Annotated in this window: 34 protein-coding genes; 16 read left to right on the top strand and 18 right to left on the bottom strand. The window is 63.1% G+C overall.

The window, feature by feature from the left end:
• Positions 1-130 precede the first annotated feature (130 nt).
• The 3 genes from HU720_RS12975 to HU720_RS12965 form a co-directional block, all read right to left on the bottom strand.
• Positions 131-2,716: a hypothetical protein gene (locus tag HU720_RS12975; protein ID WP_186520328.1), complete on the bottom strand. Its 2,586-nt coding sequence runs from the start codon at positions 2,714-2,716 to the stop codon at positions 131-133.
• 69 nt (positions 2,717-2,785) lie between these two features.
• A complete protein-coding gene (locus tag HU720_RS12970) occupies positions 2,786-3,730 on the bottom strand; it encodes a hypothetical protein (RefSeq protein ID WP_186520327.1) in 945 nt (314 codons plus the stop codon).
• A gap of 138 nt (positions 3,731-3,868) precedes the next feature.
• Positions 3,869-5,392, bottom strand: coding sequence for a fumarate hydratase (locus HU720_RS12965; RefSeq protein ID WP_186520326.1), 1,524 nt, complete (start codon positions 5,390-5,392; stop codon positions 3,869-3,871).
• A gap of 375 nt (positions 5,393-5,767) precedes the next feature.
• Between HU720_RS12965 and HU720_RS12960 the strand changes: the two genes are divergently transcribed.
• On the top strand, positions 5,768-6,688 hold the full coding sequence (locus HU720_RS12960; RefSeq protein ID WP_186520325.1) for an iron-sulfur-binding ferredoxin reductase: 921 nt from the start codon (positions 5,768-5,770) through the stop codon (positions 6,686-6,688).
• A gap of 94 nt (positions 6,689-6,782) precedes the next feature.
• On the opposite strand, the gene pyk is transcribed toward HU720_RS12960, so the two are convergent.
• Positions 6,783-8,237: a pyruvate kinase gene (gene pyk / locus HU720_RS12955; RefSeq protein ID WP_186520324.1), complete on the bottom strand. Its 1,455-nt coding sequence runs from the start codon at positions 8,235-8,237 to the stop codon at positions 6,783-6,785.
• Between the two features lie 255 nt (positions 8,238-8,492).
• Here pyk and HU720_RS12950 point away from each other — a divergent pair, with 255 nt between their 5' ends.
• The 3 genes from HU720_RS12950 (at position 8,493) to sbcB (ending at position 10,856) form a co-directional block, all read left to right on the top strand.
• Positions 8,493-8,879, top strand: a complete 387-nt coding sequence (locus tag HU720_RS12950; protein WP_186520323.1) for a tetratricopeptide repeat protein — start codon at positions 8,493-8,495, stop codon at positions 8,877-8,879.
• A 124-nt stretch (positions 8,880-9,003) separates the two neighbouring features.
• Positions 9,004-9,363 (top strand): PilZ domain-containing protein, encoded by a 360-nt coding sequence (locus tag HU720_RS12945; RefSeq protein ID WP_186520322.1) that lies wholly within the window; start codon positions 9,004-9,006, stop codon positions 9,361-9,363.
• A gap of 62 nt (positions 9,364-9,425) precedes the next feature.
• Positions 9,426-10,856 (top strand): exodeoxyribonuclease I, encoded by a 1,431-nt coding sequence (sbcB, locus tag HU720_RS12940; RefSeq protein ID WP_186520321.1) that lies wholly within the window; start codon positions 9,426-9,428, stop codon positions 10,854-10,856.
• A gap of 74 nt (positions 10,857-10,930) precedes the next feature.
• On the opposite strand, the gene mvaT is transcribed toward sbcB, so the two are convergent.
• Positions 10,931-11,308, bottom strand: coding sequence for a histone-like nucleoid-structuring protein MvaT (gene mvaT / locus HU720_RS12935; RefSeq protein WP_186520320.1), 378 nt, complete (start codon positions 11,306-11,308; stop codon positions 10,931-10,933).
• Between the two features lie 297 nt (positions 11,309-11,605).
• On the opposite strand from mvaT, the gene purU reads away from it, so the two are divergent.
• Together purU and HU720_RS24325 are read left to right on the top strand one after the other, a co-directional pair.
• Positions 11,606-12,457: a formyltetrahydrofolate deformylase gene (gene purU / locus HU720_RS12930; protein WP_186520319.1), complete on the top strand. Its 852-nt coding sequence runs from the start codon at positions 11,606-11,608 to the stop codon at positions 12,455-12,457.
• A gap of 2 nt (positions 12,458-12,459) precedes the next feature.
• Positions 12,460-12,693, top strand: coding sequence for a hypothetical protein (locus HU720_RS24325; RefSeq protein ID WP_238337690.1), 234 nt, complete (start codon positions 12,460-12,462; stop codon positions 12,691-12,693).
• Here HU720_RS24325 and HU720_RS12925 read toward each other — a convergent pair.
• The 4 genes from HU720_RS12925 to HU720_RS12910 all read right to left on the bottom strand — a co-directional run bounded on the left by HU720_RS12925 (position 12,599) and on the right by HU720_RS12910 (position 17,473).
• A complete protein-coding gene (locus HU720_RS12925; RefSeq protein WP_186520318.1) occupies positions 12,599-13,591 on the bottom strand; it encodes a flippase-like domain-containing protein in 993 nt (330 codons plus the stop codon). The two genes, HU720_RS24325 and HU720_RS12925, sit on opposite strands and share 95 nt — an antisense overlap.
• Positions 13,588-14,358: a polysaccharide deacetylase family protein gene (locus HU720_RS12920; protein WP_186520317.1), complete on the bottom strand. Its 771-nt coding sequence runs from the start codon at positions 14,356-14,358 to the stop codon at positions 13,588-13,590. The genes HU720_RS12925 and HU720_RS12920 overlap by 4 nt, the downstream gene beginning before the upstream one ends.
• Complete coding sequence (locus HU720_RS12915; protein WP_186520330.1) at positions 14,345-15,439, bottom strand: glycosyltransferase family 1 protein; 1,095 nt, start codon at positions 15,437-15,439, stop codon at positions 14,345-14,347. Before HU720_RS12915 ends, HU720_RS12920 begins: the two co-directional genes overlap by 14 nt.
• Positions 15,440-15,598: 159 nt before the next feature.
• On the bottom strand, positions 15,599-17,473 hold the full coding sequence (locus tag HU720_RS12910; RefSeq protein WP_186520316.1) for a methyl-accepting chemotaxis protein: 1,875 nt from the start codon (positions 17,471-17,473) through the stop codon (positions 15,599-15,601).
• 169 nt (positions 17,474-17,642) lie between these two features.
• Between HU720_RS12910 and HU720_RS12905 the strand changes: the two genes are divergently transcribed.
• Positions 17,643-19,118 carry a helicase HerA-like domain-containing protein gene (locus tag HU720_RS12905; RefSeq protein ID WP_186520315.1) on the top strand — a complete coding sequence of 492 codons (1,476 nt, stop codon included), beginning with the start codon at positions 17,643-17,645 and terminating at the stop codon, positions 19,116-19,118.
• Positions 19,119-19,432: 314 nt separating this feature from the next.
• On the opposite strand, the gene HU720_RS12900 is transcribed toward HU720_RS12905, so the two are convergent.
• Together HU720_RS12900 and HU720_RS12895 are read right to left on the bottom strand one after the other, a co-directional pair.
• Positions 19,433-20,905: an inorganic phosphate transporter gene (locus HU720_RS12900; protein WP_186520314.1), complete on the bottom strand. Its 1,473-nt coding sequence runs from the start codon at positions 20,903-20,905 to the stop codon at positions 19,433-19,435.
• A gap of 314 nt (positions 20,906-21,219) precedes the next feature.
• Positions 21,220-21,420, bottom strand: coding sequence for a hypothetical protein (locus HU720_RS12895; RefSeq protein ID WP_186520313.1), 201 nt, complete (start codon positions 21,418-21,420; stop codon positions 21,220-21,222).
• Positions 21,421-21,935: 515 nt separating this feature from the next.
• Here HU720_RS12895 and pcaR point away from each other — a divergent pair.
• From pcaR to pcaC, 7 genes are all read left to right on the top strand, one after another.
• Complete coding sequence (pcaR, locus tag HU720_RS12890; RefSeq protein ID WP_186520312.1) at positions 21,936-22,805, top strand: pca regulon transcriptional regulator PcaR; 870 nt, start codon at positions 21,936-21,938, stop codon at positions 22,803-22,805.
• Positions 22,806-23,100: 295 nt separating this feature from the next.
• The gene (locus HU720_RS12885; RefSeq protein ID WP_186520311.1) at positions 23,101-24,447 is read left to right on the top strand and encodes an MFS transporter; all 1,347 of its coding nucleotides are present in this window, start codon (positions 23,101-23,103) and stop codon (positions 24,445-24,447) included.
• Between the two features lie 257 nt (positions 24,448-24,704).
• Positions 24,705-25,910 (top strand): 3-oxoadipyl-CoA thiolase, encoded by a 1,206-nt coding sequence (gene pcaF / locus HU720_RS12880; RefSeq protein ID WP_186520329.1) that lies wholly within the window; start codon positions 24,705-24,707, stop codon positions 25,908-25,910.
• Positions 25,911-26,019: 109 nt separating this feature from the next.
• The gene (locus HU720_RS12875; protein WP_186520310.1) at positions 26,020-27,309 is read left to right on the top strand and encodes an MFS family transporter; all 1,290 of its coding nucleotides are present in this window, start codon (positions 26,020-26,022) and stop codon (positions 27,307-27,309) included.
• A 9-nt stretch (positions 27,310-27,318) separates the two neighbouring features.
• Positions 27,319-28,671, top strand: coding sequence for a 3-carboxy-cis,cis-muconate cycloisomerase (locus tag HU720_RS12870; RefSeq protein ID WP_186520309.1), 1,353 nt, complete (start codon positions 27,319-27,321; stop codon positions 28,669-28,671).
• Positions 28,672-28,683: 12 nt separating this feature from the next.
• Positions 28,684-29,475, top strand: coding sequence for a 3-oxoadipate enol-lactonase (gene pcaD, locus HU720_RS12865; protein ID WP_186520308.1), 792 nt, complete (start codon positions 28,684-28,686; stop codon positions 29,473-29,475).
• 10 nt (positions 29,476-29,485) lie between these two features.
• Positions 29,486-29,878 (top strand): 4-carboxymuconolactone decarboxylase, encoded by a 393-nt coding sequence (pcaC, locus tag HU720_RS12860; protein WP_186520307.1) that lies wholly within the window; start codon positions 29,486-29,488, stop codon positions 29,876-29,878.
• A 235-nt stretch (positions 29,879-30,113) separates the two neighbouring features.
• Here pcaC and HU720_RS12855 read toward each other — a convergent pair whose 3' ends face one another.
• The 6 genes from HU720_RS12855 to ttgA form a co-directional block, all read right to left on the bottom strand.
• Positions 30,114-30,635 (bottom strand): Mpo1-like protein, encoded by a 522-nt coding sequence (locus HU720_RS12855; protein ID WP_186520306.1) that lies wholly within the window; start codon positions 30,633-30,635, stop codon positions 30,114-30,116.
• Positions 30,636-30,728: 93 nt separating this feature from the next.
• Positions 30,729-31,652, bottom strand: a complete 924-nt coding sequence (locus HU720_RS12850; RefSeq protein ID WP_186520305.1) for a LysR family transcriptional regulator — start codon at positions 31,650-31,652, stop codon at positions 30,729-30,731.
• 216 nt (positions 31,653-31,868) lie between these two features.
• Positions 31,869-33,122, bottom strand: coding sequence for an OprD family porin (locus tag HU720_RS12845; RefSeq protein ID WP_186520304.1), 1,254 nt, complete (start codon positions 33,120-33,122; stop codon positions 31,869-31,871).
• Between the two features lie 335 nt (positions 33,123-33,457).
• On the bottom strand, positions 33,458-34,900 hold the full coding sequence (adeC, locus tag HU720_RS12840) for an AdeC/AdeK/OprM family multidrug efflux complex outer membrane factor (protein WP_186520303.1): 1,443 nt from the start codon (positions 34,898-34,900) through the stop codon (positions 33,458-33,460).
• Positions 34,897-38,049, bottom strand: a complete 3,153-nt coding sequence (gene ttgB / locus HU720_RS12835) for a multidrug efflux RND transporter permease subunit TtgB (protein WP_186520302.1) — start codon at positions 38,047-38,049, stop codon at positions 34,897-34,899. Before ttgB ends, adeC begins: the two co-directional genes overlap by 4 nt.
• Before the next feature lie 3 nt (positions 38,050-38,052).
• The gene (ttgA, locus tag HU720_RS12830) at positions 38,053-39,207 is read right to left on the bottom strand and encodes a toluene efflux RND transporter periplasmic adaptor subunit TtgA (RefSeq protein ID WP_186520301.1); all 1,155 of its coding nucleotides are present in this window, start codon (positions 39,205-39,207) and stop codon (positions 38,053-38,055) included.
• Between the two features lie 250 nt (positions 39,208-39,457).
• On the opposite strand from ttgA, the gene HU720_RS12825 reads away from it, so the two are divergent.
• Positions 39,458-40,090, top strand: a complete 633-nt coding sequence (locus HU720_RS12825) for a TetR family transcriptional regulator (RefSeq protein ID WP_186520300.1) — start codon at positions 39,458-39,460, stop codon at positions 40,088-40,090.
• Positions 40,091-40,174: 84 nt separating this feature from the next.
• Here the strand turns inward: HU720_RS12825 and HU720_RS12820 are convergent, their stop codons facing one another.
• Positions 40,175-41,626: a DHA2 family efflux MFS transporter permease subunit gene (locus HU720_RS12820; RefSeq protein ID WP_186520299.1), complete on the bottom strand. Its 1,452-nt coding sequence runs from the start codon at positions 41,624-41,626 to the stop codon at positions 40,175-40,177.
• 379 nt (positions 41,627-42,005) lie between these two features.
• On the opposite strand from HU720_RS12820, the gene HU720_RS12815 reads away from it, so the two are divergent.
• Positions 42,006-42,875 carry an oxaloacetate decarboxylase gene (locus HU720_RS12815; RefSeq protein ID WP_186520298.1) on the top strand — a complete coding sequence of 290 codons (870 nt, stop codon included), beginning with the start codon at positions 42,006-42,008 and terminating at the stop codon, positions 42,873-42,875.
• Positions 42,876-43,029: the final 154 nt, after the last annotated feature.

Genomic DNA, 43,029 nt, shown 5'->3' with positions numbered 1-43,029 from the left:
GTGTTGGCCGTAGGTGGCAGTTGCCCTGCGCGGTAGTGATACCCGGTCGTGCGCCCGGCAACCTGCACCGAGCGTTGACGGCCAAGCCCATCGAACGTCTGCTGGCCGCAGGTGTATGTTCCGCTGCCCATTATTGATCCCCTCCCGTTACGGTCAGGGCTTCGGGATGGTGGTCGTCGCTGTGCGCTGCGAACGTCCAGTTGATCGTGGTGCCGTCCGGCAGGCGTTTCTCGATCACCCGGCCATAGTGGTCGTAGCGCATCTGCGTGACGATTTCATCCATGCCGTCGACCTTGACCCGGTTTTCGATCACCCGGTCCAGGCCGTCGCGTACCCGTTTCAGGGTGCGTACCAGGCGCCCGGCACTGTCGAAATCCTGTTGTTCGAGCGCGTTGCCGGCGGCATTGCTCAGCACCACTTGGCGCGGCCCAGTGAGTTCTCCTGCGCTCTGCCACTGCTCACTGCGCAGGGTAACCGGGTCCATGCGCGTGTGGCTGGTCACGCCGTCCGGGCTGACTGTGCGTTCGCTGTGGCCCCAGTCACTGTAGTGGGTGGTGCTGGTCTGCGTCAGCGAGGTGTCGGCGTCGAGCCAGTCAATCGCGGTTTGCCGCGTGACCCGACCCAGCGCATCGTATTCGCTAAGGGCCACCTCGCGGAACACGCCGGGGGCATTGTCCAGGTCTTCGACCTCGATGCGCACTACACGGCCGTCGCCATCCAGCCACTGGCGTTTGCGCTGCCCGGTCACCTCGACCTCCTCGATCATCACCGGATTGTCAGTGCGCCCTTCCAGCGCCTGGATCGCGACGTTGTCGGCCAGGTGATAGTGGGCGCGGCGTTCACTTTGGTAGGGGCTATCGGCACAGCTAATGGAGCACACTACTCGGCCCAGCAGGTCGTATTCGTAACGGCTGCATACGCCGCTGGCGCTGAGTTCCCACAGCGTCTGGCCGCTGGTCAGCGACTGCGCACGGCTGCTGCTGGAGCGGTTTTCATCGTCGTTTTCGAAGCCAGTGATGGTGGTCTGGGTGATCAGCGCGCCGTCCTTGACCTCGTAGTGGTAGTCGGTGGTCGTGGCCTTGTCGTTGAGCGTGGTGACCACCTTGTCTTCACGCGCGTAGGCGGGGCCGGGGGTGGTGATGTAGGTCTGTTCGGTGCGCTCGAAGACCTCGCCGCTGGCGTGGATCACGCCTTCCTCGCACGCAACCACGCTCAGGGCCGGCGCGCCTACGATCAGCGACGGCAGGGCGGTGTAGGTGTAGCGGGTCGCCAGCGCCTGGGCATCGCCGCTGGCCGGGGCGGGGATCACCACTTTGCTGCGCAGGTAGCGCACCATGCCCAGCGCATCGGCCGGGCAGCCCTCGGCCCCGGCGGCAGGGTAGTACTCGCAGGTTTCCCTGACCCCGCTTGGGTGGGTGACTTCGCTGACGTTGCCCCATTCGTCATAGGCGTAGCGGGTGGTTTCGCTGCGGCTGGCCTTGTCGTTGGCGTGATCGACGTAGGTGGTGATGGTCTCATGGGGCAATTGGCACCAGGCCGGTTGCTGTTCCCAGGTGAGCGCAGGGTCGACGCCGTAGTGGGTCTGCTTGATGGTTTCGCAGGCCTGGTTGCGGCTGGTTTCGCTGATCAGCAGGTGGAAGCGATTCCACACACGATGCACGCTGCCCAGCGCCTGGCCGGCCCCGTCGCTGAGCGTCTCGACGACCTCATACTGGTATTGGGCGTTGACCTGGTAAAGGTTGTCGCGTCCGCTCTTCCACTCGAACGCCTGGTCGCTGCCATAGCCGAGGAAGTTGTGCTCGCCGATCCACGCATAGCCGCGGTTGATCTCGTTGTGTTTGCCGGCGCTGACATGCGTCCACGAAAGCACCCGTGGTAGGCGCTTGAGCGGTGCATCATCTGGCAGTTTGTGGCCGTTGTCAGCGTCGGACCAGTGGACGGTGTCACGGCCTCCGAGCGGCCCGTTGATTACAGTCGGTAACAGCAGCTGTGCGTCACCAGCCACAGGGTGCGTGCCGTACTCGATGTCGAATGGCTGCGGTACGTTGGGCAACTGGATGCTGTTCAGGCGGTCATTGCTCAGCAGCAGCGTCAGCGAAGTGGCTTCGGCGTGGCCGGGACGCAGGTTGATTTTCACCGTGCTGGCGCCGACGTCGATTGCCAGCAAGGTATCCTGCTCGTCACGCACCTGCTCCAGTATGAAACCATCGTTGCCAAACGGCGCCCAGTCGAAGTACAGCGAGCGACCCTCAGCCGAGCGTAATTGCGCCAGCAGGTAGCGGGCGCTGTCCGGGCTCGCAGGGTGCAGGATCTCGCTCTCACCGGACTTGCGATCGACCCGGATGTCGCCATCGGCCTGATGGGTGACGATGAACGTCTTGAGCTTCTGGTCTGGCAGGGCCAGTTGGCCTTCGCCGGACAGCGTGGAGGCGTTGAGGTCGATGGCGAACTGCTCGCCCGAGCCCAGGCTGATGCGTGGATTGTCCTGGCTCAGATCGATTTCGCTGAGCGCCAGGTTCCAGCCGAAACCGTAGCCCCGGTTGCTCATCGAACTCAGCGTGCTGAAGGCCAGGCTCAGCGTCAGCGAAGGCCCGCACAGTTGGTTGGCCGGTGGCATGGGGAGCGCGATGGCCAAGGTGAATTGGCCGGTGCGGTGATCCACCCCGGTCTTCACGAAATCAAGAAAGTTGCTCGCTTGGGTATGTATCTCGGACATGCGGATGATCCTTGTGGACAATCGTCGGACAGCACCCCGGGCGGGGCGCTGCGTGCGTCACCGGCGGTTTCAGTTGGCCCTGAACTTGATGATTCGGCCGGAATCCTCGGTGAAGAACTCGATGTCCTGTTCGTTGCCATGCCGGTCGACCACCGTCCACAGGCTCTTGTCTTCATTGATGGAGTTGGACCATGCGTCGTAGAACCGCTGGTGGTACACGCACACCGCCATGTTGCCGGCCCGCGGAGTGAAGCGTCTGCCGTTGTAGTTGATATCCATCGGCGCGCCTTCGGCATAGGTGGTGACCTGGCAGATCTGGCTGTAATCGTTGATCAGCTCAAAGGAAAAGATCACGTGATCCCAGTTATTGCGCGTGTAGAAGGGTTCGCCAGATGGCACGGCGTGGGGGATGGATTCGACGATGCTATTGTTGGGGTCCCTGAAACCGAAGTAGCCGACATCGCAGTTCGTTTCCGCGTCGCGCATCTTGCCGGTGGCTGTCCTGAAACTGACCCGCTCTTGCATGTCCAGCTTGAACGCCGCTTCCGGGTGTCGCAGCGGGGTGATCGACTCGATCACCACCGATGACTGGAACGGCCCTGTATTCGTCATGAAGTGATTGTCCGTGTCCTTCCTGATCCCGGCATATATGGTGGTGAGTGAGCCTCCAGGTAGCGTCGAACTGAGATAGAAGCGGCGGCGCGCGGTCCTTTGCGAGGAGTTCATCAGCGGGCTGGGGGCGCCGCCACTGGCTGCGTAGTATTCGAAGCGCGGGTCGCGCTCGCTGTCCACGTGCAATTCCCCATCTGGCTGGAGTTCATTGGCGTTGTCATCGAAGATGAACAATTCGATCGACGCGATGGCGTTTTCGTCCACCTCTTCGCCGTCGCGCGGCTCGACAGTGACGGTAATCTCAACTTGCTGACGGCCGTTGGCGAAAACCCGGTTGGAGCTGGAGGTAATGTCCAGGCGCAGGCGGCTCAGCCACTGGTTGACTTTGATGGTATTGCTCATAGGTACTTCCTCTGTCGTGGAAGTGCCCGAGTTAATCGCCTGGGGGCCGGGTTCAGGGCATAGATAGTTATGCAGTGGCCAGCGGCAGGCGAAAAAAAACCGCTCACTGGGAGCGGTTTTCGGGGCTGGACGGCGGGCTTACTTGACTTCCACCGCCAGGCTTTGGGCAATCTTGCCCTGCCAAAGCGCCGGGCCGGTGATGTGCACCGACTCACCGTTGCTGTCGACCGCAACGGTCACCGGCATGTCCTTGACGTCGAACTCGTAGACCGCTTCCATGCCCAGCTCGGCAAAGGCCAGGACCTTCGACTTGCGGATGGCCTGGGCCACCAGGTAGGCAGCGCCGCCAACGGCCATCAGGTAAACAGCCTTGTTGTCCTTGATCGCCTCGATGGCGGTCGGGCCGCGCTCGGACTTGCCGATCATGCCCAGCAGGCCGGTTTGCTCGAGGATCTGGCGGGTGAACTTGTCCATGCGCGTGGCGGTGGTCGGGCCGGCTGGGCCTACCACTTCGTCACCCACCGGGTCGACTGGGCCGACGTAGTAGATGAAGCGGCCTTTGAGGTCTACCGGCAGCTCTTCGCCACGGTTGAGCATCTCGACCATGCGCTTGTGCGCCGCATCACGGCCGGTGAGCATCTTGCCGTTGAGCAGGATGGTCTCGCCTGGCTTCCAGCTGGCGACTTCTTCCGGGGTGATGTCGTCGAGGTTGACGCGACGTGCGCTCGGGCCTGCTTCCCAGACGATTTCCGGGTAGGCGTCCAGCGACGGCGCTTCAAGTTCGGCCGGGCCGTTGCCGTCGAGCACGAAGTGGGCGTGACGGGTGGCGGCGCAGTTGGGGATCATGCACACCGGCAGCGAAGCGGCGTGGGTCGGGTAGTCCATGATCTTGACGTCGAGCACGGTGGTCAGGCCGCCCAGACCCTGGGCGCCGATGCCCAGCTGGTTGACCTTCTCGAACAGCTCCAGGCGGATCTCTTCGAGGCGGTTTTGCGGGCCACGGGCTTTGAGTTCATGGATGTCGATGGACTCCATGAGCACTTCCTTGGCCATGACCGCCGCTTTTTCAGCGGTGCCGCCGATACCGATGCCCAGCATGCCAGGCGGGCACCAGCCAGCGCCCATGGTCGGCACGGTCTTCAATACCCAGTCGACGATCGAGTCGGACGGGTTGAGCATGGCCATCTTCGACTTGTTCTCCGAGCCGCCGCCTTTGGCTGCGACATCGACCTCGACCTTGTCGCCGGGCACGATGGAGTAGTGGATGACGGCCGGGGTGTTGTCCTTGGTGTTCTTGCGGGCACCGGCCGGGTCGGCCAGGATCGAGGCGCGCAGGACGTTCTCGGGCAGGTTGTAGGCGCGACGCACACCTTCGTTGATCATGTCGTCGACACTCATGGTGGCGCCGTCCCAACGCACGTCCATACCGACGCGGATGAACACGGTGACGATGCCGGTGTCCTGGCAGATCGGGCGGTGGCCGGTGGCGCACATGCGCGAGTTGATCAGGATCTGGGCGATCGAGTCACGCGCGGCAGGCGATTCTTCACGCAGGTAGGCTTCGTGCATCGCCTGGATGAAGTCGACGGGGTGGTAGTACGAAATGAATTGCAGGGCGTCGGCGACGCTCTGAATCAGGTCGTCTTGCTTGATCACGGTCATGCAGCGCGCTCCTCTTAAAGACGGGAACATTCGTAAAGGCATACCGACAACGCACACCGGTATGTCGGCAATGCCTGGCAAGGCGTCGGCTGGTCAGGCCGGCGCAAAAAGGCGCGGCAGTATACCGCAGGCCCGCAGCTGAAACACCTGCGGCGGCGCGGGACCAAGGTCGGCAGGTGGGTGGGCATCCTTTTTGCTGGTAGCGTTAGAATGCAAGGGCCCGCTACGCGCGCCATCGCAGGCTGGCGCCAGCTCCCACAGAGCCTGGGTCAACCCACAATATCGAGGCTGGGCAAATTCTCTGTGGGAGCTGGCGACAGCCTGCGATGGCCCGCGCGGCGGGCCCCAGGCACATCAGTCACTGGAGTCCCCTGAATGCCCGAACTACGCGTGGGCGAGCGCTGTTTTACCGTGCCGCCTGGCAGCAACCTGCTCGATGTGCTCAATGGCGCAGGTTGCGCCGTGCCCTACAGCTGCCGCGCCGGCAGTTGCCATGCGTGCCTGGTGCGCTGCCTTGACGGCCTGCCTGACGACGCCCGCCCCGAGGCCCTGAGCGCCGCGCAGCGCGAGCAGGGCTGGCGGCTGGCCTGCCAGTGCTCGGTGACGGGGGACCTGCAACTGGCGTTGTTCGACCCTCTGCAAGATGGCCTGCCGGCCACGGTCGCCGGGCTTGACTGGTTCGGCGATATCCTGCGCTTGCGCTTGCGCCCGGGGCGCGCACTGCGTTATCAGGCGGGCCAGCACCTGGTGCTATGGTGCGCCGACGTGGCCCGCCCGTATTCACTGGCCAGCATGCCCGGAGACGATGAACTGCTGGAGTTCCACCTGGACTGCGCCCGCCCCGGCGCCTTCAGCGACCGCGCCCGCCACCTGCACCTTGGCGCCGAACTGCGCCTTGGCGAGCTGCGCGGTGGCGCCTTGCACTACGACCCCGACTGGCAGGCGCGGCCACTGTGGCTGCTGGCAGCCGGCACGGGCCTGGCGCCATTGTGGGGCATTTTGCGCGAGGCCTTGCGTCAGGGCCATCAAGGGGAAATCAGGGTGATGCACGTGGCGCACACCCGTGCCGGGCATTACCTGGCTGAGGCTTTAGAGGCGATGGCGGGGGTCAAGGTTGAACTGGTGCTGGCTGAGCAGTTGGATGACGCGCTGGCCGGGCTGAAACTTGCGTCGCGCCAGACCATGGCTTTGCTGTGCGGTGCGCCGAGCACGGTCGAGCGCTTCGCCCGGCGCCTGTTCATTGCCGGGGTGCCGCGTAATCAGGTGCTGGCGGATGTGTTTGCCGAGCATGCTTGAGGCCCTGTAACGATCGCGGGGCAAGCCCGCCCCCACACGCTGTAGACAGTCGTTGTGGGAGCGGGCTTGCCCCGCGATTTGTGCTACCGACTAATCAACCGACCAGCGGATCACCGACGTGCAGGATCTTCATGCCGTTGGTGCCACCAATGGTGTGGTAGCTGTCGCCCTTGGTCAGGATGACCCAGTCGCCCTGTTGCACCAGGCCGCGCTTGAGCAGTTCGTCCACAGCCGCCTGGCTGACCTTGTCGGCCGGCAGCGAAGCCGGGTCGAAGGCGATTGGATAGACGCCACGGAACATCGATGCACGGGCTTGGGTAGCGCGGTGCGGCGACAGGGCGAAGATCGGCACGTGCGAACGCAGGCGCGACATGATCAGCGGGGTGTAGCCACTTTCGGTAAGGGCGATGATCGCCTTGACGCCGGGGAAGTGGTTGGCGGTGTACATCGCGGCCAGGGCGATGCTCTCGTCGCAACGCTCGAAGGTGGTGTGCAGGCGGTGGCTGGACTTCTGGTTGGTCGGGTGCTTTTCAGCGCCCTGGCAGATGCGCGCCATGGCCTGTACGGCTTCGATCGGGTAGAGGCCAGCAGCACTTTCCGCCGACAGCATCACCGCATCGGTGTTGTCGAGCACGGCGTTGGCAACGTCCGACACTTCAGCGCGGGTCGGCATCGGGTTCTGGATCATCGACTCCATCATCTGGGTCGCCACGATTACCGCTTTATTGTTGCGGCGAGCGTGCTGGATGATCTTTTTCTGGATACCGATCAGCTCGGCGTCACCGATTTCCACGCCGAGGTCGCCACGGGCAACCATGACTGCGTCGGAAGCGGCGATCAGCGCGTCGAGGGTTTCGTCGTCGGCAACCGCTTCGGCGCGTTCGATCTTGGCCACCAGCCAGGCGCTGCCGCCGGACTCGTCACGCAGCTTGCGGGCGTATTCCATGTCCTTGGCATCACGCGGGAAGGAAACGGCCAGGTAGTCCAGGTCCATTTCGGCTGCCAGCTTGATGTCGGCCTTGTCTTTCTCGGTCAGGGCCGGTGCGGTCAGGCCGCCACCTTTGCGGTTGATGCCTTTGTGGTCGGACAGCGGGCCGCCGACCAGCACGACGCAGTGCAGGGCATCGCTGGTGGCCGTTTCAACGCGCATGACCACGCGGCCGTCGTCGAGCAGCAGCTCGTCGCCAACACCGCAGTCCTTGACCAGGTCGGGATAATCGATACCGACGATATCCTGGTTGCCTTCGGTGAGCGGGTGGGCGGTGGAGAAGGTGAAGGTGTCACCGATTTTCAGTTCGATGCGCTTGTTGCTGAACTTGGCGATGCGGATCTTCGGACCCTGCAGGTCGCCCAGCAGCGCGACGTGGCGGCCATTCTTGGCGGCGATCTCGCGGATCAGGCGGGCACGGGCCTTGTGCTCGTCCGGCGTGCCGTGGGAGAAGTTCAGACGTGCCACGTCGAGACCCGCAAGGATCAGCTGTTCGATCACTTCCGGCGAATTGCTGGCGGGGCCAAGGGTGGCAACGATTTTGGTACGGCGGATGGTCATGCACAGACTCCTATAGTGAAGCGCAGCGAAAGGCTACTCCTGAATCTCGCTGTAGTCATTGTTCCGTTGCACTACGTGGGCGCAGAATCAGCAGTCGGATGCACGCTTTGAGCTGCAAGCTACGAGCTTCACGCTACAAGCAGATGGCAGCGGCTTGGAGTCTTGCAGCTTGCAGCTTGAAACTTGCAGCTTTCACCGCGCCGCTGGAGAATTCGCGAAAGGCGCCGATACACCTGGTATCCAAGGAGAATTCCCATGCGCACCCTGATCGTTTTGACCATGGCGGCCAGTGTCGTCGGCTGTACCCGCTGGTCCATGGACCACCATCTGAACAACGCCTACCGCGCCTACGACCGCGGTGACTGCTCGCGGGTCATGCTGGAGCTGTCGCAGGTCGACCGCACCAGCCGCTCGCGGCCGTTCATCCACCCTGAGGTCTCGCTGCTGCGTGGCCAATGCCTGGAACGCCAGAAGCTGTACGTCGACGCGGCGCAGACCTACCAGTTCATGCTCCAGCAGTACCCGCGCAACGAGTACAGCTACCGCGCCCAGGCACGCCTGCAGACCCTTGAAAAACTCGGCCATCTGCGCGGTAACGAAGCGGCGGTCGCCAACCCGGTCAACGCAACACCTTGGCGTTAATCCCAAGGTGTTGATGATTTCATGGAAATCACGCACCGGGCTGCGCTAGTCTTCATATCAAGTAGTCATCATTACTGCCAGTTCCGTGTATTCCTGGCTCCAGGTACAGGATCGCGCTTATCCCATGTTTGTAGAACGCCATATAGAACGTCATCAACTGCCTTGTGTGCTGAAGGTATTCAACCGGTTTACCGACCAGCAGATCGGCTTGCTGGGCAATGCCTCGGAAGACGGGCTGATGGTTATCAGCCACCTGCCCATGCTGGTTGGCCCCGACTTCGAGCTGCAACTGCGCGTGCCGCTGGCCGGCGGCGGGGTGCAGTTCATCAACCTGACTGCCAGTTGCCTGTGGTGCCGTGAAGACGAGACCCCCGGGCATTACGATGCAGGCTTCATGCTGTTGCAGGCACCGCCCGAATACGACGCGTTCGTGCGTTCGCTGCGGGACTTTTTCAGCTTCAACCCCGCCAACGCATCTGCGTGAATGCTGGCCGCGGCCCGCCGTGGGCCGCTAGACTCTGGTCGACCTAGTTACAGGACGACCCCGTGAGCTCCAGCATTTTCTGGCACGACTACGAAACCACCGGTATCAACCCGCGCAACGACCGCCCGTTGCAGATGGCCGGTGTGCGCACCGACTTCGACCTCAACGAGATCGAGGCACCGGTCAACCTGTATTGCCGCCCAAGCGACGATATTCTGCCGCACCCGGCTGCGTGCCTGGTGACCGGCATTACCCCGCAACAATTGGCCAGCCACGGGCTGTGCGAAGCCGAGTTCATGACCCGCGTGCATGCCGAACTGGCTCGCCCAGGTACGTGCGGCGCGGGCTACAACACGCTGCGCTTCGACGATGAAGTGACCCGTTACAGTTTGTATCGCAACTTTTTCGACCCCTACGGGCGTGAATGGCAGGGCGGCAACAGCCGCTGGGACCTGATCGACATCGTGCGCACCGCCTACGCCCTGCGCCCCGAAGGCATCGTCTGGCCGCAACAGGATGGCCGCACCAGCCTGCGCCTGGAACTGCTGAGCAAGGCCAACGGCCTGGAGCACGGGCATGCCCACGAGGCACTTTCCGACGTACGGGCCACTATCGCTTTGGCACGCCTGATCCGCGACCGGCAGCCTAATTTGTATGACTGGCTGTTCCAGTTGCGCAGCAAACACAAAGTAATGGACCAGATTCGTTTGTTACAGCCTCTGGTACATGTGTCCGGGCGTTTCTCTGCACAACGCAGTTACATCGGTGTTGTCTTGCCGCTGGCGTGGCACCCGCGTAACCGTAATGCCCTGATTGTTTGCGACTTGGGCCAGCAGAGCGCACCGCTGTTGCATGAAAGTGCCGAAACATTGCGTGAGCGTTTGTACCAACGGCGTGAGGAAATGCCTGATGGACAATTGCCGGTTCCGCTGAAGTTGCTGCACATCAATCGTTGCCCGGTAGTGGCGCCCTTGTCGGTGATTCGCCCGGCCGACCAACAACGGCTGGGGCTGGATATGTCGGCATTGCAGGCACATGCCGAACAGCTAGCCAGCCAGCAATCGGTCTGGCTCGACAAGCTTGAAGTGATTTACCAAGAAGAAGGTTTTGCCCAAAGCGAAGACCCTGAGCAGCAACTGTATGACGGGTTTATCGGTGATCGCGACCGCCGGTTGTGCGAACAGGTGCGCACTGCCGACCCTGAGCAATTGGCCAGCGGGCAGTGGATGTTCGACGATGCCCGTTTGCCAGAGCTGTTGTTCCGTTATCGCGCCCGCAACTTTGCAGGCACCTTGAACGCGCGGGAGTTGGCGCGTTGGCAGCACTTCTGTGGGCAGCGCCTGAGCGACCCGCAGTGGGGCGCACCGAATACTATCGAGGCGTTCGAAGTGGCGTGCCAGAGCCGCTGGCAGGAGGCGGATGACGCGGGACGGCAAGTATTGCAGGCGTGGCTTGCACACTGCGGGCAATTGAAAACCCGCTATGCCTTGTGAGTAAAACGGATAAATGAAAAACGCCGGCAAGTGCCGGCGTTTTCATGTTGATACCGAGGCGCTGAGGGCCTGGATCAGTCCAGCAGAGTCGCCCAGCCTTCAACGACGTCGCCGCCCCACTTGGCTTTCCACTCTTTCAGAGTTTTGTGGTTGCCACCCTTGGTTTCAATAACCTCGCCGTTGTGCGGGTTCTTGTACTGCTTGACCTTGCGCGCGCGCTTGGTGGTCACTGCCTTGGCTGCGCCACGTGGGCCTTTGCTCAGTTTGCTTTCTGGGTCGAGCAGGGCGATGACGTCGCGCAGCGACTTGGAGTATTCGCCCATCAGGGTGCGCAGTTTGCCTTCGAATTCCAGCTCTTTCTTCAGCTTGTCATCTTGCGACAGATTGGCCAGACGGGCCTGAAGTTCTTTGATGGCTTCTTCGGTGGCGCGGTATTCGTTGATCAGGGACATGGATGTTCCTATAAAGTCGTTAGAAGGAAGACAGTACCGGCAATAATAGACAGCCCCTACACCCAAGTAAACAATTAAACGTATTGATTCATTTAACAACCGCGTGGGCCAGACCTGTAATAGGTTAAGAAAAATTTACATACGGTTAAGGCCAATGGCCATATCCCTGTCAGCCATAGGGAAACGCCCGGGCCGACGGGGCCGAGGCAAATTAGCCGATGGCGCGGAGAACACTACTGCGTTTTTGCCGGCAGGCCGCTAGAATGTGCCCCTTTGCGAAGTTCTGGAGCTTTTCTCATGCGCACCTTTCGACTGGTGATTGCCTGCCCCGACCGCGTCGGCATCGTGGCAAAAGTCAGTAATTTCCTGGCCCTGTATAACGGCTGGATCAACGAAGCCAGCCATCATTCCGATGAGCAAAGCGGTTGGTTCTTCATGCGCCATGAAATCCGCGCTGAATCGCTGCCCTTCGGTCTTGAGGCATTGCGCGAAGCCTTTGCGCCAATCGCCGAAGAGTTCTCCATGACCTGGCGTATCACCGACTCTGCGCAGAAAAAGCGCGTGGTGCTGATGGCCAGCCGCGAGTCCCACTGCCTGGCCGACCTGCTGCACCGCTGGCATACCGACGAACTGGACTGCGAGATCCCTTGTGTGATCTCCAACCACAACGACCTGCGCAGCATGGTCGAGTGGCATGGCATTCCGTTCTTCCATGTGCCGGTTGACCCCAAGGACAAGGCCCCAGCCTTTGCCGAGGTGTCGCGCCTGGTCGAAGAGCACGGCGCCGATGTCGTGGTGCTGGCGCGCTACATGCAGATCCTGCCGCCACAGCTGTGCCGTGACTACGCCGAAAAAGTCATCAACATCCACCACAGCTTCCTGCCGTCGTTCGTTGGCGCCAAACCGTATCACCAGGCCTCCCTGCGCGGCGTCAAGCTGATCGGCGCGACTTGCCACTACGTGACTGAAGAACTCGACGCCGGCCCGATCATCGAGCAGGACGTGGTGCGCGTCAGCCACGCTGACAGCATTGAAGACATGGTGCGTTTCGGCCGTGACGTCGAGAAGATGGTGCTGGCCCGCGGCCTGCGCTACCACCTCGAAGACCGCGTGCTGGTGCACGGCAACAAGACTGTGGTGTTCGACTAAGCATGGCCGACCCTCGTGACAAGGCCGGCGCCTCGGTGCCGCCCACCTTGGGCGAGGGCTGCCTGGCGCGCTTTGACCCCGATGCCCTGGGCGAGGAAGACGGCACCGAGTTCCCCGGTGCCGCCGAACTGTGGCAAGCGCTCAACCCGCCTGGCCCCGCCAACGCGCCAGCAACGGGCGCGCCAGCAGGCAAACGAACACCGGCCCACCCGCCAGCAGATAAAAGTAGTATGTAACGGCCCGCCAGATGAGGATCGCCGCAGCGGCGGTCGAACTCCCCACCAGCGGCGCCAGCAAGGTCGCCGACGTCAGCTCCGCAGCCCCGGCACCGCCCGGTAGCAGGCTGAACTGGCCGGCACTGAGTGCCAGCATCTGCACCAGAAAGCTCGGGATCCACGCAAGGTCTACGCCCAACCCCTGCAACACCAGGTACAGCACGCTGTAGCGCAGGCTCCAGTGCGCGCACGTGAGCGTGAACACCAGGGCCAAGGTGCGTTTGGGCAGCCGCCAGGTGTCGGCCAGGGCGTGAATGAACCGCAACAGTTTGCGCGCCCAGCGCCGCCGCCTGTGCTCAGCTACGCTCAGGCGGCGCAGCAGGTTGCCGCTGGCGCGTATCAGTTGGCGGCGCCAGCGCAACAGGGCGAGCACGCATGCTAATGCCGCACACAGCAGCAGGGCACTGCCCAACAGCATGCTTTGCTGGCTGTGGCCCAGACGATGGAACAGCGCGTATCCGGCGATAGCCAGCATGGCGCAGAAGAAGAACACCAAGTCATTGAGTTGATCCATGGCGAATACCGCGCCACTGCGTGAAGCGGGGATGCGCTCGCGGTGCAGCAAGGCCATCAGCGTCAAGGGCCCGCCGCTGCCGCCAGGGGTGGTGCAGATGGCAAATTCGGTCGCCATCACCACCCCCAGGCTGCGCAACTGGCCAACCCGTTCGCCCTGTTGGCCCAGCAGCAGGCGCAGGCGCTGCGCGTTGATCACCCAACACAGCACGATCATCCCCAGCAACAGCAGCATCAGGCCGGGGGAGAAGGTGGCAAGGCGCGGCAGCAACTCGCTGCCGCCGAGCAGCGCCGGCACCAGTAGCGCCAGCAGCAGCGCAAGCCCCAGCCAGGCGAAGCGGTTCACGACGCGACCTGACGGTCCAGCCAGGCCGACTTGGTCAGCGGCTCGCGGCCTTCGGCCAGCAGTGACTGCAAAGTTTCGAGCCAATAGTTGCGCGCGCTCGGGTGGCGCATGTCGACCGGGTGCAGCCCAAGGCGCAGAGTGTCGGCCTGCTGCCAGCGCCGAATCTGCCAGTCGCTGAGCACCTTCGACAGGCCGCGGCGCCATGCACTGCGCGCGCTCCAGACCAGCCCAGGGGCGTCGATGGCGGTGAACTCAGGTAGGCGATACAGATGCTGCGGCGTGCTGGTGTAGCGCAGCGGCAGTTGGCGCAGGGCCTGGCGCGTGCCTTCGCTCATCAGCCAGGCCGGGGCTACGAAGCCTGCTACTGGCCAGCCGTGGCTGTGGAACACCTCCAGCCCCGCTTGCAGGCGCTGTAGGGCCTGGTCTTGGTCCAGGCCGTAGAACTCGCCTTCGTGGGTGTACACCCGGCGCATGAAGAAATCCCGCGGCCCGCGCGGTAGCGGGCCGTCGTCTGCGTGGTAGTAGCCATGCAGGGCCAGTTCGTCACCCTGCGCCAGCCGCCGCTCCAGCAGGCGGCAGAAGGCGGGCGAATGCTTGAGCGCGTTGCGGTGGTGAAAGTCCGGCACCACCAGCCAGGTCATGGGCACATCGCCCAGTTGGTCCACTGCCTCCACGAACGGCTGGTAGTCCGGCCAGGTTTCCGGCGCCACATCGTGCAGCACCAGCATGACGCTGCGTTTGCGATGGCTGGCTTCACGCATGGGCATGTACCAACGGCTGGTGGTGGCCGAGCACGGCCTGATAGTGCTGAAGCAGGCCGCTGACCACGGTGTCCCAGCTGTAGTGATGCTCAACGTGGCGCCTGGCCTGGTCGCCCAAGGTGCGCACGCCGGCTTCGAATACTTCGCGTACCGCCTGAGCCATGGCCTGCGCGTCGTTGGGCCGGCACAGGCGCCCGCATTGGTCGTTGACCAACTCGCCAAAAGCGCCGGCATTGACCGCAACCACCGGGGTGGCGCTGGCCATGGCTTCGAGAATCACCAGGCCGAAGGTTTCCTGGTCGCCGGCATGCACCAGCAGGTCGGCGCTGGCCAGCAGCCGGGCAACCTGGGCGGGCGGGCAGAAGTGGTCGATCACGCTGACGTTGGCCGGTACTGCAGCCGGCATGCTCGAGCCCACCAGCAGCAGATGGTAATCGGCGCCCAGGGTGCGCATGCAGTCGAGCAGCACGGGCAGGTTTTTCTCGCGCGAGCCGCGCCCTGCAAATACCAGCAGCCGGGTGCTGTCGGCAATGCCCAGCTCGGCCCGCAGGCCAGGGTCGCGCTGCTCGGGGTTGAACAGCGCAAGGTCCACGCCCAGGCGCTGCACATGCACCTCTTTGACCCCCAGCCGGCGCAGCTTGTCGGCCATGACCTGGCTTGGCGCCAGCACCCGGTCGAAGTTGCCGTAGAGCTTGCTGACGTACGCCTCGACATTGGGCGTGAACCAGTTGCCCATACGGTTGCTGACCAGCAGCGGCAGGTCGGAGTGGTAGAAGCCGATCACCGGCACGTCGAGCTGGCGCCGCGCTTCAAGGGCGGCCCAGGCCGTCAGGTAGGGGTCGCCGACCTCGATCAGGTCCGGTTGCAGGCGGCGCAGCTCTTTGCACCAGGGTGCCAGGCGCAGCGGAAAGCGGTAGCCGTTGCCGAAGGGCAGGGGAGGCGCGGGAACATGGTAGATGCCGTCGGCATGGCTGGCGCTACGGCCGGGTATCAGCAGGCTGTGGCGTACGCCGGGGATGGCATCGAGGCGGTGGTGTTTGGCATCAAGATAGGTACGTACGCCCCCACTGGCAGGGGCGTAGAACATGGTGATGTCGGCGATGTGCACGATCAGCGTCCCTCCGGGATCGTCTTCGGGTCTGTCATCCGGCTGCAACAAGCCGGAGTGACGCGCCTAAGGATTGACCTTTTGGAAGGATAGTTTGTTCGATCGGAAAGAAGACAGCAGCTGAAAGCTTGCCGCTTGTTAGATGCGGAAGCTGCCGACCAGATGCTTGAGGCGGCCGGCCTGTTGTTCGAGGTCCGAGCAGGCGCGCAAGGTGGCTTGCAGGTTCTCGACGCCTTCCTGGTTGAGCATGTTGATTTCGCTGATGTCCATGTTGATCGAGTCGACGACCGAGGTCTGCTCCTCGGTTGCCGTGGCCACCGACTGGTTCATGCCGTCGATTTCGCCGATACGCTGGGTCACGCTGCCCAGGCGCTCACCGGCCTGGTTGGCGATTTCCATGTTGTCCTGGCTGTGGCGCTGGCTCTGGCCCATGGTGTCCACCGATGCCCGGGCGCCGACCTGCAGCTCCTCGATCATGGTCTGCACTTGCTGCGCCGACTCCTGGGTGCGGTGCGCAAGGTTACGCACTTCATCGGCCACCACGGCAAACCCACGGCCCGCCTCACCGGCGCGCGCAGCCTCGATGGCCGCGTTGAGCGCCAGCAGGTTGGTCTGCTGGGAAATACTGGTTATCACCTCAAGAATCTGGCCGATGTTCACCGTCTTGCTGTTGAGCGTCTCGATATGGCTGCTGGAGCTGACGATCAGGTCCGACAGACGGCTCATTGCCTCGATGTTGCGCTGCACCACTTGCTGCCCTTCTTCAGCCAGCAGGCGCGCGGAGCTTGCGTGCTGCGAGGCTTGGGCAGCGTTGCCGGCGATTTCCTGGGCGGCAGCGCCGAGCTGGTTGATCGCGGCAGCAACACTGTTGGTGCGGTTGGCCTGCTCGTCGGAGTTGCTCATCGACGAGTTGGAGGCGCTGATCACCCGCAGCGCCACTTCGTTGACCTGCTCGGTGGCCGAGGACACCTCGCGGATCGAGCTGTGGATACGCTCGACGAAACGGTTGAAGGCGATACCCAATGTGCCGAACTCGTCATGGGTGTGGATATCCAGACGGCGGGTCAGGTCGCCTTCGCCTTCGGCGATGTTTTCCATGGCGCGGGTCATGGTGTGCAGCGGCTGCAGCAACACGCGGATCAGCAGGCCGAGCAGGCCGATGATGATCACCACCGCAACCAGCGTGGCGATCACCGCCGAGGTGCGGAACTGGCTGAGCATGCTGAAGGCTTTGTCTTTATCGACCGACAGGCCGATGTACCAGTTGGCCGACGGCAGGCCGGTTACCTTGGTGAAGGTCAGCAGGCGGGTCTGGCCATCGACCTGCACTTCGGTCAGCTCGCGGGACAGCGCCGGGGTGCGCTGCGGGAACAGGTCCGACAGCGATTTCATCACCAGATTCTGGTCGGGGTGCACCAGGATCTTGCCTTGGTCGTTGACCAGGAACGCATAGCCCATGCCGCCGAAGTTCAGCGAGTTGATGATTTGCACCAGGCCGTCCAGCGCCAGGTCGCCGCCCACTACGCCGACCGAGGGCGAAGCGGTGCTGATGATCGAAATGACCATCTTGCCGGTGGCCATGTCGATGTAGGGTTCGGTGAGGATCGTGCCGCTGGCATTCAGGGCATCCTTGTACCAGGCGCGCACGCGAGGGTCGTAGCCATCGGGCATCTTGGCGTCGGGGCGGACGGTGAAGGTGCCATCTGGCTGGCCGAGGTAGGTGGTCAGGAAGCTTGAAGTCAGCGCCTTCTGGCCCAGCTGGGTGCCGATGTTCTGGGGGTTCTGCGCCAGGTTCTGGGCGACGTTCTCGACCAGTTTGATACGCCCTTCGAACAGGCTGCGAATATTGGTGGCCGTCGAATCGCCCATTTCACCGAGGTAGTTCTCAAGGTCGGCGCGGATGGCATTGCGTTGCAGGTAATCGTTGTAGAGCGTGAACAAGCTGAAGGCCAGAATCACGATCAGTGATGCTGCCAGAAGAATCTTGTGGCTGAAACGAAGGCTTTTATTCATGACGTGATTGCGTCCGCTAAGGTTTTATCGGGTCGTTCGCACAAAGCACGGGTTGAAATCAGTGCAACAGGTCCCGCGGATCCTTACGGGTGCTTACCGAAATTCAGGAATTACTCAAACCTGAATATCGGCAATCACTGGATAGAACTTGAGCGGAGGATGAAAGCTCGTGTCAGAAATTTCTCAGTTGATTGTAGGAATGTGCTCAGATGGACAGCCCGCATGCCAGAGCATGCGCCTGGCCAATCGACATGGATTGGTTGCCGGTGCCACGGGCACGGGCAAAACCGTTACATTGCAACGTTTGGCCGAGGTGTTCAGTGATGCCGGTGTTGCGGTTTTCGCCGCCGACGTGAAGGGTGACCTCTGTGGTTTGGGTGCTGTCGGTGCGCCGCAAGGTAAGGTGGCCGAGCGTATTGCCAGCATGCCTTGGCTGGCGCATCAGCCTAAGGCCTACCCGGTCAGCCTGTGGGATATTGCCGGCCAGTCTGGCCACCCTTTGCGTACGACCTTGAGCGAAATGGGCCCGTTGCTGCTGGGCAACCTGCTCGAACTCACCGACAGCCAGCAGGCTGCCTTGTACGCTGCCTTCAAGGTGGCTGACCGTGAAGGGTTGCTGCTGCTCGACCTCAAGGACCTCAAGGCCCTGCTGGCCCACCTCAAGGACAACCCGCAACTTCTGGGCGAGGACAGCGCGCTGATGACCACTGCCTCGACCCAGGCGTTGCTGCGCCGCCTGGCCACCCTTGAGCAGCAAGGCGCCGAGGCGTTGTTCGGCGAGCCTGCGCTGCAACTTGAAGACCTGCTGCGCCCGGCCGAGGATGGCCGTGGGCGGATTCACCTGCTCGATGCCAGCCGGCTGGTGCACGAGGCGCCGAAGGTCTACGCGACCTTCCTGCTGTGGCTGCTGGCAGAGCTGTTCGAGCAGTTGCCCGAGCACGGCGATGCCGACAAGCCGGTGCTGGCGCTGTTTTTCGATGAAGCCCATTTGCTGTTCAATGGCACGCCCAAGGCGTTGCAGGACCGGCTGGAGCAGGTGGTGCGGCTGATCCGCTCCAAAGGCGTGGGTGTGTATTTTGTGACCCAGTCGCCGAGCGACCTGCCCGATGCGGTGCTGGCGCAGTTGGGGTTGCGTATTCAGCATGGGCTGCGGGCCTATACCGCCAAGGAGCAGAAGGCGTTGCGGGCGGTGGCTGATGGTTTTCGCCCCAACCCCGGGTTCGACAGCCTGGCGGTGCTGACCGAGCTGGGTATTGGCGAGGCTTTGGTTGGCACCCTGGAAGACAAAGGCACTCCGGCAGTGGTCCGGCGCGTGCTGGTGGCGCCACCGCAGTCGCGCATCGGGCCGTTGAGCCCGGCCGAGCGTAGTGCGCTGATTGGCGCATCGCCATTGGCAGGGCGCTACGACAAGCCGATTGACCGCGAATCGGCGTATGAACTGCTGACCCAGCGCAAGGGTGAGCCGGTGGAGCCGGCGCCGCAGCCCAAGGCCGCTGAAGACAGTTTTGCCGATAAAGCCGGGGATTTTTTGCAGAGTGCGGCGGGGCAGGCGATCAAGTCGGCCGTGCGCCAGGCGGCTAATCAGCTGGGGCGGCAGTTGATGCGTGGGCTGATGGGGTCATTGTTGGGGGGGAAGAAAAGGTAAGCGGTCGGGCCTCATCGCAGGCTGTCGCCAGCTCCCACTGAGACCATGCGCAACCGCAACATTGCTGGTTGGACCCAATCCTCTGGGAAATGATAGACAGTTGTGGCAAGCCCGCTCGCCACAAGGAGATATATCTGGCGGGAACAGGCTTGTACAAAACCATAGAATCTCCCACAGAGACCGCGGGCTGCCGCAACATTGATGCATGACTACATATTCCTGTGGGAGCTGGCGATAGCCTGCGATGAGGCCCGAACGGCAGGCACAAAAAAGGCGCCCTGAAACAGGCGCCTTTTTCAATCCGGCAACAGCCCTTAGCCGATAGCCTTGGACGCCAGCCAGAACAGACCAGCGGCCAGGCCCATCGAGGTCGGCAGGGTCAGCACCCAGGCCAGCAGGATGGTTTTCACCGTGCCGCCTTGCAGGCCGCTCTTGTTAGCGACCATGGTGCCGGCAACACCCGACGACAACACGTGGGTAGTCGATACCGGCAGGCTGAACACGTTGGCCATGCCGATGGCGCAAGCTGCAGTGATCTGCGCCGACATGCCCTGGGCATAGGTCATGCCTTGCTTGCCGATTTTCTCGCCAACGGTCAGCACCACACGCTTCCAGCCCACCATGGTGCCCAGGCCCAAGGCCAGGGCAACGGCCACGATGACCCAGAACGGGGCGTATTCGGTGGTGGCGGTGAGGTCTTTGCGCAGCTTGTCGAGGTCGGACTTCTCGCGGGCTTCAAGGCCTGGCAGCTTGCCGACCTTTTTCGCGGTGTCGTCCAGGCACAGCAGGTAGCGACGCACTTCGACGCGCTTGTCGGCGCTCAGGTCGCGGTAGTCGGTCACGCCATTGAGCGAGCTCTGCAGGGCAGCGATGGTCGGCTCGGTCTGCTGCGGGTTGCAGCTGAACTGCTCCGGCAGGTCGTTGGACTTGGCCTTGCCCAGTGCCAGGAACTCGCCAAGGGTGGCGGCGTTGCGCTGGTAGAACTGGCTCATGTGCAGGGTGGCGTCGCGGGTGCGCTCGATCTGGTACGTGGTGCTGTTCAGGTCCAGGACGAACTTGGCCGGGACGATACCGATCAGCACCAGCATGATCAGGCCAATGCCCTTCTGGCCGTCGTTGGAGCCGTGCACGAAGCTCACGCCCATGGCCGAAACCACCAGTACCAGGCGGTTCCAGAACGGTGGGTGCTTCTTGTCGTCGAGCTTGCGGCGCTGCTCGGGGGTTTTGTGCATCTTCGACAGCGGGCGCCACCATTTGAGGCCCAGCAGCACCAGGGCGGCGACGGCGAAGCCGGCCATTGGCGAGACCACCAGCGACATGGCGATGTCGATCGCCTTCTGCCAGTTGACGCCATCACCCAACGGGATGTCGTTGATCATGGCATTGGCCAGGCCAACGCCGAGGATCGAGCCGATCAGCGTGTGCGAACTGGACGCCGGGATGCCGAAGTACCAGGTACCCAGGTTCCAGGTGATGGCCGCGGCCAGCAGCGAGAAAACCATGGCCAGGCCGTGCCCGGTGTTCACGTTGATCAGCAGCTCCACCGGCAGCAGGTGGACGATGGCGTAGGCCACCCCGACGCCGCCGAGCAGAACCCCGAGGAAGTTGAACACACCGGAGAAGAACACGGCCAGGTGTGGCGGCATGGCTTTGGTATAGATGACAGTGGCTACCGCGTTGGCGGTGTCATGAAAGCCATTGATGAACTCGAATGCGAGCACGAAGGTCAGGGCGAGCATCAGGCTCACGACAACCCAGGCATCCAGTCCGCTGAATAAATCGATCATGAAGGGTTTTCTGGCGGTCTTAGGGGGGGCGGATTATGCCAGAAAACCACGGCAATCGATGCACCTGCCGCAGACTGATGGGCAGCAGGAAACGCTGAACAGGGTGGGGGAAGGCAGGCGGCGAAGTCCTGAAAAAGCGCTGAAAAGTCCTGAAAATCTAGAAATTTCAAGAAATTGCGCAGTAAATGCCGGGAATTGCTCTGTTCAAACGGCCGTATGAAATTTGTGTAATTCCATTTCATCCGCGAGCGTTGAGTAACGATCGCTGCGCGCCACGACCCCTTAAGGGGGATGGCGCGGTAGTGGCGAGGTGCTTAGTCGCCTTCGTGGCGCAGTTCCTTTTCCATCTTGTCCAGTTCCTGGGCGAACGCCTGGTCATGAACAGTGGCTCGCTTGCGCCAGGGTTTGCGCTCCGGCTCGGGTTGCGCGGCATAGGTGGTGACTTCGCCACCGTAAACATCCTTGTAACGTTCGGCCTGGCGCTCGAGTTCTGCGCGCAGTTCTTCTTTCGTCACAGTTGGTACCTGAACTGGTTGAAGTTAAGGGCTGGCATTAATGCACACCGTCATTGTGTGAATGCAACGCCAGGGCCTGTTTACCAGCCTCGACAAGTACGCACAGGCCCATGAGCGCTGCGGATTTGCAGAGGACGATAAACTAGATTGGATCCGATTGATTATCGAGGGCAGTACAACGGGGCCGATTATAGCAACGCACTCGTCGAAGGCCACGGGCGGCGTTATCAGACTACAACGTTGTAATTGGCCGATAGTGGATTGATCCTCGCGGCGGTGCACAAGTTCAAACCCGAGGCGTCAGAAGTTTCAATAGTGGGTTATACAAATGAAAACGGCCTCGCGGTTGGGCGAGGCCGTTGCCTAGGACTTCTACGGTGGGTACCTGACCAGTCTCTCCAAGAAGCCACATGTGGCAGGGCAAAAGGTATAAGCAAAAGTGTCGGCGGTCAATTGCGATTATCGCCCGTTCGTTCGATAATCGCACAAGCGACCGTTTTTTTTGAGGCATGCCCATGAACGAAGAAACCAGCAGCCCAGCCGAGCAGGAGCCGCCACGGGCCAGCAGCCCGGCGTTGGCGCCACCGATCGTGGCTTCACCCGCCAAGCGCATCCAGGCGTTGACCGGCGACCCGGATTTCATGACCTCGCTGGCCCGTGGCCTGGCGGTCATCCAGGCCTTCCAGGAACGCAAGCGCCACCTGACCATCGCCCAGGTCAGCCACCGCACCGAGATCCCTCGGGCAGCCGTGCGTCGTTGCCTGCATACGCTGATCAAGCTGGGCTACGCCACCACCGACGGGCGTACCTATTCATTGCTGCCCAAGGTGCTGACCCTGGGCCACGCCTATCTGTCGTCTACCCCGTTGGCGGTATCGGCGCAGCCTTACCTGGACCGCATCAGTGACCAGTTGCACGAAGCGGCGAACATGGCCACCCTCGAAGGCGACGACATTCTTTATATAGCGCGCTCGGCCACGGTGGAGCGGCTGATCTCGGTCGACCTCTCGGTAGGGGGCCGCTTGCCGGCCTACTGCACCTCCATGGGCCGCATCCTGTTGGCGGCCCTGGACGACGCCAGCCTGCACGAGTACCTGGACCGCGCCGACCTCAAGCCGCGTACCAGCCGCACCCTGCATGACCACGACTCGTTGTTTGCCTGCATTCAGCAGGTGCGCGAGCAAGGCTGGTGCGTGGTAGACCAGGAACTGGAGCAAGGCCTGCGCTCGATTGCCGTGCCTATCTATGACGCTTCAGGCCAGGTGCTGGCGGCGCTGAACGTCAGTACCCATGTGGGCCGGGTCAGCCGCGGCGAGCTTGAGCAGCGCTTTTTGCCCATTCTGCTGGCCTCGAGCCGAGACCTTTGCCACCAGTTGTTCGGCTGATCGGGTACGGGCCGCCAGGCGGCCCGGCACCCCACAAACGTTTAGCGACTGCTTTCTGTTCGATAAACGCACAGTGTCGTGCGCGGTGAATTGCGCCGCCAACGCCTGCTGATTAATGTCTGTCACACAAGTCGGCTGCGCCGACCGGACAATAAAAACACAGGGCACTTCCCATGACATCGCCTTCCTTGTTGCACCTTCCCGGCTGACGCCAGCCGCACCTTCCGATTTTTCCAGCTCCTGCACCTGAGCCGTACGCAGTAGCCTGTCTGCGCCTTGAATCCGGATAACAACAATGAACAAACTACAATCCACTGTCGGCAACTGCCTTGACGTCCAGTCGTTCATCAATGACCAGCCCCTGTCGCGGTTCCAGTGGCGGGTGGTGATCCTGTGCTTTCTGATTGTCTTCCTTGATGGCCTGGACACCGCCGCCATGGGCTTCATCGCCCCGGCGCTGTCGCAGGAATGGGGCATCGACCGTGCAAGCCTTGGCCCGGTGATGAGTGCAGCGTTGATCGGCATGGTATTCGGTGCCCTCGGTTCCGGGCCGCTGGCTGATCGCTTCGGGCGCCGCGGCGTGTTGATCGGGGCGGTGCTGGTGTTTGGCGGCTTCAGCCTGGCCTCGGCTTACGCCACCAACGTCGACCAACTGCTGGTGCTGCGCTTTCTGACCGGCCTGGGCCTTGGCGCCGGCATGCCCAACGCCACCACGCTGCTGTCCGAGTACACACCGGAGCGCCTCAAGTCGCTGCTGGTAACCAGCATGTTTTGCGGCTTCAACCTTGGCATGGCCGGTGGCGGCTTCATCTCTGCCAAGTTGATCCCGGCCTATGGCTGGCACAGCCTGCTGGTGATTGGTGGCGTGCTGCCGCTGCTGCTGGCGCTGGTGCTATTCGTATGGCTGCCGGAGTCGGCGCGTTTTCTGGTGGTGCGCAACCGCGGCACTGACAGGGTGCGTAAAACCCTGGCCCCGATTGCGCCGGACGTAGTAGCCCAGGCCGCCAGCTTCAGCGTGCCGGAACAAAAGGCCGTGGCCGCCCGCAACGTCTTCGCGGTGATTTTCTCGGGCACCTACGGCGTGGGTACCGTGTTGCTGTGGCTGACCTACTTCATGGGCTTGGTGATCGTTTATCTGCTGACCAGCTGGCTGCCGACGCTGATGCGCGACAGTGGCGCGAGCATGGAGCAGGCCGCGTTCATCGGCGCGTTGTTCCAGTTCGGCGGCGTGCTCAGCGCGGTGTTCGTCGGCTGGGCGATGGACCGCTTCAACCCACACAAAGTGATCGGCACGTTCTACCTGCTGGCGGGTATTTTTGCCTACGCAGTGGGCCAGAGCCTGGGCAACATCACCCTTCTGGCCACCTTGGTACTGGTGGCGGGCATGTGCGTCAACGGCGCGCAATCGGCGATGCCGTCGCTTGCAGCGCGCTTCTACCCAACCCAAGGCCGCGCCACCGGTGTGTCGTGGATGCTCGGCATCGGCCGCTTCGGCGCGATTCTCGGCGCCTGGAGCGGGGCGACACTGCTTGGCCTGGGCTGGAACTTCGAACAGGTACTGACGGCATTGCTGGTGCCCGCGGCGCTGGCGGCCGTTGCGGTGGTGATCAAAGGGCTGGTGAGCCACGCCGACGCGACCTGAGTTTGCCTGTTGGGGCCTCATCGCAGGCTGTCGCCAGCTCCCACAGAGTTCAAGTCAGACCTCTTATATCGCAGTACACACCGCCACTGTGGGAGCTGGCGACAGCCTGCGATTGGCCCTTTCAGGTGCAGAGGTTGGAGAAACAAGTTGTTCGGTAATCGAACGAGAGTTCGATTATCGGATTGCCAGTGACCTGTAAGCCTACCTATTCTGGGCGTTGAAACCCGTACCGCCCACGGGCAAGTGGCAGGAGAAGCCTGATGCGTGACGTATTTATCTGTGATGCCATCCGTACCCCCATCGGCCGTTTTGGCGGCGCATTGGCGAGTGTGCGTGCCGACGACCTGGCCGCAGTGCCGCTGAAGGCGCTGATCGAGCGCAACCCGGGCGTGCAGTGGCAGCACCTGGACGAAGTGTTCTTCGGCTGTGCCAACCAGGCCGGCGAAGACAACCGCAACGTGGCGCGCATGGCGCTGCTGCTGGCCGGGCTGCCTGAAAGCGTGCCGGGCGTTACCCTCAACCGCCTGTGCGCCTCGGGTATGGACGCCATCGGCACGGCCTTCCGCGCCATCGCCAGCGGTGAAATGGAGCTGGCCATCGCCGGCGGTGTCGAGTCGATGTCGCGCGCCCCGTTCGTGATGGGCAAGGCCGAGAGCGGCTATTCGCGCAACATGAAGCTTGAAGACACCACCATCGGCTGGCGTTTCATCAACCCGCTGATGAAGGCGCAGTACGGCGTCGATTCAATGCCGGAAACCGCCGACAACGTCGCCGACGATTACCAGGTCTCGCGCGCTGACCAGGACGCCTTCGCCCTGCGCAGCCAGCAAAAAGCGGCTGCCGCGCAGGCGGCGGGCTTCTTCGCCGAAGAGATCGTGCCGGTGCGCATTGCTCACAAAAAGGGCGAAACCGTGGTCGAGCAGGACGAGCACCTGCGCCCGGACACCACCCTTGAGGCGCTAACCCGGCTCAAGGCCGTCAACGGCCCGGACAAAACCGTCACCGCAGGCAATGCCTCCGGGGTCAACGATGGCGCTGCGGCGCTTATCCTGGCGTCGGCAGAGGCGGTTAAAAAGCACGGCCTGACCCCACGCGCCCGAGTGCTTGGCATGGCCAGCGGCGGTGTTGCGCCACGGGTCATGGGCATCGGCCCGGTGCCTGCGGTACGCAAGCTGACCGAGCGCCTGGGTGTGGCAGTGAGTGATTTTGATGTCATCGAGCTGAACGAAGCCTTTGCCAGCCAAGGCCTTGCGGTACTGCGCGAGTTGGGTGTGGCCGATGATGCGCCGCAGGTGAACCCCAACGGCGGGGCGATTGCGCTTGGCCACCCACTGGGCATGAGCGGTGCGCGCTTGGTACTCACTGCGCTGCATCAGCTTGAGAAAAGCGGCGGGCGCAAAGGCCTGGCGACCATGTGTGTCGGTGTCGGCCAAGGGCTGGCGTTGGCGATCGAGCGCGTCTGAGCAACACGGGCCCGCCCACGCCAGGTTGTGTGGGCGGGCTTGCAGTGGAACGAGTGTGTTACGGGGTATGTCTAGAATTACCTGTAACCCCTCCAGGAGCACACCCGCCATGACCTCCAACTATTACACCGGTGAAGAGCGCAGCAAGCGGATCTTCGCCATCGTCGGCGCCTCGTCGGGCAACTTGGTGGAATGGTTCGACTTCTACGTCTATGCCTTCTGCGCCATCTATTTTGCCCCGGCGTTCTTCCCCTCCGATGACCCCACGGTGCAGTTGCTCAACACCGCCGGTGTATTTGCCGCAGGCTTTCTGATGCGCCCCATCGGCGGCTGGATCTTCGGCCGCCTGGCGGATCGCCGCGGGCGCAAGAATTCGCTGATGATCTCGGTGCTGATGATGTGCGCAGGCTCGTTGATGATCGCCTGCCTGCCCACCTACGCCAGCATCGGCACCTGGGCGCCGGCGCTGCTGTTGCTGGCGCGGCTGATCCAGGGCCTGTCGGTGGGCGGTGAGTACGGCACCACGGCCACCTACATGAGTGAAGTGGCGTTGCGCAGCCAGCGCGGTTTCTATGCCTCGTTCCAGTACGTCACGCTGATTGGTGGCCAGTTGCTGGCGGTGTTGGTGGTGGTGATCCTGCAGCAGTTGCTCAGCGAAGAGGAACTGCGTGCCTGGGGCTGGCGCATCCCGTTCGTGGTCGGCGCCATCGCGGCGTTGATCTCGCTGATGCTGCGCCGCTCGCTGCACGAAACCAGCAGCGCCGAAACACGCCAGGACAAAGACGCCGGCAGCGTCAAAGGGCTGTTCCGCTACCACACCGGTGCGTTCATCACTGTGCTCGGTTACACCGCCGGTGGCTCGCTGATCTTCTACACCTTCACTACCTACATGCAGAAATACCTGGTGAACACCGCTGGCATGCACGCCAAGAGCGCCAGTTTCGTGATGACGGGTGCGCTGTTCCTGTTCATGATCCTGCAGCCGGTGTTCGGCATGCTGTCCGACCGTATTGGCCGGCGCAACTCGATGCTGCTGTTCGGTGGCCTGGGTACGCTGTTTACCGTACCGCTGCTGATGGCGCTGAAAACCGTCACCAGCCCGTTCCTGGCCTTCGTGCTGGTGACCCTGGCGCTGTGCATCGTCAGTTTCTACACCTCCATCAGCGGCCTGGTGAAGGCCGAGATGTTCCCGCCGCAGGTGCGCGCGTTGGGGGTAGGGCTGGCCTATGCGGTGGCCAACGCGCTGTTTGGCGGCTCGGCCGAGTATGTCGCCCTGGGCTTGAAGAGCCTGGGCATGGAAAACACGTTCTACTGGTATGTGACCGCCATGATGGCGATCGCTTTCCTGTTCAGCCTGCGCCTGCCCAAGCAAGCGAAGTATCTGCACGATGATCACTAAGGACGTTGCATGAGCAATCAACTGTTCGACGCCTACTTCACCGCGCCTGCCATGCGCGAGGTGTTCTGCGACCGTGGCCGGCTGCAGGGCATGCTCGACTTCGAGGCCGCCCTGGCCCGTGCCGAAGCGGCTGCGGGCCTTGTGCCGCACGCGGCGGTGGTGGCAATCGAGGCCGCCTGCAAGGCCGAGCGCTACGATGTGCGGGCCTTGGCCGAGGCCATCGCCACGGCTGGCAACTCGGCCATTCCGCTGGTCAAGGCGTTGGGCAAGGTGATTGCCAGCGGCGTGCCCGAAGCCGAACGCTACGTGCATCTTGGCGCCACCAGCCAGGATGCGATGGACACCGGGCTGGTGCTGCAACTGCGTGACGCCCTCGGGCTGATCGACGCGGCGCTGGCCAAGCTGGCCGACACCCTGGCCCGCCAGGCGCTGCAACACGCCGACACGCCACTAGTCGGGCGCACCTGGCTGCAGCACGCCACCCCCGTGACCCTGGGCATGAAGCTGGCTGGGGTACTGGGGGCGCTGACGCGTCATCGCGAACGGCTCAAGGCCTTGCGCCCGCGCCTGCTGGTGCTGCAGTTCGGCGGCGCATCCGGCAGCCTTGCGGCGCTGGGCAGCAAGGCGCTGCCGGTGGCCGAGGCGCTTGCCGGGCAGCTGCAACTGAACCTGCCGGAGCAGCCGTGGCATACCCAGCGCGACCGGCTGGTGGAGTTTGCCTCGGTGCTGGGCATGATCGCCGGCAGCCTGGGCAAGTTCGGCCGTGATATCAGCCTGCTGATGCAGACCGAGGCCGCCGAGCTGTTCGAGCCATCGGCGCCGGGCAAGGGCGGTTCGTCGACCATGCCGCACAAGCGCAACCCGGTCGGCGCTGCGGTGCTGATCGGCGCTGCGACCCGCGTGCCGGGGCTGGTGGCGACGCTGTTCGCCGCCATGCCCCAGGAGCACGAACGCAGCCTGGGCCTGTGGCACGCCGAGTGGGAAACCCTGCCAGAAATCTGCTGCCTGGTGTCCGGCGCCTTGCACCATGCGCAGCAGATTGCCGAGGGCATGGAAGTGGACGCCGCACGCATGCGCCGTAACCTCGACCTGACCCAGGGCCTGGTGCTGGCTGAGGCAGTCAGCATCGTGCTGGCCCAGCGCCTTGGCCGCGACCGTGCCCACCATCTGCTCGAACAGTGCTGCCAGCGCGCCGTCGCCGAGGGGCGCCACCTGCGTGCCGTGCTTGGCGACGAGCCGCAAGTCAGTGCCGAACTTGGCGACGAAGAACTCGACCGCCTGCTCGACCCTGCTCATTACCTCGGCCAGGCCCGCGTGTGGGTGGCGCGGGCGGTGGCCGAACATCAACGTTTCATTCCCTGAAAGGAGACCGCTGTGGCGCATGTGCAACTGGCCGATGGCGTACTGAACTACCAACTCGATGGCCCGGCCGATGCTCCGGTGCTGGTGTTGTCCAACTCATTGGGCACCGACCTTGCCATGTGGGACGCGCAGATCCCGGCGTGGAGCGAGCGCTTTCGTGTGCTGCGTTACGACACCCGTGGCCACGGCGGCTCGCAGGTCACGCAAGGACCGTACACCATCGAGCAACTGGGCGGTGATGTGCTGGCGCTGCTGGATGCGTTGGGCATCCAGCACGTGCATTTTGTCGGGTTGTCGATGGGCGGGCTGATTGGCCAGTGGTTGGGCATCAATGCCGGCCAGCGCCTGCACAGCCTGACGCTGTGCAACACGGCGGCGAAGATTGGCAGCGACGAGGTGTGGAACCCGCGCATCGAAACGGTGCTCAGCGGCGGCCAGCAGGCCATGCAAGGCCTGCGCGACGGCGCCATTGCCCGTTGGTTCACCCCGGCCTTCGTCGACCAGCAGCCGGCCGAAACCCAGCGCATTTGCCAGATGCTGGCGCAGACCAGCCCCGAGGGCTATGCCGCCAATTGCGCGGCGGTGCGTGATGCCGATTTCCGTGAGCAACTGGGGCGTATCCAGGTGCCGACGTTGATCGTTGCCGGTAGCGCAGACCTGGTGACCACCCCGGAACATGGCCGTTTCATGCAGGCGGGCATCGTCGGTGCCACCTATGCCGAGTTCCCGGCGGCGCATCTTTCCAATGTCGAGATGGGCAACGCCTTCACCGCGCGTGTTCTCGATTTTCTGCTGGCCCGCTAAGGAGTTCGCCATGGATGAGAAACAACGTTACGAAGCCGGCATGCAGGTACGCCGCGCGGTGCTGGGCGACGCCCACGTAGACCGCAGCCTGGAGAAGCTCAACGACTTCAATGGCGAGTTCCAGGAGATGATCACCCGCCACGCCTGGGGTGATATCTGGACGCGCCCGGGGTTGCCCCGGCATACCCGCAGCCTGATCACCATCGCCATGTTGATTGGCATGAACCGCACTGATGAGCTCAGGCTGCACCTGCGCGCGGCGGCCAGCAATGGCGTGACCCGTGAGGAGATCAAGGAAGTGCTGATGCAGAGCGCGATCTATTGCGGCATTCCGGCGGCCAATGCCACGTTCCACCTGGCGGAGTCGGTGTGGGATGAGCTTGGGGTTGAGTCGCGCCAGTAAGTGTGGCGAGTTTCCTTGTGGCGAGCGGGCTTGCCCCGCGTTGGGCTGCGCAGCAGCCCTGAGGATTACCCTTGGGTTTTCGGGGCTGCTGCGCAGCCCAACGCGGGGCAAGCCCGCTCGCCACAACTGTCAATCATTTCCCACAGGTTTGGGGCCGACCAGCAATGTTGTGGTTGAGCAGGACCTGCGTGGGAGCTGGCGATAGCCTGCGATGGGGCCAGGACAGGCCCACCCATCACACCACTGCTTTGTGCCGCAGCGCCACAGGCCCCGCTTTGGCCTCCACGGCCCGCTTCAACTCGCTACATAGCCCGGCCATGAAGGCCAGCTCTGCCACCACGAACAGCGGCCCGATGATCAGCCCGCTGACATCGTCGACGAATGCCGGCTTGCGCCCTTCATACCAGTGCCCCACGAACTGGATGATCCAGCCCACCACGAACGCCCCCAGCCCGGCGCTCAACCACAGGCCGGTGGCCTGCACCGCCAGCGCTTGCCCGGCCCACAGGCACAGCCCGAGCAGCAACGCCATCAGCAGCCCGAAGCGCAGGTCCAGGCGCAGGTAGAACCACACCGAGGCGCCGGCCAGCAACAGCGCCGGTGACAGCCAGACACCCGCCACCTCCCACCCCGGCCGTGACAGCAGGATGGCCACCGCCAGCACGATCAGCGGAATCCCGACAAAATGCGTGGCGATGTTGCGCGGGTCGCGGTGATAGCCCGCGTACTGGCTCAGGTGTTCGACGAGGGTTTTCATTGTTGTTCCTCCCTGCTGGCGTTGTGTGGCCTGCACCGCCACCCCATCACTCGATATAGCTGAGCATAGCCCGCCATCACCACCATCATCAGTTCAGCGAATGGCGGCAACTTTGGGCGAGGCATCCAGCGCCATCAGGGTTTCGATCATCGCCCGCGCTGCTGGCGATAGCCGGTAACCGCTGCGGCTGACCACGCCGCAGCGCACGCTCAGCACGTCCAGCGCCGGGGGCAGGTTGCGCCAGTGCAGCCGCACCAGGCGCCCGGTGGCAAGGTCAGCGGCCACCGCTTCTTCACTGGCCGTGCCAATCGCATCGCTGGCCAGCACCACACTGCGCAGCACCGCCAGGTGCTCGGTTTGCAGGTGCGGGGTGAAGTCGTTGCGCCCGCTGAGGTTGGCCAGGCGCTTGCGCACGCCGGGCGCAAGCTGCGCACAGGCCAGTGGGTAGCGGAACAGGTCATTGGTCGACAGGCTGTCCTTGGCCAGCAGTGGGTGCCCGCTACGGCAGAAGAACAGGCCAGGGCGCGGTTTCAACTGCGCGGTGTGGAAGTTGGGGTCGGCCTCGAATGGGCGTACATCGTCGACGAAAAACTCGATCTGCTCGCGGCGCAGCGCCTGGCCGAGGCGCTCGGCGTTGTCCACCAGCAATTCGCTGTGGATGCCGGGGTGGCTGGTCAGCAGGTGCTGTAGCGCGTCGGGCACCAGGTGTACGGCCAGCGCCGGGCCGCAGCCGAAACGCAGTTCGCCGGCATCTAGCTTGGTCATCTGCAGCACATCGTTGTTCAGTTGCGCTGCGCCTTGCACCAGCCGGCGGGCGTGCTGCAGCACCATGTGCCCTTCCGGGGTCGGCGGCAGGGCCTTGTTGCCGCGTTCGATCAAGGTGCAGCCGAGGGTGTTTTCCAGGTTCTGGATGGCGCGGCTGAAGGCGGGTTGGGTAATGCCCATGGCTTCGGCGCCTCGGACAAAACTGCGGTACTCGGTGAGGGCGATGAAATAGCGCAGTTGGCGGAGGTCCATGCTCGGGCTCTGGTGCGGGGATCAGGGCTCGGTTTTAGCTTTTGTTACTTATAGCGTCAAAGAATGTTATTTGATTTGTATAGGTCTTTTGGTTCTTTAGGAGGGCTGCTGACCCTATCGCGGGGCAAGCCCGCTCCCACGTTGTGGGCTGCCCCCAAGAAATTGGGTGGGTGTGCAACTTTTTGGGGGCAGTCCATTGCGTGGGAGCAGGGGGTATCACAACAGGCTTAGCGGGTAGCTCACAATGACCCGGTTTTCATCGAACGAATTGGTGCTGAAGTCCCGGCGCATGGTCGAGTTGCGCCACTTCAGCGACAGGTCCTTGAAGGTGCCGGACTGGATGACGTAGGCAAGTTCGCTTTCCCGGGCCCATTCCTTGCCATCGTCGACGGTGGCGGTGTGCACGTTGTCGCCCTTGATGTAGCGGTTCATCAGGGTCAGCCCCGGCACACCGACGCTTGCGAAGTTGAAGTCGTGACGAAGCTGCCAGGAGCGCTCCTTGGCACTTTCGAAACTGGCGTTGTAGCTGTCGTTGGCCAGGGTGCCGCCGCTGGTGCCGTTGACGCGCATCCAGCCGTCATCGCCACTGACCTTCTGCAACCCTGCATAGAACGTGTGGCCTTTGTAGCGCGCCGACAGCAATGCCGATGCGGTGCGGTTGTCCAGTTCGCCTGCGCGTTCGCTGCCGTCTTCCTTGCCGATGAAGTAACCCAGGTTGGCGCCCAAGGTCCAGTCACCCAGAGGCTGGCTGTGGACCACGTTTAGGTACTGCTGGCGGTAGATGTCCTTGAGCTGCGCATCCCACAGGCCGACCAGGGTACGCTTGTCGTTGAAGGTGTATTCGCCGCCTGCGAAGTTGAAACGGTCGGAAGTGGCAGCAGGGCGGCCCTGCATGAACATGTCTTCCATGCTGGCGTCGTTGCGCGGGCTGTTGCCGCGGAACTGGCCGGCGTAAACGGTCAGCCCGTCGATTTCCTTGGAGGTTACCTGGCCGCCGCGGAAGGTCTGCGGCAACGAGCGGCCATCATCCGAGCGCAGGATCGGCAGCACCGGCATCCACTCGCCGACTTTCAGTTCGCTCTGCGACAGGCGCGCCTTGAATGCCACGCCCAGGCGCCCGAAGTCATCGGCGGGGCGCCCGTCATCATGCACCGGGAGCAGGTTGGTATTTGCCGTGCCTTTGCCGCCATCGAGCTTGACCGAGTACAGCCCGAGCACATCCACGCCGAAGCCGACGGTGCCCTGGGTGAAGCCTGAACGGGCGTCGAGGATGAAGCTCTGGGTCCACTCTTCGGCTTTGCCCTGGGCGTTGGCTGGGTCGACGAAGTTGCGGTTGATGTAGAAATTGCGCAGGTTGAGGGTGGCCTTGGCGTCTTCGAAAAAACCGCTTTCTGCGGCGAAGGCGGGCAGGGCGCAGGACATGGCCAACAGGCCGGGCAGCAGCTGGCGTGCAGGGGGCAAAGTGCTCATCTGTCGTGGATCTCTTGTTTTTATTGGGTGAGCCTCGGCGCTGCGGGTGCGGGCCGCGGGCTGGGCATCTTGTTGAGAGCTTGTGCAACGTTGCGTGAGCGATGGTGCGTGGCGAGGGCAGGGCGAGGCAATTCGTCGCAAGCGGAACGGGGCGATTATCGAACGAAATGTTCGCGGTGGTTAGTTTGGGGGGGCCGTGTGCAGGCTATCGCGGGGCAAGTCCGCTCCCACGCGCTTATCTCGGCGTCCCCGGGGCGTGGGAGCGGGCTTGCCCCGCGATGCGGCTACCACAAAAAAGCCCACCGCAAGGGTGGGCTCGATGTTGCCGGCTACGGTCAGCCTCGTGGTGCTTGCACCGAAGCCTGCTGCTGGGTCTGCTCGTACCAGCCGCCGCCGAGGGCCTTGTACAGGTTGACCTCGCTGACCAGCTGCGACAGCCGGTCGCTGATCAGCGACTGCTGGGCGCTGAACAGGTTGCGCTGGGCGTCGAGGAAGGTCAGGTTGCTGTCGATACCGATGCGGTAGCGGCGCTCGGCCAGGCGGTAGTAGTCCTGGTTGGCGGCCACCAGGTCACGCTGGGCCTGCAACTGCTCTTCGAACGTCTTGCGCGCGGCCAGGCCATCGGCGACTTCCTGGAAGGCCGTCTGGATGGTTTTTTCGTACCGGGCAACGTTGATGTCTTTCTGGATTTTCGAGTAATCCAGGCTGGCCTTCAGGCTACCGGCGTTGAAAATCGGCAGGTTGATCTGCGGCTGGAACAGCCAGGTGCCGGAGCCGCCCTTGAACAGCCCACCCATGTCCGGGCTCAGGGTACCGGCATTGGCGGTCAGGCTGATGCTTGGGAAGAACGCCGCACGCGCCGCGCCGATGTTGGCATTGGCCGCCTTGAGCAGGTGCTCGGCTTCCTGGATGTCAGGGCGCCGCTGCAGCACGTCGGACGGCAAGCCAGCCGGCACTTCGGCCAGTTGGTCGGCATCAAGCTTAAGCGGGGCTGGCAGGTTGCCAACGCCGGTACCAACCAGCACGGTCAGGCTGTTCAGGTCCTGGGCGACCAGGCGCTGATACTGCGCATGCTTGACCCGCGCGCCTTCGACGGCGGTGCGCGCCTGGCTCAGGTCCAGCGCCGAGGCTACCCCCACCTCATTGCTGCGGCGGGTCAGGTTGTAGCTCTCTTCGTAGGTTTTCAGCGTGTCTTCGGTCAGCTTCAGCAGGGCCTGGTCGGCCTGCCAGGTGTAGTAGGCGTTGGCAACGCTGGCCACCAGGCTGATCTGCGTGGAGCGGCGCGCCTGCTCGCTGGACAGGTAGGTTTCCAGCGCCTGTTGCGACAGGCTGCGCACACGGCCAAACAGGTCCAGCTCGTAGGCGCTGACGCCGAGCGTGGCCGAGTACTGGCTGGTGATGTTGGCTTCACCGGTTTGCGAAAGGTCCGCCGGAACCCGCTGACGGCTGCCGCTGCCGGTGGCCGAAACTGCAGGGAACAGGTCGGCGCGCTGGATGCGGTACTGGGCGCGGTAGGCGTCGATGTTCAACGCGGCAACGCGCAGGTCGCGGTTGTTTTCCAGCGACGCCTGGATCAACTGCTGCAGCGCCGGGTCGTGGAAGAACTGGCGCCAGCCTTGCTCGGCGGCGGCCACGTTGGCGCTCTCGGTCGGCGAGTACGCAGGGCCTTGCGGCCACTGCGCAGCCACCGGCGCTTCCGGCGTCTGGTAGTCGGGGATCAGCGAGCAGCCGCCGAGAATGAAGGCGGTGACCGCCAGGGACAACAAAGACTTGGTCATTGCCCAGCCTCGATACGTGGGGTTTGAGGAGTGGCGTCCGGTTCTGGCTTTTTGCTGCCGAACAGCGACGACACGGCGACGAAGAACAGTGGTACCCAGAAGATGGCCAGCACGGTTGCACTGATCATGCCGCCGATCACACCGGTACCGATGGCATGCTGGCTACCGGCGCCGGCGCCGCTGGCGATGGTCAACGGTACCACGCCGAGGATGAACGCCAGCGAGGTCATGATGATCGGGCGCAGACGCATGCGGCAGGCCTCGATGGCGGCGTCATACAGGCTGCGGCCCTGCTCGTGCAATTCCTTGGCGAACTCGACGATCAGGATGGCGTTTTTCGCCGCAAGGCCGATGGTGGTCAACAGGCCGACCAGGAAGTACACGTCGTTGGACAGCCCGCGCATGCTGGCTGCAATCAGCGCACCGATGATACCCAGCGGTACTACCAGCACCACGGCGATCGGGATCGACCAGCTTTCGTACAGCGCCGCCAGGCACAGGAACACGAACAGGATCGAGAGGGCGAACAGCGCCGGCATTTGCGAGCCGGAGAGTTTTTCCTCGTAGGACATGCCGGTCCAGGAGAAGCCGATGCCGTCCGGTAGTTCGCCGGCGATGCGCTCGACTTCGGCCATGGCTTCACCGGTGCTGTAGCCAGGGGCCGGGGCACCGAGAATTTCCATCGCCTCAACGCCGTTGTAGCGCGAAAGCTTCGGCGAGCCGTAGCTCCATTCACCTTTGGCGAAGGAGGAGAACGGCACCATTTCGCCAGCGCTGTTGCGCACGTACCACTTCTGCAGGTCTTCCGGGCTCATCCGCGAATTGGCTTCACCCTGGATGTAGACCTTCTTGACCCGACCACGGTCGATGAAGTCGTTGACGTAGCTGGCACCCAGGGCAATCGACAGGGTGTTGTTGATGTCGGAAATGGTCACGCCCAGAGCGCTGGCACGTTCGTCATCAATGGTCAGCTGGTACTGCGGCTCATCGTTCAGGCCGTTCGGGCGCACACCGGCGAGGATCTTGCTCTGCGCTGCAAGGCCGAGGAACTGGTTGCGCGCTTCCATCAGTTTTTCGTGGCCGACACCGCCGCGGTCCTGCAGGAACACGTCGAAGCCACTGGCGTTACCCAGCTCCAGGACCGCAGGTGGCGCGAAGGCGAACACCATGGCGTCACGGAAGGTGAAGAAGTGCTGCTGGGCGCGTTGGGCCAGGCCGAACACGCTGTTTTCCTTGGAGCGCTCGCCCCACGGCTTGAGCATGATGAACGCCATGCCCGAGCTCTGCCCACGGCCTGCGAAGTTGAAGCCGTTGACGGTAAACACCGACGACACGGTGTCGGCTTCATCCTTGAGCAGGTATTCACGCATCTGGTCGACCACGACCTGGGTGCGTTCGGCACTGGAGCCTGCCGGGGTCTGCACCTGGGCGAACAGTACGCCTTGGTCTTCTTCGGGCAGGAACGCGGTCGGGATGCGCATGAACAGCCAGATCATGCCTACCACGATAAGCGCATAGGCCAGCAGGAACGGCGCCTTGTTGCGCAGGATAGTCCCGACGCTGCGCTCGTAGCCGACCACGGTCTTGTCGAAGCTGCGGTTGAACCAGCCGAAGAAACCACGCTTGGCGACATGGTGCTCGCCCTTCTTCACAGGCTTGAGCATGGTTGCGCACAGGGCCGGGGTGAACACCAGTGCCACCAGCACCGACAGGCCCATGGCCGAGACGATGGTGATCGAGAACTGGCGGTAGATCACGCCGGTGGAGCCGCCGAAGAACGCCATTGGCAGCAGTACCGCCGACAGCACCAGGGCAATACCCACCAGGGCGCCCTGGATCTGGGCCATGGAGCGCTTGGTGGCCTCCTTGGGTGGCAGCCCCTCCTCGGACATTACCCGCTCGACGTTCTCCACCACGACGATGGCATCGTCCACCAACAGACCGATGGCCAGCACCATGGCGAACATGGTCAGGGTGTTGATACTGAAGCCTGCGGCCGCCAGGATGCCGAAGGTACCCAGCAATACCACAGGTACGGTCATGGTGGTGATGACGGTGGCGCGGAAGTTCTGCAGGAACAGGTACATCACCAGGAACACCAGCACCACGGCCTCGATCAGGGTGTGGATGACCCCGCTGATCGATTCGGTGACAACCGGCGTGGTGTCATACGGGAATACCGCTTTCACCCCTGGCGGGAAGAACGGTTCGAGGTCGCTGATGGTGGTGCGCAGCGCCTTGGCGGTGTCCAGGGCGTTGGCGCCGGTGGCCAGTTTTACCGCCAGGCCCGAGGCGGGCTTGCCGTTGAACTGAGCGCTGACCGAGTAGTTTTCACCACCCAGGGCAACGTCGGCGACATCACGCAGGCGCACCTGCGAGCCATCCTTGTTGACCTTGAGCAGGATGTTCTGGAACTGCTCGGCAGTTTGCAGGCGGGTCTTGCCGATGATCGTGGCGTTGAGCTGGGTGCCAGGCATGGCCGGCAAACCGCCGAGCTGGCCGGACGACACCTGCACGTTCTGCGCGGCCACGGCGGTCTTGACGTCGACCGGGGTGAGCTGGAACTTGTTCAGCTTGGCCGGATCCAGCCAGATACGCATGGCGTACTGGGCACCGAACACCTGGAAGTCACCGACACCGGCCGTACGCGAGATCGAGTCCTGCATGTTGGAGACGATGTAGTTGGCCAGGTCGTCCTTGGTCATGCTGCCGTCTTCGGACACCAGGCCGATCACCATCAGGAAGTTTTTAACCGCCTTGGTGACCCGGATGCCTTGCTGCTGCACTTCTTGCGGCAGCAGCGGGGTGGCCAGGTTCAGCTTGTTCTGCACCTGCACCTGCGCGGTATCAGGGTTGGTGCCCTGCTCGAAGGTGGCGGTGATGGTCATGCTGCCGTCGGAGTTGCTCTCGGACGATACATAACGCAGGTTGTCGATACCGTTGAGCTGCTGCTCGATGACCTGCACCACGGTGTCCTGCACGGTCTGCGCCGAGGCGCCCGGGTAGGATACGGCGATGGCGATGGCCGGCGGCGCAATGCTGGGGTACTGGTTGATCGGCAACTTCAGGATCGACAGCGCCCCGACCAGCATGATCACCAAGGCGATCACCCAGGCGAAGATCGGGCGATCAATAAAGAACTTCGACATGGTTTACTCCGCTTTGGCGTCGGCTTTCGCGGCGCCCGCCTGATCAGGGCTGCCCGGCTTCTTGACGTTGGTGGCTTCGCTGACCTTGACCTCGACACCTGGGCGCACGTATTGCAGGCCTTCGGTGATAAGGCGGTCGCCGGCCTTGAGGCCGTCTTCGATCAGCCAATCTGTGCCCAGGGTACGGCTGGCCTTGAGCTGACGCAGTTCGACCTTGTTGTCCGGGCCGACCACCAGGGCGGTAGGCGCGCCTTTGAGGTCGCGGGTCACACCTTGTTGCGGGGCCAGGATGGCGTTGGCGTTGACCCCAGCTTTGAGCCGCGCGTGGACGAACATGCCTGGCAGCAAGGTGTGCTCGGGGTTCGGGAAGATCGCACGCAGGGTCACGGAACCGGTGGTTTCGTCGACGGCAACTTCAGAGAACTCCAGGCGGCCCTGTTGCTTGAACAGGCTGCCGTCTTCGAGCACCAGTTGCACCTGGGCGGCGTTTTCGCCGGCCTTCTGCAATTGGCCGCTTTCCAGGTCACGGCGCAGCTTAAGCAGCTCGGCGGTGGACTGGGTCACGTCGACGTAGATCGGGTCGAGTTGCTGGATGGTAGCCATGGCGTTGGTCTGGCCATTGCTCACCAAGGCACCTTCGGTAAAGGCGGAGCGGCCGATACGGCCACTGATCGGGGCCAGCACCTTGGTGTAGCGCAGGTCGATCTGCGCGCTCTTGAGCGAAGCCTCGGCCTGCAATCGTTTGGCGTTGGCGTCGTCGTATTCCTGTTTGGAAACGGCTTGCTCATCGATCAACTGCTTGTAGCGTTCGGCCAGCGAGCGGGTGGCTTGCAGGTTGGCCTGGGCGTTGGCCAGGGTTGCCTCGTAGACGGCAGGGTCGATCTGGTAGAGCTGCTGCCCTTCCTTCACTTCGCTGCCTTCCTTGAACAGGCGCTTGAGAATGATGCCGTTGACCTGCGGGCGAACCTCGGCCACGCGGAAGGCGGTAGTACGCCCCGGCAGTTCCGAGGTAAGGGTGAAGGCTTGGGGTTGCAGGGTGACGACGCCGACCTGAGGAGCCTGCGCCGCGGGCGGCGCCTCTTCTTTCTTACAGCCGCTGAGCAGTGTGGCCAGGGCGATGGCGGAAACCAGAGCGGTAACAGCTGGCTTGAGTTGCATGAGGATCCTCGGGTCGCAGGAGCGGGGGAGCTCAAGAATAGATGAAGTGTTCTGTCAGAAAAATGCTATCAGTTGGATTAATAGCTTGCTAAGGAATATACTTACATTCATGGTTGTTTGTAAATACTACCAACCGGCCCTTTCTAGCGGTCAGGTGGTAAATAATTGTTACCGGCGGACGCCCTGAAGAGGCAGCCCCGGGTTGAATTCCGCCTGCCAACTGCGCAGGGCATGATGAGGTTGTGCTGCCATGGTCCGTCGAACCAAAGAAGAAGCCCAGGAAACCCGCGCCCAGATTATCGAGGCGGCGGAGAAGGCGTTTTACAAGCGCGGGGTTGCGCGCACCACTCTCACCGACATTGCCGAGCTGGCCGGGGTGACCCGCGGCGCCATCTACTGGCATTTCAGCAACAAGGCGGACTTGGTGCAGGCGCTGCTCGACAGCCTGCACGAAACCCATGACCACTTGGCGCGCGCCAGTGAAAGCGAAGACGAACTGGACCCGCTTGGCTGTATGCGCAAGCTGCTGCTGCAAGTGTTCAGCGACCTGGTACTCAACGCCCGGACCCGGCGGATCAATGAAATCCTGCACCATAAGTGCGAGTTCACCGATGACATGTGTGAGATTCGCCTGCAGCGCCAGAGTGCCGTGCTCGACTGCCATGAAGGCATAGCCTTGGCGATGAAAAATTCGGTACGCCGCGAACAGCTGCCGGCCGACCTTGATTGCGACCGCGCGGCCGTTGCGATGTTTGCCTATATCGACGGGTTGATCGGGCGCTGGCTGCTGCTGCCGGACAGCTTCGAACTGCTGCGCGATGCTGAAAAGTGGGTCGACGCCGGGCTGGATATGCTGCGCTTGAGCCCGGCACTACGCAAATAGCACTTTGTGAAGGTTTGTGAGCAAGTGTTGCCCTTGGTGCGTTAACGCAAGATTAAGCCCGTCTTTACCGGTTGGCGGGCGGCTTCAGTGCCCGCGTAGTTGTTTATCCGGCAGCGCCAGCGCCGCCAGCAGGCCCAGCAGGGCAACCCCGGCGCTGCCCAGCAGCAGATGGCGGAAGGTCTCCAGCAAGCGGCCCTGGGTCAGCAGGTCTGCCTGCCCGGCCTTGAGGCTACCCAGCAATGGGTTGCCAATCACGTCCAGGCCGCCGCTGTGCAGCAGCCCCAGCAACAGGCTGGACATGCACGCCACGCCCATCGCCCCGCCCAGTGAGCGGAACAGGTTGGTGGTGCTGGTCGCCACACCAATATCCTTCGCTTCGACCGCGCTCTGGGTGCCCACCAGCGAGGTCGGAAACTGCAGCCCGCAGGCAACCCCCGCCAACAACATGAACAAACCGCTGAGCAGCGCCGACTGCGGCGGCGTCATGGCCATGGCAGCAATCGCCATGGGCATCAGCACGGCGCCGGCCAGAATCTGCGGTTTGTAGCGCCCGGTGCGGCTGGTCATGCGCCCGCCGGTGAACGCGCCCAGCGGCAGGCCCATGGCCAGTGGCAGCAGGTGCAACGCCGCCGCGTCGGCGCCGGCACCGGTGATGCTCTGGTAGCGCAGCGGCATCAGCATGGTCAGCGAAATGGACTGGAAGCTGGCAAAGAAAATCACCCCCCAGCACAGCACTGCCACGCGGTTGCCGAACAGGCTCATCGGCAGCAACGGCTCGCGGCAGCGCCGCTCATGGGCGATGAACACCAGCAGTCCGAGCAGCGCCGCGCCCATCAGTGCCAGCACCGGCTGCGACAGCCAGGCATGGCCTTGGCCGACCAAGGTGATGCCCAGCAGCAAGCTGCCCAGGCCGATGATCATCAACACCGCGCCGGTATAATCCACCTGCGCCTGGCGGTGTTTGACCGGGATGCCCGCCAGGGCGCGGTGGATCACCCACAGCGCCACCACGCCGAGCGGCAGGTTGATCCAGAACACCCAGCGCCACGACAGGTACTCGGTCAGCCAGCCGCCCAGCACCGGCCCAGCTACGCTGGCCAAGGCATACATGCTGCTGAAATAGCCTTGGTAGCGGCCCCGCTCGCGGGGCGGCACGAAGTCGCCGATGATCGCCTGGCTGACCGAGACCATGCCGCCTGCACCTATGCCTTGCAGCACCCGCGCCAGTACCAGTTGCGGCATGTCCTGGGCCAGGGCGCAGCCGATGGAGGCCAGGGTGAACAGCGCGGTGCCGGTCAGGATCATGCGCCGGCGGCCATACAGGTCGCCGAGCTTGCCGTAGATCGGCACGGCGATGGTCATGGCCACCATATAGCCGGAGATGACCCAGGCCAGCAGCCCGACATCGTTGAACTGGGCGGAAATGGCTGGCATCGACACGGCAACGATGGTCTGGTCGAGGGCGCCAAGGAAGATCGCCAGCATCAGGGCGGTCAATACACTGCGCAAGGCGTTGGGGGGCAGGGCGGCAGTCACGGCATACCTTCACGGTTGCAATCGCGGGCTTGTTGGCGCGATCAGTCAGTTTGTAATGCGCCGATTGTACCCTGACTTAGGTAGCTACCTATGTAGTACGTGCATCCCCTATGCAAGATCGGCATTAGCGCATTGGTCATTACCTGCATGGCAGCATGATATCGTGCGAGGGCCGCAGAGGCTGAAATCCGCGGGCTGCACCGACTTGGTGCAACCATTTGTCGCAGGGTTTCGCGTTGCAGTAAGTCCACACCTTCTATTCCTCTGCCTGCATGTCGAGCATGACCGCCCTGATGGCGACGGTTGGAACAGTCAGGTAGACCCGGTACAGGGGTCGGTTGTCAGCCGTTCAACATTTCTTATTACAAGCGGAGTGATCATGCCCAAGGCTTCCCACCAAGATCTGCGTTTTGCCTTCCGCGAGCTGCTTGCGTCAGGTTCGTGCTATCACACCGCGTCGGTGTTTGACCCCATGTCCGCGCGCATCGCCGCCGACCTGGGTTTTGAAGTTGGCATCCTCGGCGGCTCGGTCGCCTCGTTGCAGGTGCTGGCCGCTCCGGACTTTGCCCTGATTACCCTGAGCGAGTTCGTCGAGCAGGCCACCCGCATCGGCCGCGTCGCGCAGTTGCCGGTACTCGCCGATGCCGATCACGGTTACGGCAATGCCCTGAACGTGATGCGCACGGTGGTTGAACTGGAGCGCGCAGGCGTTGCGGCGCTGACCATCGAAGATACCTTGCTGCCGGCCCAGTTCGGGCGCAAATCCACTGACCTGATTTCGGTGGACGAAGGCGTGGGCAAGATCCGTGCAGCCCTGGAGGCGCGGGTTGACGCTTCGCTGGCCATTATTGCCCGGACCAACGCAGGCGTGCTCACCACCGAAGAAATCATCGTGCGCACGCAGAGCTACCAGAAGGCCGGGGCTGATGGTATCTGCATGGTGGGTGTGAAGGACTTCGATCACCTCGAACAGATCGCCGAGCACCTGACCGTGCCGCTGATGCTGGTGACCTACGGCAACCCGAACCTGCGCGACGACGAGCGCTTGGCGCGGCTTGGCGTGCGTATCGTGGTCGACGGCCACGCCGCTTACTTTGCAGCGATCAAAGCCACCTACGACTGCCTGCGCCTGCAGCGCGGCCAGCAGAACAAGTCGGAAAACCTCAGCGCTACCGAGCTTTCGCACACCTATACCCAGCCTGAGGACTACATCCGCTGGGCCAAGGAATACATGAGCGTCGAGGAGTAAGCGCCTCACCTGACCCTGGGTGGCTGTGCCGTTCTCGGTAGCCCCCGCTCGGGCCTCATCGCAGGCCGTCGCCAGCTCCCACAGGAATCTGGGCCAGGCCTGGTGTTGGGGCGGTGCGCGATGTCTGTAGGAGCGGCCTCGTGTCGCGAAAGGG

Origin of the sequence: Pseudomonas sp. SWRI51 (assembly GCF_014268825.1) — a bacterium.
In the GTDB taxonomy this organism is placed as follows: domain Bacteria; phylum Pseudomonadota; class Gammaproteobacteria; order Pseudomonadales; family Pseudomonadaceae; genus Aquipseudomonas; species Aquipseudomonas farsensis.
The sequence above is the reverse complement of the archived record's forward strand: the minus strand, read 5'-3'. Positions and strand labels throughout refer to the sequence as shown.

Coding starts and splice junctions, on each gene's coding strand:
- HU720_RS12975 (WP_186520328.1), bottom strand. CDS start 2,716: ATGTCCGAGATACATACCCAAGCGAGCAACTTTCTTGATTTCGTGAAG.
- HU720_RS12970 (WP_186520327.1), bottom strand. CDS start 3,730: ATGAGCAATACCATCAAAGTCAACCAGTGGCTGAGCCGCCTGCGCCTG.
- HU720_RS12965 (WP_186520326.1), bottom strand. CDS start 5,392: ATGACCGTGATCAAGCAAGACGACCTGATTCAGAGCGTCGCCGACGCC.
- HU720_RS12960 (WP_186520325.1), top strand. CDS start 5,768: ATGCCCGAACTACGCGTGGGCGAGCGCTGTTTTACCGTGCCGCCTGGC.
- pyk (WP_186520324.1), bottom strand. CDS start 8,237: ATGACCATCCGCCGTACCAAAATCGTTGCCACCCTTGGCCCCGCCAGC.
- HU720_RS12950 (WP_186520323.1), top strand. CDS start 8,493: ATGCGCACCCTGATCGTTTTGACCATGGCGGCCAGTGTCGTCGGCTGT.
- HU720_RS12945 (WP_186520322.1), top strand. CDS start 9,004: ATGTTTGTAGAACGCCATATAGAACGTCATCAACTGCCTTGTGTGCTG.
- mvaT (WP_186520320.1), bottom strand. CDS start 11,308: ATGTCCCTGATCAACGAATACCGCGCCACCGAAGAAGCCATCAAAGAA.
- purU (WP_186520319.1), top strand. CDS start 11,606: ATGCGCACCTTTCGACTGGTGATTGCCTGCCCCGACCGCGTCGGCATC.
- HU720_RS24325 (WP_238337690.1), top strand. CDS start 12,460: ATGGCCGACCCTCGTGACAAGGCCGGCGCCTCGGTGCCGCCCACCTTG.
- HU720_RS12920 (WP_186520317.1), bottom strand. CDS start 14,358: ATGCCCATGCGTGAAGCCAGCCATCGCAAACGCAGCGTCATGCTGGTG.
- HU720_RS12915 (WP_186520330.1), bottom strand. CDS start 15,439: ATGTTCTACGCCCCTGCCAGTGGGGGCGTACGTACCTATCTTGATGCC.
- HU720_RS12910 (WP_186520316.1), bottom strand. CDS start 17,473: ATGAATAAAAGCCTTCGTTTCAGCCACAAGATTCTTCTGGCAGCATCA.
- HU720_RS12900 (WP_186520314.1), bottom strand. CDS start 20,905: ATGATCGATTTATTCAGCGGACTGGATGCCTGGGTTGTCGTGAGCCTG.
- pcaR (WP_186520312.1), top strand. CDS start 21,936: ATGAACGAAGAAACCAGCAGCCCAGCCGAGCAGGAGCCGCCACGGGCC.
- HU720_RS12885 (WP_186520311.1), top strand. CDS start 23,101: ATGAACAAACTACAATCCACTGTCGGCAACTGCCTTGACGTCCAGTCG.
- HU720_RS12875 (WP_186520310.1), top strand. CDS start 26,020: ATGACCTCCAACTATTACACCGGTGAAGAGCGCAGCAAGCGGATCTTC.
- HU720_RS12870 (WP_186520309.1), top strand. CDS start 27,319: ATGAGCAATCAACTGTTCGACGCCTACTTCACCGCGCCTGCCATGCGC.
- pcaC (WP_186520307.1), top strand. CDS start 29,486: ATGGATGAGAAACAACGTTACGAAGCCGGCATGCAGGTACGCCGCGCG.
- HU720_RS12855 (WP_186520306.1), bottom strand. CDS start 30,635: ATGAAAACCCTCGTCGAACACCTGAGCCAGTACGCGGGCTATCACCGC.
- HU720_RS12850 (WP_186520305.1), bottom strand. CDS start 31,652: ATGGACCTCCGCCAACTGCGCTATTTCATCGCCCTCACCGAGTACCGC.
- HU720_RS12845 (WP_186520304.1), bottom strand. CDS start 33,122: ATGAGCACTTTGCCCCCTGCACGCCAGCTGCTGCCCGGCCTGTTGGCC.
- adeC (WP_186520303.1), bottom strand. CDS start 34,900: ATGACCAAGTCTTTGTTGTCCCTGGCGGTCACCGCCTTCATTCTCGGC.
- ttgB (WP_186520302.1), bottom strand. CDS start 38,049: ATGTCGAAGTTCTTTATTGATCGCCCGATCTTCGCCTGGGTGATCGCC.
- ttgA (WP_186520301.1), bottom strand. CDS start 39,207: ATGCAACTCAAGCCAGCTGTTACCGCTCTGGTTTCCGCCATCGCCCTG.
- HU720_RS12825 (WP_186520300.1), top strand. CDS start 39,458: ATGGTCCGTCGAACCAAAGAAGAAGCCCAGGAAACCCGCGCCCAGATT.
- HU720_RS12815 (WP_186520298.1), top strand. CDS start 42,006: ATGCCCAAGGCTTCCCACCAAGATCTGCGTTTTGCCTTCCGCGAGCTG.